This is a genomic window from Nocardioides humilatus, from assembly GCF_008373755.1.
Lineage (GTDB): Bacteria > Actinomycetota > Actinomycetes > Propionibacteriales > Nocardioidaceae > Nocardioides > Nocardioides humilatus.
Genome location: NZ_VUJV01000002.1, coordinates 1 through 56305, shown reverse-complemented (window position 1 = coordinate 56305; position 56305 = coordinate 1). Strand labels below are relative to the sequence as shown.

Sequence of the window (56305 nt, the reverse complement as noted above, 5' to 3'; positions counted from 1 at the left end):
GCGATGATCTCGACGAGCGGCATCTTGTCGACCGGCGAGAAGAAGTGCAGGCCGATGAAGTTCGGACGCTTGGCGGCGTCCTCGATGCCCTCGGCCAGACCGGTGATCGGCAGGGTCGAGGTGTTGGAGCAGAGCAGCGCGTCGGGGTTGACGTGCGGCAGGATCTCCGCGAAGACCTTGGCCTTCAGTGCCGGGTCCTCGAAGACGGCCTCGATGACGAGGTCGCAGCCCGCGAGGTCGGCCGGGTCGGCAGTCGGGGTGATCCGGTCGAGCAGCTCCTGGGACTTCTCCTCGGTCAGGCGGCCACGCGAGATCGCCTTCTCGTTGATGCCCTGGCTGTAAGCCTTGCCCTTGTCGGCGTTCTCCTGCGCGACGTCCTTGAGGACGACCTGCATGCCGGCCTTGGCACAGACGTAGGCGATGCCCGCGCCCATCATGCCGGCGCCGAGGACACCGACCTTGGTGCCCTTGAAGGGCTCGATGCCCTGCGGGCGGAGCGAGCCGGAGTTGATCGCCTGCAGGTCGAAGAAGAACGCCTGGATCATGTTCTTCGAGCCCTGGTTGACGACCAGGTTGGCCAGGTAGCGCGACTCGATCCGCGAAGCGGTGTCGAAGTCGACGTTGGCACCCTCGACGGCAGCCGAGAGGATCGCCTTCTGCGCCGGGTAGTCCGCGCCCTTGAGCTGGGTGCGGAGCAGGGCCGGGAACACCGGGAGGAAGCCGGCGAGAGCCGGGGACTTCGGGTTGCCGCCGGGCATCTTGTAGCCGGGGGCGTCCCACGGCTGGGCCGAGGCCTCGGGGTTGGCCTTGATCCACGCCTTGGCGGCCGGGACGAGCTCCTCGCGGGTGGCGACCAGCTCGTTGACGAGGCCCTTGGCCTGCGCCTTCTGCGGGTCGAACTGCGGGCCCTGGAGGAGGTAGTCCATCAGCGCGGACTGGATGCCGAACATCCGGACCGTGCGGGTGACGCCACCGCCACCGGGGAGCAGGCCGAGGCTCGCCTCCGGGAGACCGATCTTGACGCTGCGGTCGTCGACGGCGATCCGGTAGTTGCAGGCGAGGGTGATCTCGCAGCCACCACCGAGCGCGGCGCCGTTGATGGCGGCCACGACCGGCTTCGGGAAGAGCTCGAGGCGACGCAGCGCGGCCTTGATGCTCTCGCACTGGCCGAACACGTCGACCGCGTTCTCTCGGGTGGTCTGCGTCATCAGCTTGAGGTCGCCGCCGGCGAAGAAGGTCTTCTTCGCGCTCGCGATGACAACGCCGGTGACGTCGTCCTTCTCGGCGTAGAGCCGGTCCACCGCGGCCTCCATGGAGGCGCGGTAGAGCTCGTTCATGGTGTTGGCGCTCTGGTTGGGGTCGTCCAGCGTCAAGGTGACGATGCCGTCGGCGTCCCGCTCGTAGCGCACAGCGGTCTGAGTGTCAGTGCTCATGAGTGTTGATTCAGTCCTGTCTTGAGTACGGCGTCAGACGCGCTCGACGATGGTGGCGATGCCCATACCGCCGCCGACGCAGAGCGTGGCGAGGCCGCGGCGCAGGTCGCGCCGCTCGAGCTCGTCGATGAGCGTGCCGAGGATCATCGCGCCGGTCGCACCGAGCGGATGACCCATGGCGATGGCGCCACCGTTGACGTTGGTGATCTCGTCGCTGATGCCCATGTCGCGCATGAAGCGCATGGCGACCGCGGCGAAAGCCTCGTTGATCTCGAACAGGTCGATGTCGCCGACCTCGAGACCGGCAACGGCCAGTGCCTTGCGGGCGGCCGGGGCCGGGCCGGTGAGCATGATGACCGGGTCGGCACCCGACACGGCGGTCGCGATGATGCGCGCACGCGGGGTGAGACCGAGGTCCTTGCCCACCTGCTCGCTACCGATGAGGGTCAGGGCCGAGCCGTCCACGATGCCCGAGCTGTTGCCGGCGTGGTGGACGTGGTTGATCTTCTCGAGCCAGTGGTACTTCTCCAGCGCCACGTTGTCGAAGCCGCCGTCAGAACCCATCTGGGCGAAGCTCGGCTTGAGGCCGGCGAGGCCCTCGACGGAGGTGTCGGGACGCACGGTCTCGTCGCGGTCGAGGATCGTCACGCCGTTGAGGTCCTTCACGGGCACCAGGGCGCCGTCGAAGTAGCCGTTGGCCTGCGCCTTGGCGGCGCGGTGGTGCGACTCGGCGGCGAACGCGTCGACATCCTCGCGGCTCCAGCCCTCGAGGGTCGCGATCAGGTCGGCGCCGATGCCCTGGGGCACGAAGCTGGTCTGCAGCGCGGTGCGCGGGTCAGCGGCCCAGGCGCCACCGTCGGAGCCCATGGGCACGCGGCTCATCGACTCGACGCCACCGGCAACGATCAGGTTCTCGAAGCCACCGCGCACGCGGCCGGCGGCCTGGTTGACGGCCTCCAGACCCGAGGCGCAGAAACGGTTGAGCTGCACGCCCGCGACCGTCTCGGGGTAACCGGCGGCCAGCGCCGCGGTCTTGGCGATGTCGCCGCCCTGGTCGGCGACCGGGCTCACGACACCGAGGATGACGTCATCGACGCGGTTGGTGTCGAGACCGGGGTTGCGGACCTCGAGCTCCTTGAGCAGACCCACGGCCAGGTCGACCGGCTTCACCTCGTGAAGGGAACCGTTCGCCTTGCCCCTGCCGCGCGGAGTGCGGAGGTGGTCGTACACGAATGCTTCTGCCATGACCGTCCTTGCTGGATTCGGGGAACACGCGCAGAGTGCGCGCGAGAAGTGGCTGCACCGATTGTGACACTATTACTGTCATGGTCAAGGGTGAGGGTCATGCGATGGACATCACACGTAACCCGGCGGACTCCGCCGGCGAGGCGCTGCTGACGCTCGAGGAGCTGACCAAACGCACGGGACTGAGCGTGCGGACGGTGCGCTTCTACACGACCAAGGGCTTGCTGCCGCCGCCCGTGCGGCGCGGCCGGTCGGGCTACTACAGCCCCGAGCACCTCGCTCGGCTCGAGCTGGTCCAAGAGCTGCAGAGCCACGGGTTCACCCTCGCGGCGATCGAGCGCTACGTCGCGGGCATCCCCGGCGACGCGACGCCCGAGGACATCGCGCTCGCCCGGACCATGCTCGCGCCCTGGCAGTCCGACCTGCCGGTCGAGATGGACCACCGCCGCCTCGAGGCGAAGGCCGGCCGCGAGCTGAGCGACGAGGACGTCGCCACCCTGCAGGCACTGGGCGTGCTCCGCCGGCGCGGCTCGGCCTACCTCGTCGCCGGCAACCAGCTCGCCATCGGCATCCGGCTCCTCGAGCTCGGCTTCCCCCGCGAGGTCGCCGTCGCCGCGGCCGCGGTCTACCAGGAGCACGGCGAGCAGATGGCCAAGGAGCTCTACGAGGTCATCAGCGACAAGCTCGCGCCCCTCTACGACGACCAGCGCAGCGACCACTTCCGTGAGGTGATGGAGCGGCTCAAGCCGCTGTCGGTCGGTGGCCTGGTGACGGCGTACGAAGCCGCCGTGGCCAGGGCCGCGCGCAACCCGCGCTGACCGACCCCGCCACGACGACGGCTTTTGTGCGTCAGTTGGCGACGGTGAACCGCTGCCGCACGTGCTGCGGCTGCTCGATCTCGTCGACCAGCGCGACGGCGTAGTCGGGGATGGAGATCTGGTCGCCCGCCGGCGTCTCCAGCTCGACCTTGTAGGACCCGGTGCGCTCACCGGGGAGGATGACCGGCGCGGGCGAGAGGTAGGTCCAGTCCACGTCGTCCGCAGCGGCACGGAGCAACGCCAGGGTGTCGGCACCCTTGAGCGCCTCGGCCTTGTAGATGTCGGGGAACTGAGGAGTGTCGACGAGGCGGACGCCGTCGACCGTGAGGCTGCCCGCGCCGCCGACGACCACGAGCCGTCGGTCGCCGAGGGTGGCGACGAGGTTGGCGATGCTGTCGGCGAACCGGGTGCCGTCGTCGGCCGCCCGGCTCGGGCCGATGGCCGAGACGACCACGTCGTGCTTCTCGGCGACAGCGGTGGCGAGGTCGGCGTCGAGCGCGTCCCCGGTCAGGTGGTCGCGAGCGTCGGTGCCCCGACGGCTGATGCCGGTGACCTCGTGGCCGCGCGCGCGGGCCTCGGCGACGATGGCGCTGCCGATGGCACCGGTGGCTCCGTAGACGGCGATCTTCATGGTTCTCTCCTTCGATGATGGGTTCGTCATCGACGGTATCTATTGGATACTGAGTACTTCAACGTGCTATAGATACCTTGTGGAAACCATGGACTACCCGCCGGACGCCTTCGCTCGTGCGTGTGCGTCGCGCGTCGTGCTCGATCGCATCGGCGACCGGTGGACGGTCCTGATCGTCGTCGCCCTGGCCGACGGCCCGCTGCGCTTCTCCCAGCTGCGGGAGAAGATCGAGGGCATCACGCCGAAGGTGCTCACGCAGACCCTGCGCGCGCTCGAGCGCGACGGTGTCCTCACCCGCACGGTCTTCGCGCAGGTGCCGCCGCGGGTCGACTACGAGCTCACCGAGCTCGGCCGCGACCTGCTCGCACCGATCGACGCGATCCGGGTCTGGGCCGAGCAGCACGCCGCCCGGATCGTCACCAACCGCGAGCGCTACGACGAGGCCGCCGACCAGCTTCTCTAGCGGCGACCGGAGAACGACGCGGCGCTGTGCCCGCCGCCCGAACCGGAACCCGAGCCCGAGCCCTGCCGACGACCGGAGCCGCCGCTCTTGGCGCGGTTGCCACCGCCCGAACCGTTGCCGGAGCCGTTGCCCTTGGACCGGTTGCCGCCACCGGAGCCGCCGCCCGCCTTGGGCGCGCCGCCGCGGTTGCCGCCGCGAGCCGAGCCGGAGGCCGACCCGCCGCGCTGACCGGGCTTCCGCGACCGGCTGCCGGTGCCGCCGCCACCGCTGCCCTGAGGGCGCGAGGGGGCCGTGCCGGCGGCGGGGACGATGCCGCCCGGAAGGGAGCGCTCGCCGGGGGCGAGCTCCTTGAGGACGGGGTGCGCAACGGCGTCGACCTTGGTCGTCGTCGGCTTGATGCCGGCGGCGCGGGTCAGCGCGCGGACGTCGCCGATCTGGTCCTGGGTCATCAGCGTGACGACGGTGCCGGCGGCACCGGCACGCGCCGTACGGCCCGAGCGGTGCAGGTAGGCCTTGTGCTCGGCCGGCGGGTCGGCGTGGACGACCAGCGAGACGTCGTCGACGTGGATGCCGCGAGCAGCGATGTCGGTCGCGACGAGGGTGGTCGCCGTACCGCTGTGGAAGGCCTCGAGGTTGCGCGTGCGCGCGCCCTGGCTGAGGTTGCCGTGGAGGTCGACCGACGGCACGCCGCTCTTGTTGAGCTGACGCGCGAGCGCCTTGGCGCCGTGCTTGGTGCGGGTGAACACGATCGTCCGGCCCGGAGCACTGGTCAGGTCGACGAGCACCGGCACCCGGAGGTCGCGGTGCACGTGCAGCACGTGGTGGTCCATCTTGGCGACCGGCGACTGCGCCGAGTCGGCCTGGTGGATGACGGGCTTCACGAGGAAGCGCTTCACCAGCACGTCGATCGCGTTGTCGAGCGTCGCGGAGAAGAGCATCCGCTGGCCGTTGGTCGGGGTCTGGCCGAGCAGGCGGCGGACGGCCGGGAGGAAGCCCAGGTCGGCCATGTGATCGGCCTCGTCGAGCACGGTGATCTGCACGTCGGCAAGGCTGCAGTGGCTCTGGTTGATGAGGTCCTCGAGCCGGCCGGGGCAGGCGATGAGGATGTCGACGCCGTTCTTCAGCGCGCTGACCTGCGGGCCTTGGCCCACGCCGCCGAAGACGGTGTGGGTGCGCAGGCCGGCCGCGTCGGCGAGCGGACGGAGCGTCGCCTCGATCTGGCTGACGAGCTCGCGGGTCGGCGCGAGGATGAGCGCGCGCGGTCGGCGCGGGGCCGCACGGCCACCGGCGGCGAGGCGGGCGACGACCGGCACTGCGAACGCGTAGGTCTTGCCCGAGCCCGTGCGGCCGCGACCGAGGAGGTCCTTGCCGGCGAGGGAGTCGGGCAGGGTCGCTGCCTGGATCGGGGTGGGGGTGGTGATGTTGTTGCCGTTCAACACTGCGAGGAGGTTGGCGGGCACGCCGAGATCGGCGAAGGTCGTGGTCAAGAGAGTCTCTCCGAAGGCCGCGTCGAACCGGGGCGGACTCCTGCTGGCGTCTCGCCGTGCTGTCCCGCCGGCGGCGGGAAGGGAAGCGGGCCTCAGCTACGAGGAGCGCTGGACTGGGTGTCCGGTTGCGCGAGATCCGGGGCAAGACTGGCCGGACCGATGACCACAGCCTAGGGGCGCGGGGTCTCCGCGCAGCAATCCTCGCCTACGTGAACTGCAGCACTCCGTCGTCGATGGGCGCTCGGCGGACGACCTTCTGGTCGACGTACCAGTTCTGCTCGAGCCGCCACGGCGCCTTGGCGCCCTCGCCTGGGAGCAGGTGTGCCGAGCGCTGGACGTACCCCGAGCTGAGCGGCATGAACGGCCGCCGCTCGACCGAAGGGTCCGGCACCGGCGAGGCCACCCGTCGCCCGGCCTGGTCGAGGTGGGCGAGCAGCCGGCACACGTAGTCGATGACCAGGTCGGCCTTCAGGGTCCACGACGCGTTGGTGTAGCCGAGGGTGAAGAAGAAGTTGGGGACCTCGCTGAGCATCAGCGCCTTGTAGGCCAGATGTGACGCGTAGTCCACGCGCTCGCCGTCGACGACCATCTCGATGCCACCGAGCGGCACCTGCATCTGGAAGCCGGTCGCCGACACGATCAGGTCGGCGTCGAGCTCGGTGCCCGACGCCAGCCTGAGCCCGGTCGGCGTGAACGACTCGATGGTGTCGGTGACGATCGACGCCTCACCGTTGCGCAACGAGCGGAAGAGGTCGCCGTTGGGCACGAAGCACAGCCGCTGGTCCCACGGGTCGTACGGCGGCGCGAAGTGCCGATCGACGTCGAAGTCGGGCGGCAGTTGACGCACGGCCTGCTTGCGCAAGAAGGCCTTCGACCGGGCGGGCCAGCGCATGCTGAACTTGTAGAAGCCGATCGAGTTGGCGATGTTGGTCCATCGGGCGACCCGGTAGATCACCCGGCGCGGCATCCGCATCCGGGTGAGCAGTCGCGCGACCGGGTCGTGCCGCGGGCGGTTGATCACGTAGGACGGGGTCCGCTGCAGCATCGTCACGTGGGCGGCCGCACCCTCGCCCGCCGACATCGACGGCACCAGGGTCACCGCGGTGGCTCCGCTCCCGATCACGACGACCTGCTTGCCGCTGTAGTCGAGGCCCTCGGGCCAGTGCTGCGGGTGCACGATCTGGCCCTGGAAGTCGGCCATGCCGGGCCAGGTGGGCTGGAAGCCCTCGTCGTACTTGTAGTAGCCCGCGCACGACCACAGGAACTGGGCGGTCAGCGTGACCGTCTCGCCGGCGGCGGGGTCACCGACCGCCGCGACCACGGTCCAGTGCCCCGCCTCGCTGTCCCACGCAGCACTCTGCACGCGGTGCCGGTAGCGGATCAGCCGGTCGACGTCGTATTCACGGGCGACGGTGTTGATGTATTCGCGGATGAGCGTGCCGTCGGCGAGCGCGATGTCGCTGTCCCACGGCCGCCAGGTGTAGCCGAAAGTGAACATGTCGCTGTCGGAGCGCACTCCGGGGTAGCGGAAGAGGTCCCAGGTGCCGCCCTTGGCGTCGCGGCTCTCGAGCACGACGACCGACTTCCCGGGTAGCCGCTCCCTGACCTGTGCGGCGGCGCCGACGCCCGAGAGACCGGCTCCGACGATGAGGACGTCGACGTGCTCCATGGACCTACTGTTCCACCTGGACGGCGACTCCGCTCTCGATCAGGCCGTCGACATCGGCGATGCCCCAGGCCTCGAGGGCGACCCGGGTGTGGGCGCCGGCGACGGGCGAGGGCGGCAGGCCGAGGGTGGCCTGGGTGCGGGAGAAGCGCGGGGCCGGCTGCGGCTGCACGATGCCGTCCTTCTCGACGAGGATCTCGCGCGCCTTCATGTGCGGGTGGTCGACGGCCTCGGAGAACTTGAGGATCGGTGCCACACAGGCGTCGGTGCCGTCGAAAATCGCGCACCACTCGTCGCGGGTCTTCTCCAGGAATCGCGCAGCGAAGAGCGCGCGCATCTCGTCGAAGCGGTCGAACTCGAACTGACCCGGCACGGTGTCCTTCACGCCCAGCAGCTCGATGAAGGCAGCGAAGAACTGCGGCTCGAGCGCACCGACCGACATGTGCTCGCCGTCGGCGGTCTCGTAGATGGAGTAGAACGGCGTACCGCCGTCGAGCAGGTTGCTGACCCGCTCCTCCTTGTAGGTCTTGCCGGCGAGGAAGGCCGCCAGCATCGTGTTGAGGTGGGCGGTGCCGTCGACGATCGCCGCGTCGACGACCTGGCCCTCGCCGGAGACCTTGGCCTCGAGGAGCGCGGCCAGGATGCCGATGACGAGGTAGGTCGAACCGCCGCCGAAGTCACCGACCAGGTTGGCCGGGAACTGCGGCTTCTCCTTCACCTGGCCGAGCCCGTGCAGGGTGCCGGTGATGGCGATGTAGTTCATGTCGTGGCCGGCCGCCTGGCTCCACGGGCCGTCCTGGCCCCAGCCGGTCATCCGGCCGTAGACCAGACGCGGGTTGCGCGCGAGCGCCTGCTCCGGACCGATGCCGAGCCGCTCGGCGACCCCGGGGCGCATGCCCTCGATCAGTACGTCGGCACCCGCGACCAGGTCGAGGACCACCTCGGCCGCGGCCGGGTCCTTGAGGTTGAGCGCGACGCTCGGGCGACCCCGGTTGAGCAGGTCGTGTGCGCCGCCGGTGAGCAGCTGCCCGCCCGGCCGCTCCACGCGGATCACGTCAGCGCCGAGGTCGGCGAGGATCGTGCACGCGTGCGGCCCGGGGCCGATGCCGGCGATCTCGACGACCTTGATCCCCTTGAGGGGACCGGTGCCCTGACCCAGTTCGATGCTCTCGAGCGTCATGCGGGTGATTGTGACACAAGCACTGTCACAGTTGCACTGGCAGTCTCGCGAGCGACTACCCCGCGTGCACGATCCGCTGTAGCTCGAAGTGCATGGGGTCGGTGTAGTTCCAGTCGCCACCCCAGGCGAAACCCCAGCGCTTGAAGATGCCCACGACGGTGCGGTCGATCTGCCCGACGGTGCCGCGCTGGTTGCCGGGCACGTTGATGTCGAAGGCCAGTCCGAAGGAGTGGTTGGAGAGCGTGGTGCTGCCCGCGATGAAGCGCGGGTAGAAGCAGCCGGCGTATTCACCGGGGTGGATCTTGTCGGCCAGCCCGGAGGTCTGGATCTCCTCGAGGGCCTCGCGCAGCTGCGGCATCATGAATTTGTTGCAGGTCATCTGGCCGATGATCGGCATCGTCTCGGTGACGATGTGGGCGCTCACCCAGGACGGGTCGGGCTGCACCCGGCCGCCGCCGATGGGGCGGTAGTTGTAGACACCCACGGCGTCGGCGAACGTGCCGACGTACTGCACCGACTGCACGGCGTGCGGGTCGAGGCCGTACTGCGCGACGACGTCGAGGTCGGTCATCGAGATGTCGCCGACGATGCCCTTGAGCTTCTTCTTCAGCGCCTGCGGGGAGATGCCCCCGGTGTTGAGGACGAGGCCGTTGTTGTCGGGCAGGCCGAGCGCCTCGCCCCAGGCGGCGTTGACGAAGGTGTCGATCGTGCCGATCTGGGGGCCGTAGGCGCCGACGTGGATCGGGAAGGTCTGCTCACCCGAACCGACCTTGAGGTAGCCGTTCTTGTCGAGCGGCAGCCGGTCCTTCAACTCTTCCGCGACGCCGACCTCACCGTCTGCGATCCGGTCCCACTGCTCCTGGAAGTCGGCGCTGCGCTGCTCGACGAAGCTGCGGTAGCCCGCGATGTCGGCGGCGGCGACCCGGTAGCTCTTGTTCTCGGCGGAGAACTGACCGATCGACAGGGGTACGGCGGCGGTGACCGCCTTCTGGCCCGCGATCTTGATCGCGAGGATCCGATCGACCACGCCCTCGGGGATGGTCTCGGCGCTCACGAGCAGCATGTCGTCGCCGTACAGCGCTCCCTCGCGCGGGCCCGGGGCGTCGACCGTGTGCACGGCGTAGGTGACGTCGGAGTCGTCGGGAGTGCCGTGGTCGCTCGGGCCGGTCGCGCCGGTGCTCGTGGTGGAGGCGGCGTTGCTGGTCTCGTTCTTGGGGTCAGCACCGGGACCGGCGCAGGCAGCGCTGAGCAACGCCACGGCGCCGGCGATCGCCAGCAGCCGGGCGCGACCGTGCTGCGCTACCCCCATAGAACTTCCCTCCCCCTCCGAGGGTAGTTCGGAAACCCGGGTGAATCCCAAAAGTGCGTCAGCCCAGGACGCGCGCCGCCACCCAAGCGATGTCCTCGCCCGTGGTCGCGGGGTCTCCCGACGGCTGCATGACGTGGCTCAGCACCAGGCGCACCACCATGTCGATGCTGGCCTCGAGCCGGTCCTCGGGGAGGTCGATCTGGTAGCCCGCCAGTCGCTCGCCCACGACCATCTTCGCCGCGACGAGGAGCGACTCGGCGTGCGTCGTGAGGAGCGGCAGCAGCTCGGTGTCGGCGCCGTGCGTCGCGGAGACGACGGCGTGGAGGAGGGCGTTGTTCTGGGCGTACTTGAGCACCCGCCGCGCTGAGTCGCGGATCGCCTGCACCAGGTCGGTGGGGTTCTCGTCGAAGGAGCGCACCACCCCGGCGAGGAAACGGTCGAGCTCGCGCAGCACGATCGCCTCGGCGAGGTCGTTCTTGGTGCCGATCTCGTTGTAGACGGTCTGCCGGCTGACACCGACCTCGTCGGCGAGCCGGGCCATGGTGACCCGCGCCCATCCCTCGCTCGTGATCACGGCAGCGGCCGCGTCGCAAAGCCGGTCGCGGATGCCACCGACGGCGACCGGATGTGCCCCCGAGGGCTGCGCGCTCACACGAGCGAGGATAGACATCAGTCGGAAAGCGTCAGCGCGAGCACCGGGCAGGCCTGCACAGCGGCGTAGACGTGGGCGCGGTCGGACTCGGGCGGCGAGTCGTCGAGGATGACGACCTGGTCCTCGTCCTCATCGACCTCGAAGTAGTCGTTGGCCATGGCCTCGCACATGCCGAGGCCCTCGCACTTGTCGAGATCTGCATGGATCTTCACTACGCACCCACCTTCTCGGGGTCGAACGGGATGAAGTCGAGCTTCTCGCGGACACCACAGTCAGGGCAGCACCAGTCGTCGGGAATCTCGTTCCATGCGGTGCCGGCCGGCCAGCCCTCGTGCTCGTCACCAGCGGCGACTTCGTAGACATAGTGGCAACCCGGGCACTTCGCGGCCAGCACCTCGCCCTCGAACCTCTGGGCGAAGTTGTCCTCATGGACGACGTGCTCGGCCGGCGGCGGGAACTTCTTGAGGTACTTCTCGCGCTTGCGCGGCAACACGTTGGCGAGGGTCACGTCGCCGTCGAGGTGCTCGACGACGCGGTGGTCCATCACCTTGCGCCACAGCGGCGGGATGAGCGCCAGGTTGATCATGCCCGCGTAGCCGGTGGGCAGAGCCGGCGACTCCTTGAAGTCGCGCAGCGCCTGGTAGCGCCGGGTCGGGTTGGCGTGGTGGTCGCTGTGGCGCTGCAGGTGGTAGAGGAAGATGTTGGTGACGATGTTGTTGCTGTTCCAGCTGTGCATCGGCAGCACCCGCTCGTACCGCTGCTTCTCGCCGACCTTCTGGCGCAGCATGCCGTAGTGCTCGAGGTAGTTGACGACCTCCAGCAGCGAGAAGCCGAAGACGATCGTGATGAGCGCGTAGGGGATGACCTCGACGCCGTAGAGCGCGACGATCCCACCCCACAGGACGGCCGACATGGCCCAGGCGTTGAGCACGTCGTTGCCGACGTGGAACGGGTGCGTGCCCTTGCGCCGGTAGCGCTTCGCCTCGACCTCCCAGGCGCTCTTCACCGAGCCCAGGACGGTGCGCGGCCAGAAGGCGTAGAGGCTCTCGCCCAGCTTGGAGGAAGCCGGGTCCTCGGGGGTGGCGACCCGGACATGGTGGCCCCGGTTGTGCTCGATGTAGAAGTGGCCGTAGAACGTCGGCGCGAGGGTGATCTTCGACATCCAGCGCTCGACGCTCTCCTTCTTGTGGCCGAGCTCGTGGGCGGTGTTGATGCCGATGCCGACCACGCCGGCGAGCGACAGGGCCCAGAAGGCGCTGACCCACCACGACATGTCGAAGGTCGCGTTGTCGTAGAGCGCACCGAGGTGGGCGTCGGCCCAGCCGCCGGCGCCGACCCAGTCGAGGACCCGTCGGACCGGGTTGTTGCCGGAGAGCAGGTCGAAGCCGGCGAAGAGGACGGCGTACATCAGCGGCACGTAGGCGAAGACCAGCCGGCGGTAGTACTTGTCGTTCTCCAGCGACTCGATGATCTCGTCGGGCGGGTTGGAGCTGTCACGCCCGAAGATCAGGTCGAAGACCGGGATGATCACGTTGATCAGGAGCGGTCCGACGAGGGCGAAGCCCCACCAGCCGCCAGAGGCGATGAAGGCAAGCGCGAAGACGATGCCCAGCCCGGGGACCATCATCCCCAGCAGCCAGAGATAGCGCTTCTTGTCCTTCCAGATCTCGGTCGATCCGTCCGGGACGGTCTTGCCGATCAGTTCCGCGTTCATCAGGGTCTCCAAACTCTCCATCGAGCGGTTGACACGACGGTAGTGTTTGTAAAGGTCTTTGACAAGACCCTGACGTTTGTAAACTTGCTACTCGTCCGGGGCTGTCGCCCTGCGCCGGGAGATCAGCCACAGCGAGCCGGTGGTCCAGGCGAAGAAGGTGCCGACCACGAGCACGAGCATCCACGGCACGAACGGCTTGCCGGTGTAGACGACGACCACCATGGCGGCGATCGCCAGCCCCGGCACCCCGATCCGCCAGACCGGGTTGGCCTCCGACGGACCTGCCGGTGCCGTGTCGAGCGGGTGCCAGAAGGCAGCGCCGATGCCGGCGCCCCATACGGCCAGCGCTACGGCCAGGCCCTTGAGGATGTGCTCGAGACTGCCGAAGGCGAACGAGGCCGCGACCGCCGTCATCGGCAGGCCGAAGCCGATGAGCACCGCGGCGGTGACCATCGTCGCCTCGGCGGGCGCGGGATCGGGTTCGAGCACGCCCCGAATTATGGGGCCCCGCGTCAGATCGTGGGGACGCGCGCGAGAGTCGAGACCGGGAGGTGCTCCCAGCCGCGCAGCACGCGGGTGCCGCGACGCTCGGGCCGACCGACCACGCGGAGGTCCGGGTAGCGCTCGTAGAGGGCACGGAGGGCGACCATCGCCTCGAGCCGCGCGAGGCTCGCGCCCATGCAGAAGTGCACCCCAGCGGAGAAGCCGACGTGGTCGCCGGCGTTGGGGCGTCGTACGTCGAACTGGTCGGCGTCGTCGAACACCTCGGGGTCGCGGTTGGCGCCGCCGAGGTAGACGAGGATCGCCTCGCCGCGCTTGACCGGCTGGCCCGCCGCCTCGGTGTCGCTGTGGGCCATCCGCATCGTCAGCTGGACCGGTGCGTCGTAGCGCAGCACCTCCTCGACGGCGTTGGCCCAGCCGTCGGGGTTGTCGCGCAGCCAGGCCAGCTGGTCGGGGTGGGCGTCGAGGAGAGCGACGGCGTTGCCGATCAGGTTGACCGTCGTCTCGAAGCCGGCGCCCAGCACCAGCAGGCCGATCGCGTGCAGCTCGACCTCGGTGAGGTCAGCGGCCTCCGGGTCCTGGAGCACCTGGCTCAGCAGGTCGTCGCCGGGATCGCGGCGCAGCCGCTCGATGTGCATGCTGAACCACGCGTTCATCTCGCGCAGGGCCGCGGAGGCCTCCTTGTACTGGCTCCAGCTCAGCCCCGGGTCGAGCGTCGTCGCGGCATGGTTGCCCCAGCCGAGCACCTGCTCGCGCTCCGCGTCGGGCACGCCGAGGATGTCGGCGATGACCGCGACCGGCAGCAGGGCGGCATAGCGCGACACCAGGTCGAAGGTCGGCTCGCGCTCGAGCTCGTCGAGCAGCGCCGTCGCGACCTGCTCGACGCGATCGGCCATCCGGCCGACCTTGCGGGCGGTGAACGCCCGCGAGACCAGGCGGCGGTAGTGCGTGTGCTGCGGCGGGTCGACGACGAGCATCGACGGCGGGTCGACGGGGCTCAACGTGTCGGGGTCGCGCGTCAGGGTGTGCAGCCGCTGCAGCGGTCCGGGCAGCTCGCCCGCACCGGCACCGGTGCCGAAGTCGTCGCTGCGCAAGATCGCGTTGGCGACCGCGTGGTCGACGGTGCCGCCCACGAGCCCGTTGCGGACGATGCGGCCGTCGGCCCGGATCTGCTCGTACGACGGATAGGGGTCGTCGTAGTAGGCGGGGTCCGTCGCGAGCCGCGCCATCAGGTCGCCCTTGAGGGCGGCGCGGCGCAGGAAGCGGCGCTGGATCCCGTGGGCCAGGGTCCAGGCGACGAACGCCCGGGGGGTGGCCAGCAGGCCGGGGACGAACCGATCAGGCGACGACACGGTCCCTACCCTGCTCGCGCCCGGCGCTGTCGTCCAGACGTCGGATGAGCATCCGGGTCCGGAGGTCGAGCCGGCTGACCTGCTCGTCCCAGGCTGCTTCGGGAGCGTAGGTGTCGAGCTGGGCGTCGCGGGACAGCTGCCAGCGGTAGCGCAGCGCCTTCGTCAGGCCGTCGCGGTCGCCGAAGAGCTCGGCATAGTCCTCGCGCCAGGGCAGCTCGGCCGCCGGGTCGGAGAGGAAGAGGTCCTCGATCTCGCGCATCACGCGCCAGCGCAGCTTGGTCTCGCTCCAGGTCATGGTGCTCACCGTCCTTGGGGGGTTGTTTCGGTGACACCGACGCTAGGCAACCGCGACCCCCACGGACATCGGGCGCTGGCAGGCAATCCCGACGCCGGTCCTGCGACCCTGGTAGGAGTCGCGATGGCCCCTGCGGTCGGATGACGCAGGCCACAGCGGTGCCTACGCTGACTGTCATGACTGCCCGGTTCCTGCGTGCTGCGCGCCAGCGCATCGAGGACAGCTGCCTCGCACGCGGGATCCTCTACCCCTGGTGGGTCCCGGTCATCGGGCACCTGGCCCAGGTCGCCTGTCTGGTCCTCGCCCTCGGTCAGCGCGACGCGCTCTGGCCCCTGGACCCGCTGCTGCTCACCGTCCCTCTCGTCCTGGCTGCGCCCGTCGCCCAGGTCGGCTACCGGATGATGCTGCCCTGGTGGCTCGACGGGCTGGGTGCGCTCGTCGCGGTGGGGTGGCTCCTGTCGGTCGTGCCCACCTACGACACCTTCGGGCCGGTCGACGCCGCGCCGGCGGTCCTCGCGTTCGTCGTCGCCGAGGCCACCGCTCGCGACGGCCTGCGCCCGGGCATGATCGTTGCGGCCATCTCCTACGCGATGCTCGGTGTGGCTGCGATCGGACCCGGCATCATCGCCTTCCCCGTCTACGCGATCGAGCTCGAGGTCGGCTTCGTCGTCGGCGCGATGCTGCTGTGGCAGATGCGCGCGCTCCTGGCCGAGCGAGGCCTCCGGGAGTCGGCCTGGGAGCAGGCCACCACCGCCGAGCGCGAGCGGATCGCCCGCGAGATCCACGACCTCGTCGCCCACTCGCTCAGCGTCACGCTGCTCCACATCACCGGCGCACGCCACGCCCTCGGTGACGTCGCGAGCGGCGCCGTGTCAGCCGACGACGCCGTCAGCGAGGCCGACGCGGCTCTCGCCGACGCCGAGCAGGTCGGCCGGCGCGCGATGGCCGACATCCGCCGCACCGTGAGCGCCATGGCCGACGGCCCGAGCAGCCCGCAGTCCCTGCCCGGCGCGTCCGACATCGCCGCCCTGGTGCGCGAGGTCGACCAGGCCGGACTCCGCGTCGACTACGACGAGCGCGGCGACCTCACCCAGCTCGCCGACGCCACCGGGCTCGGCCTCTACCGGATCGCGCAGGAGTCGCTGGCCAACGTCGCCAAGCACGCGCCCGGGAGCACCGCCCAGGTGTCGCTGAGCGTCGGGCGCGGCAGCGCGCGCCTCCTCGTGCGCAACCCGCTCGGTGCTGCGCGCGGCAAGCGGGCCGACGGGCAGGGGTCCGGGCTCGCCGGCATGCACGCCCGCGCCGCCCAGCTCGGTGCCACCCTGCGGGCCGGCGAGGACGGCGAGGAGTGGCTGGTCGACGTACGTCTCGGGCAGCGCAGCCTCGAGCTCCCCTGCGGTCACACGATCCCGGGGCTCGGTCGCCTGCCGGGTGCCGCGGCGAGCGGGGCGGTCTCGTGAGCGAGAGCATCGTGACCGGCATCAGGGTGATGCTGGTCGACGACCAGGAGCTGGTGCGCTCCGGGTTGCGCCGGATCCTGCGCCGACGCGACGGCTTCGAGATCGTGGCCGAGTGTGCCGACGGGGCCGACGTGCCCGGCACCCTGGCCGGGCTCGCCAACGACGGCGATGCGGGGGTCGACGTCGTTTTGATGGACCTCCGGATGCGCCAGGTCGACGGCATCACCGCCACGCAGCGGCTCTCCGACGACCCGCTCTCGCCCCCCGTGCTCGTGCTGACGACCTTCGACGACGACGAGATGCTGTCGGGCGCGTTGCGGGCCGGCGCGGCCGGCTTCCTGCTCAAGGACTCCTCCGCCGACGACCTGATCCGCGGCGTCCGCGCGGTCGCAGCCGGCGACTCCTGGCTCGACCCCGCCGTCACCGGCCGGGTGCTGCACGCCTACCGCGGCGGCGTCCCGACCCCGGTCGACAGTGGCGTCGGCGAGGTTCTCACCCCTCGCGAGGTCGAGGTGCTGCGCGCGATGGCGATCGGCCGCAGCAACGGTGAGATCGCCGCCGACCTCGTCATCTCCGAGCTGACCGTCAAGAGCCACATCGGCCGGATCTTCACCAAGCTCCACCTGCGCGACCGGCCCGCCGCGATCGTCTACGCCTACGACCACGGGCTGGTCAGTCCGGCGACTCCCTGACGTCCGTTGTCCCTGAACTTTCGGCCCCGATTTCGACGGAAGTAGGGCCGAAAGTTCGGGTACGACGCTCGCTCGCGCCAGCCACGGCGGCGAGGACGAGCACGATGCCGAGGATGCCCAGCGCTCCGACCCGCTCGTCGAGGAAGATCGCGGCGACGACGGCAGCGGTGACGGGCTCCAGCAGGCTGGCGATCACGGCGGCCGAGCTCGACGTGGTGCGGAGGCCGGCGTAGAGGAGGCCGTAGGCGAGCGCCATCGTCATCACGCCGAGGTAGGCGAGCGCGCCCAGCGCCACCGGGTCGCTGGTGGTCAGCGGGCCGCCGACGATCAGCGCGGCCGGCACCAGCGCGAACGCCCCGGCCGTGGTCGCGACCGTCGTCAGCGCGAGCGGGTCGGTGCGCTGGGAGACCGGCCGACCGAGCGCGGTGGTCGCGGCGTAGGTGGCGCCCGACGCGACAGCCAGTGCGACGCCGAGCCACGGGTGCGGTCCGGTATCCGCTCCGCCCGCAGCCCCGGACACGAGCACGAGACCGGCCAGGGCGGCGGCGAGGACGAGCAGTCGCCGTACTCCGGGATGACGGCGGTGGTGCAGGGCCTCGGCCGCGGTCAGCAACACCGGCGCCAGCCCGAGGCTGACGACCGTCGCGACCGTCACGCCGACCTCCACGACGGCGCCGAAGTAGAGCGCCTGGTAGGCGCCGGTGCCGATCCCGACCAGGCAGGCCGGCCCGGGGGACGTGCGCAGGAGGGCGCGGAGCTCCGCTCCCCGACGGAGTACGACGACCGCACCGATCAGCACCCCAGCGGCGATCAGCATCCGATAGCCGCTCACGGTGACGAAGGAGAGCGAGGAGTGGTCGCGGATCACCTCGAGGGTGATGCCGCCTGTCCCCCACAAGATCCCGGCGATCGCGACCTGCACGATCCCGATCGGGAGAGGGCGACGGGAGGACACGATCGCCGAGCGTAGTGGGGAGTGACCGGCGTCACAGTTTTGCACTTTTAACCATGAGAGTGCAAGAATCGTTCCCGTGACCGGGAGCAAGTGGGAGCAGCGTCGGGTGGAGACCACCCAGCGTCTCGAGCGGTGTGCGCTCGAGCTCACGCGCGACAAGGGCTTCGACGGCTGGACCATCGACGACGTGGCCACCGCGGCCGAGGTGTCGCGCCGCACCGTCTTCAACTATTTCGACAGCAAGGCCGACCTGGTGCTCGGCCCGGTGCACGAGGACAACGACACCCTCGTCGCGGTGTTCGTCGCGGGTGGCCCGTCGGGCCACCTGTGGAACGACCTGGTGGAGACCGCCACGCTGACCGTCGAGGACAAGGGCGCCGACGACCTCGAGCTCGCCGTGCTCCGCCGCAAGGTGATCTGCAGCGACCCACGCGTCATCGCCATCGCCCACGAGCGGTTCGAGGTCGTCCTCGAGCGCTCGGTCGGGCTGATCCTCGAGCGCGAGGGCAGCGACTTCGGCGAGCGGCGGGCGCGGCTGCTCGTCCAGCTGCTCGTCACCATCTTCGACTCGGTCGTGGCCGGCGAGCCCGACGGCACCCGACCGATGTCCGACCTCATCAACGAAGCGGTCGCGGACGCCCGCGCCGCTCTCACCAGCTGACGCCGCAACCCGGCGCCCGAACCACTCGAAACAGGACCCAGGAGACCCCATGGCCCGTATGCTCTACCGCCTCGGCACGACCGCGTTCCGACGCTGGCCGCTCTTCATCGCCGGCTGGCTGCTCTTCGCCGTTGCGCTCGGCAGCATCGCCGCTGGCTTCGGCAAGCCGATGGTCGACTCCTTCAGCATCCCCGGCATCCCCTCGGAGAAGGCCGCCGACCTGCAGCAGGAGCTCTTCCCTGAAGCCGGCGACGCCTTCGACGACGCGACCGTCAACGTCGTCGTCGCCGCGCCGGAGGGGCACACCCTCGCCGAGAAGAAGTACGCCGACGACATCGCCGACCTCATCGCCGCGATCCCGTCGCTGCCGCAGATGAGCGACGACCCGGCGGCCAACCCGGGTCTGGTCGACCCCAACGTCGCTGCGGCCAATGCGCCCCCTGCGTTCACCCCGCTGTCGAAGGACGGCCGGATCGGCACGCTCTCCTTCTCGTGGGACGTCGAGACCGTCGCCGACCTCAAGCCGACCACCGTCGCGGACGCGGAGAAGCTCTTCGCGGACCACTCGGACACCAACGGTGACGGCTTCGTGGTGGAGGCCAACGGCCCCGGCATGCAGGCCATGTCCGGCCCGGGCGGCACCTCCGAGCTCATCGGCATCGGCGTCGCACTCATCGTGCTGCTGCTGACCTTCGGCTCGGCGATCGCCGCCGGCATGCCCATCATCACCGCGATGTTCGGCGTCGGCCTCGGCATGACGGGCATCACCGCGATGACCGCCTTCACCGACATCGGCACCAGCACGCCGATGCTGGCCACGATGATCGGCCTCGCCGTCGGCATCGATTACACGCTCTTCATCCTCGCCCGCTACCGCGCTGAGCTGCACCACACCGAGGACCGCAGGCACGCGGCCGGCATCGCCGTCGGCACGGCGGGTTCGGCCGTGGTCTTCGCCGGCCTCACGGTGCTCATCGCCCTCTCAGCGCTGGCGATCGTGCGCATCCCGTTCCTCACGGCCATGGGCCTGGCGGCTGCGGCGACCGTCCTGATCGCGGTGCTCGTCGCGCTCACCCTGCTGCCCGCCATCCTCGGCATGCTGAAGTCCTGGACCTTCCGCGGCCGGGTCCGCCGCGAGCGCGTCAAGCGCGACGAGCAGGGCCTGGTCATCAACAACGGCGTCCGTTGGGGCCGCTTCATCGGCCGCGCTCCACTGGCGGTCGTCGTGCTCATCGTGATCGGCCTCGGCGTGCTCGCCGTACCGATCAAGGACATGTATCTCGCCTTCCCCACCGACAGCACCGCGCCGACCGACACCACCCGTCGCCAGGCTTCTGACCTGATCTCCGAGGCGTTCGGCCCCGGCCGCGAGGGTCCGCTGATGATCGTGGTCGACGGTCGCGACATCGCCGACGACGACGCCCGGCAGGCCGCGTTCGACGACGTCGCCACGTGGGCGGCCGGCATGGACGACGTGAAGGACGCCTCGGTCGTCGTCACCAACGCACCGATCGGCAAGGACGGCGCCCCCGAGGGCGTCGGCACCGGCGCCATGATCCAGGTGACCCCCGAGTCCGGCCCCGATGACCCGAAGACGCTCGACCTGCTCGAAGCACTGCGCGACGGCCAGGCCGACATCGACGCCGCGACCGGCACGACGACGGGCGTCACCGGCCTCACCGCCATCACCACCGACGTCTCCGACCGGCTCAGCGGAGCGCTGCCGCTCTACCTCTTCGTCGTGGTCGGCCTGGCGTTCCTGCTGCTGATGATCGTCTTCCGCTCAATCCTGGTGCCGCTCATCGCGACGCTCGGCTTCCTGCTGTCGGTCCTCGCGACCCTCGGCGCGACGGTGGCGGTCTTCCAGGAGGGTGCGCTCGGCATCTTCGAGGGTCAGCCGATCGTCAGCTTCATGCCGGTCTTCCTGATCGGCATGGTGTTCGGCCTCGCGATGGACTACCAGGTCTTCCTGGTCACCCGGATGCGGGAGGCGCACGTCCACGGCCTGTCCACCCGCGACGCCGTCGTCGACGGCTTCCGCAACAGCGCCCGCGTCGTCGTGGCTGCCGCCACGATCATGATCGCCGTCTTCTCGGGCTTCATGCTCGAGGACGACGTGGTCGTGAAGTCGATGGGCTTCGCCCTCGCGGCGTCGATCATCTTCGACGCGTTCGTCGTCCGGATGGCCCTGATCCCGGCCCTGCTCTACCTGCTCGGTGAGAAGGCCTGGTGGCTGCCGACGTGGCTCGACCGGATCCTGCCCAACGTCGACGTGGAGGGCGCCTCGCTCGAGCGCGACTCGATCCCGAGCAACGCCGCCGACCTCGACAGCGACCGGGACGACGACCTCGACAAGGAGCTCACGCCGGCTGGCGCGTGACGCGCGTCAGCGGCTGAGCGCCGCCTCGATGTCAGGACGGATCTTGCCGGGCGCGGTGGTCGACCCGTAGCGGCTGACCACCAGCCCGTCGCGCCCGATCAGGAACTTGGTGAAGTTCCATCGGATCTTGTTGCCGAGCATCCCGCTCTGCTCCGACCGGAGCCAGGCGAACACCGGGTGGGAGTCGGGACCGTTGACGTCGACCTTGCCGAACATCGGGAACGTGACGCCGTAGTTCTTCTCGCAGAAGGCGGCGATGTCGGACTCGGTGCCGGGCTCCTGGCCGCCGAACTGGTCGCACGGGAAGCCGAGCACGGCGAAGCCCTGGTCGGCGTAGGCTTCGTGGACCCGCTGGAGGCTCGCGTACTGGGGCGTGAAGCCGCACTGCGAGGCGGTGTTGACCACCAGCACGACCGATCCGTCGTAGGACGCGAGGTCGACCTCGGCGCCGTCGATGCTGGTGGCCTTGAAGTCGTGGAAGGTCGGCATAGAACCAGTTTCACATCTGGGTGGTGATGCCGGGCCACGGGACTCCCCAGTGGTCGCCGTACGCGATCTCGGCGAGGCCCTTGCGCGCCCGCACCCGGTGCTCCCGCTCCTGGTCGCGCTCGGGCACCTCGGTCGGGTCGCCGCGGACGCCGATGGCGATGCCGGCGACCACCCGCCAGTACGGCGGCACCTCGAGCCCTTCGGCCACGGCCTCCTTGTCGAAGGCTTGGAACTGGTGGGCCCACAGGCCCATCGCGTGCGCCTGCAGGGTGAGGTGAGCGGTCGCCTGGCCCAGGCAGTAGAGGTTGATCGCGGGGTCGTTGGGCTTGTCGTCGGGTGACCGCCCGGGGTCCTCGTCGAACTGGGTCGCGGCCAGGAGCACGAGCGAGGCCCGCGGCACCCAACCGGAGTTGCCGCGGCTCAGGTGCGGCACCAGCACACCGTGGGCGGCACTCCCCCGCTCGCACACGAAGTAGCGCCACGGCTGCAGGTTGCCGCTGCTCGGCGCCCATTGGGCCGCGTGGAGCAGCGTGGCGATCTGGTCGGTCGGCAACCGGTGATCGGCGTCGAAGACGCTCGGGCTCCACCGTGACCGCAGCGGCTCGGCGAGCTCCTCCGCCCCGGGCATCGGTGCATGGAAGATCTCGTCGGACATGGGCCCAGTATCGGCGATTGCAACCATTCCGGGCCGGGCCGCGTCCTTCCGCCGCACCACTATGGAAGGAACCACCGTGAACCCCCGACGCTTCACCCTCCTCGCAGCGGGCCTCGCGACGACCGTCGCACCGCTGCTCACCCTCCCCACCGCCCACGCCGCTGCCCCCTCCGACCTCGGCTGGGTGACCGGAACCGTCGTCGACACCCACGGCGACCCCGTCGAGGGCGCTCTCGTCAACGTGCTGCCGCCTCGGGAGATCCCCGAGCTCGGCATGATCGACGACCGCAACCAGCGGTGGACCGTCACCGACGCCGACGGGAAGTTCCGGGTCCGCCAGGACGACCGCGGCTTCCTGGTCCAGGTCTGCGAGGCCGAGCCCGAGGCGGGCGCGATCTGCCGCTTCCCGACGGAGGCCGATTACCTGGTCCGCTACGCCGGCCCCGACGGGGCCTTCGACAGCTGGGTCCAGCACACCGACCTCTACGACGGCAGCACCACCGACCTCGCCCTGGGCCAGGTCGAGGTGCAGCCGCCTGCTCGGATCAAGGGCGTCCTCGAGGGCGCCGAGCACGAGCTGGTCCAGGTGATGCGCCTCAACGACACCGTCGCGCTCAACACCCAGACCGACGAGAGCGGCCGCTTCACGTTCGACGGCCTGGCCCCCGGCCGCTACTACGTGCGCGCCGGCGGCTTCGGGACCCTGCCATGGCAGTCCGACCCGATCACGATCGACGCGACCCACCCGGGCACCGTGACCGGCACCCTCGAGGGCGGCACCGTGCTGGTCGGCAAGGCGTTCGACGAGGCGACCGGCGAGCCGGCGCGTCGTACGGAGATCTTCTTGGCCAACGGCGACGGCGAGCCGATCGCGAGCCTGATCACCGGCCGCCGCGGCACCTTCCGCTTCACCGGCCTCATCGCCGGCGACTACCAGGTCGGCCAGCTGCGGCACGGCGGCGCGTTCGTGCCGCACCTCGAGGACGTCACCGTCGGTGACGTGGACCAGGTCCGCGCCGACGTTCCGCTCACCCGGGGCGCCACCGCGACCCTGCGGCTGCGCGGCACCGACGGCCGGGTCGACAGCGAGCTGCGCGACAGCGCGGGCGAGGTCATCTACCCGAACCTCCTGCGCGAGGACGGCGTCGCGACCTACCCCGGTCTGGCCAAGGGGCGCTACACGCTGGTCGCCAAGGACGGCTCCGGCTACGGCATCCGCTCCTTCCGGGTCCGCGAGGTGAAGGCCTACGACCTCGGTCGGCTCCGGCTCGACCAGCCGCTGCTGACGCTGCGCGGTCGCACCGCTCCGCGCGCCGTCGTCGAGGCGACCACGAGCGACCTCTGCCCGGCCGACTCCCCCTTCGAGCAGGGCGCGTTCCACGAGATCGAGCAGGCCGACGCCTCGGGCCACTACGTGATCCGCGGCCTCGTGCCGGGCGAGCACTGGATGGTCGCGGCGGACGGGTTCCCGGGCAACTACGCGCCGATCTGCCACGACGACGTGGTGATCACGCAGTCACAGCGGTACGACGTCCCGCTCGCCGCCGGCAACACCCTCACGGGTCGTCTGGTCTACGCCGGCACCGACCGGCCGGTCATCGCCAACCTGGGCTACGACGTGACCTACCCCGAGGGCCAGGTCACCAACCCGACCAGCGAGCACCCGACCGTCGGCCGCACCCGTGGCTCGACCGGCGAGTTCACCGTCACCCGGATCCCCGACGGCGCCGCCACCGGCAACCTCGGCCTGACCGGCTACGACGAGGCCTACGCCCCCTCGCTCTGGTTCTACTTCCCCTACCAGGTCGCGACGCCGTACTGGCTCGAGGCGGAGCCGATCGAGCTCGAGATCACCGGCGACATCGACCTCGGCGACATCGAACTGGTCCTCAAGGGCGCGGCGTAGCCATCGAGTAGGCCGAGCCCTCTCGCTCGTCGAGTAGGCCGAGCCCTCTCGCTCGTCGAGTAGGCCGAGCCCTCTCGCTCGTCGAGTAGGCCGAGCCGCTAGGCGAGGCCGTATCGAGACGCCGCAAGCCAACTGACCGCCCCAAGGCCGTAGGTCAGCTGAAGGCGTCTCGATACGGCGTTGCTCGTACCTCGCAACGACCTACTCGACGAGCGGTGCCGGCTACTCGACCAACCACCCGAACCACTGGTTCGTCGAGTAGGCCGAGCCGCCAGGCGAGGCCGTATCGAGACGCCGTGAGCCGACTGACCGCCCCAAGGCCCTGGGCCAGTTCGAGGCGTCTCGATACGGCGTCGCTCGTACCTCGCAACGACCTACTCGACGAGCGGGGCAGAGACTGGAGGTACTTCATCGGCGGTCTTCGTGAAGTCCTTCTTCGCCAATGCAGGAAGTGCCTCGAAGTCGCCGCGGATGAGTGCCTCGCGCTTGGCCCGGGACCAGCCCTGCAGCTGCTTCTCGAACGCGAAGGCCTCGGCGATGTCGCCGTACTCGTGGAACCACACCAGCGTCACTGGACGCCGGCCGGGGCGTCGGGTGTACGCCGAGCCGAGTCCCTCGTTGTGCTCCCACAGGCGCCGCTCGAGGTCGGTCGTGCTGCCGACGTAGTACGAGTCATCGGCGCACCTCAGCATGTAGACAAAGGCCATGCCTGAACGCTGGCCGGGGATCGACGATGTGTCGAACGGCTATCCACAGGCGTAGGACCGAAGGTCCGTCACCGCGTCTCGATACGGCGTTGCTCGTTCCTCGCAACGACCTACTCGACGAGCGGGGGCAGTTGCTCGACAGGCGGCAGTCCAGGTTCGTCGACCAAGCCGACCCTTTGGTTCGTCGAGTAGGCCGAGCCGCTAGGCGAGGCCGTATCGAGACGCCGTGAGCCAACTGACCGCCCCAAGGCCGTGGGTCGGCTTGCGGCGTCTCGATACGGCGTTGCTCGTTCCTCGCAACGACCTACTCGACGAGCGGGCGGTCACCGATCGGACAGCACGGCCTGCGCGGCGTTGTAGCCGGGGATGAAAGTGATCCCGGGACCGCCGTAGCAGCCGGCGCTGCCGAGGTAGAGGCCGGCGATGCCGTGGGGTTGGTCCAGGTAGCCGAGCGGGCCGGGGCGGTACTGGCCGAGGAGCTCGGGGTGGATCAGACCGTGGCAGTAGTCGCCGCCGGGAGCGCCGAACATCGTGCCCATGTGCTTGGGCGTGAAGGTCGTGTGCTTGAGGATCAGGCTCTCGAAGTTGGGGGCGAAGCGGGTGATCTTGTCGATCACGCGCTGGCCCATCTCGGCCTTGAGCCGGGCGTATTCGCTCGGGTCCTCCTCGACCGGGAACCACAGCGCGAAGGCCGACGCCGCCGCCTTGCCGGGCGGGCAGAGGTCGGGGTCGGAGGCCGAGGGGATCTGGAAGGCGACCGCGGGATCGGCAGGGACGATCCCGCGGCGGCTGTCCTCGAACTGCTGCTGCAGGACCTCCGGCGGCTGGAAGAAGCCGATGGCGCTCTGCATCTTGGGGTCGTTGAGGAACTCGTACGGCGCCACGAACTCCGGCACCCCGTCGAGGGCGAAGTGCATCTGCACGTAGCTGCCCCGGTGGTCGATGCGCGACAGCCGGGTGCTGAGCTCGGGCGTCACGGCGCCCGCGGTCACCAGTGAGTTGAGGGTCAGGTCCGGCGCGATCGCGGAGACGACGGCCGAGGCCTCGATCCGCTCGCCGTCTGCCAGGACGACACCCGTCACCTTGCCGTCGACCACGGTGATCTCGCTGACCGCAGCGTCGAGGCGCAGCTCGCCGCCCGCGGCGACCAGCTGCTGCTCGAGGTGCTGGGTCAGCACGCCGATGCCGCCCTTGAGCTTCTTGGTGAGCACGGTGTTCTCGTCGGGCACGGCCATCCCGAAGGCCAGGCCGGCCGCGCTCCCGGGCGAGGACGGCCCGCGGTAGGTCGAGTTCACCGCTAGGAAGGCGAGCATCCCGCGCAACGCGGCGTGCTTCTCCCGGTCCGGCAGGTAGCGGTCGAGCACGTCGGTCGCGGTGCCGAAGAGCATCTCGGTGATGCTGGCCCGCTCGGCCTCGGTGGTCGCGCAGGCATACATCTCGTCGACGGTCTTGGGGGCCGTGCCCTGCTCGAAGCGGCCGAGGGCACGCGTCGGGGCGGCACTCCAACCCATCATCTCGGCCATGCCGATCACAACCTCGATGCCGTGCACCTGCTCCATGTGGACCGCGGCCTCGACGAGGTCGGTGTAGTAGATGAGCGGAGTGGTCTTCTCGTCGACCAGCGACACCGACATCACCTCGAGGTCGACCTGGGGCAGCGCATCGAGCCCGAGCTCCTTGCTCACGACCGCGGAGGTCGGGAGCTGGACCGACCCGGCGATCTCGAACTTGTAGCCGTCGAAGAGCTCGACGGTCGAGGCCATGCCGCCGGCGTACCTCTTCATCTCGAGCACCAGGGTCCGCAGACCCGCCTGCTGGAGGAGGGTCGCTGCCGTCAGCCCGTTGTGGCCGGCACCGACCACGATCACGTCGTACGCCATGCGGGGAGGTTGACACCGCGACCCGCGTTTCGTCAATAGTGACGAAACTTCGATGGCTCTACGATGCGCGCATGGCGACCCCACCGCAGACCGCCCGCAGCGAGCGCACCCGCGCTGCACTGCGGAAGGCGGCGACGGTGCGGTTCCTCGCCCAGGGCGTGGAGGGCACGTCAGCCGAGGAGATCGCGGCGGATGCCGGGGTGACCCTGCGGACCTTCTACCGGCACTTCACCTCCAAGCACGACCTGCTGTTCGCCGACTACGACTCGGGGCTGCAGTGGTTCCGCAAGGCGTTGAGCGAACGGCCGGCGGGCGAAGGTGTCGTCGCGTCGGTGCAGGCCGCGATCTTCGCCTTCCCGTACGACGTCGACGCGGTCACCCAGATCGCCAACCTCCGCATCGATGCGCTCGACCCGAGTCGGATCGTGCACCACATGCGCCAGGTCCAGTCCGACTTCGCGCACGCGCTGCTCGACCACCTGCACCGGCTGCACCCCGAAGGGGACGAGCTCGGCCTGACGGTCGCCGCGCGCTCGCTCACGGCTGCGGTGTTCGCCGCGATGGAGGTGTGGCTGCGGGCGCCCGAGCGTTCGCTGCCCGAGCTGGCCCGGCTCAGCCGTGAGGCGCTCGACGTCCTCGAACCAACGTTTCGTCACTATTGACAGAACTTTGGATCAGGGCGGAGAGTCCCGGCATGGTCTCCCTCATCGTCCACGCCGTGCTCGGGGTCGCTGTCGTCGTCTGGATCATGCGGTCCAACCCCACGATCTTCCGGCGGACGGCCACGGGCCCGACCCTCTCCACCCTCGAAGTGGTCTACCTCGTCGTCGGTCTCGTGTCGGTGGGCCTGGGGTGGTACTTCAACATCACGTTCGTCATGGACTACGGGCCGGACCAGCTCTTCTTCAACCCGCTGTGGGGCGACGGCAGCTGGGCGCAGTACCTGGAGCTCATGTACGACAACCCCGCCGCCGGCTCGGCGGGGGCCGACTTCTCCGTCGCCAACGTCGTCCTGTTGCCGCTCATCACGATCATCGACGGTCGGCGGCGCGGCATCGCCCGCCCGTGGCTCTTCTTCGTCACGACGCTCTTCGCCAGCTTCACTTTCGGCTGGGCGTTCTACCTGCTGACGGTGGAGCGGCAGCGGCGGCTGTCAGGGACGGTCGGCGATGCGCACGACGCCGCCGACGGTGCCGACGTAGGCAGTGCCGTCGGGTCCTAGGCTCACCGCGGCGTAGTGATTGTTGTAGAGCAGTCCTGAGCCGACGTACCGGCTCCAGACCTGGCGACCGGTGCGGATCGAGAAGGCCGTGAGGTACCAGGCGTCGGGGGCGAGCGCTCCGAGCGGGAGCGGCAGCGCGTAGGCCAGCTCGTCGACCGCCGGGTGCGTGTAGGCGTAGACGAGGCCGGAGCCGAGCGAGGCCTTCGACACCGAGGACGGGACGCGCGCGGTGTCGTTGTGCCAGGCGATCCGGCACGTGCCCGCGTTGTAGTCGACGGCGACCTTCACCAGACCTGGGGTCGTCGTCGGCTGGCGCGGGGCCAGCTTCTTGAAGAGGTAGCCGTAGTTGTTCTCGGCGATCAGGCCGCCCGGTACGGAAATCAGGCTGTTCTCATCAGCACCGGCGTTGGCCGGGAAGACCGGCTGCTGGCACACCGGCGCCGCGCCGGGACCGGCCTTGCCGCGCTTGAAGACCACCACGTTCATCTGGGGGTCGGCGTTGTCGGTGATGGCGATCCACCCGCCCGAGGGCAGGGACGCGCGGCCGATCAGGGTGGGTGTGGTGCCGCTGCCCTGGGAGACCTGGCTCGGCTTCACCCGGGTGCCGCGGTCGTAGGTCTTGCGCCAGGTCACGACTGGGCGGTCGGCGCCGCCGTCGAACCGGTAGAGCGCGTGGTCGCTGACGACGAAGACCCCGCCCGACTCGTCGATGGCGAAGCTGTTGGCGATGACCTCGCCCGGGAGCGGGTGCGTGCGGATCTCGCCGCGCAGCCCGATGTAGCCGACGGTGCCCTCCTGGGTGACGAACCAGATCCGGTTGGACCAGTCAGGCAGCACGCTCTGGATCCGCTGGGTGCCGATCACCCCGCTCAGGTCGACCTCGCGATCGAGCGTGAAGGCCTCACCGTCCAGGCGCAGCCACAGCACGTGGTTCTCGGCGGTGGAGACGACCAGCCGACCGAGGTGGTCGAGGTAGAAGTAGCCGCCCGAGAAGTTGGAGGTGTCGGGGAGCAGGCCCTTGTCGCGCTTGGGAAGCGGGTAGGTCGCGATCTGCGCGAGCGTGTCGGGATCGAGCGCCTTCACCTGGGGGTTGCCGACACCGATGCAGACCGTGAGGGCGGTGCCGTCGGGCAGGAAGGACAGCGACGAGCAGTCGCGGATCAGCGAGCTCGTCGAGCTGACCACCAAGTCCGGACCGACCGGCCCGGACCGGTCGTAGGTGTCGGTCTGCCAGCCGTCGTTGTGGATGATCGAGTCGTCGTTGGCCGCCATGAACGGGTGCTGCGGCACCGGCGCTCGGCGCAGCGGCTGCTCGTGGGACGCCTCACCCTGGAAGGGCTGGAGGAGCAGGCCGCGCGGATCGTCCGGGATCGGCACGGCGGGCCGAGGCGCGGCCATCGCGGGCGCGGCGATGGCCACCGCCACCAGTGCGGTCAGCGTCGCTGCGACCTTCATGTCATCGGCAACGCCGCGACGCCGTGATCGGTTATGCGGACCTAAGCGGCGCCGCCGCCGATGTTGACCAGCCAACCGATGCCGAACCGGTCGGTCACCATGCCGAACTCGTCGCCCCAGATCTGCTTCTCCAACGGCATCGTGACGGTGCCGCCCGCGCAGAGCCGGCCCCAGTAGTCGCGGATCGCATCGCTGTCGTCGCCGTCGCCGGAGACGCTGATCGTGATCTGGGAGCCCTCGACGAACTCCATGCCCTCGGGGGTGTCCGACGCCATCAGCGCGAACCCCGCCGGTGTGGTCAGCATGCTGTGCATGACCAGGTCGGCGCCGGGGGCGTCCGAGGCGCCGTACTCACCGAACGTGTTGACGACCAGGTCGCCGCCGAAGACGTCCTGGTAGAACTCCATCGCCGCGCGACAGGTGTCCTTGAAGCTGAGGTAGGGGTTGAGCAGGGCTGCCATGGCGGCACCCTAGGACGTGAGCGGCCGATTGCGTAGTGCCTGATCTGCGTCGCGCCTGATTGCGTAGTGACGAGGCGTTGGGTGCGTAGTGCTCGCGGATGTACGCCGGGCCGGTTGCGGACAGATTGGTGTCACCGAAACCAATCCCCCAACCTAAGGACTCGGCCATGAAGCTCATGAAGAACCTCACCTACTCCAACCTGACCTCGACCACCGCTCTCGTCCTCGCCCTCACCGGCGTCGGCGGTGCCGCCTACGCGGCCGGTCTCGCCGAGAACAGCGTCGGCTCGCCCCAGATCAAGGACAGCGCGGTCAAGACCAGCGAGCTCGGCAAGGACGCCGTCAACGCCGCCAAGGTCGACAACGGCAGCCTCACGCTGGCCGACCTCAACGCCCCGGCGCGCAAGGCGCTCACCGCTGACGCCTTCTACGACGAGCTGGAGTTCCACAACATCAGCTCGGGCAGCCCGGACACCACGATCTTCGAGTTCACGGTGCCGGCCGGCGACTACTTCGTGTCGGCCTCGGCCAACGTCACCAACACGGGCGACTTCCTCAACGACTTCACCTGCAAGATCACGCAGCCGATCGGCGATCTGGCCCGCACCGTCGCGACCTCGGAGGTCCGTGTCGGCGCCTCGGGTGGCGACCTCGGCACGATCAGCCTCGACGGCGTCGCGGTCGACACCGAGGCGGCGATCACCCTGACGATGACGTGCGACGGCGAGGTGGCGCCGTACTCGGGCAAGGTCCTCGACCCGACCATCGTCGCCGTCGAGCTCGGCACCGCCGCTCAGCAGTGACGCGCGACTGACCCCGAACACCGGTCGTCCTTGCCAGCGTGGCCCCCAGGTCACGCTGGCAAGGACGACTCCGTTTTATCCCGTGTAGGCGATCGGGATGTGCGCTGCCTGGAGCGACGACGCGCTAAAGGGGCCTTCGGCGCCGAGGTAGAAGGTCGTCGAGGTGCAGTCGGTGGGCGTGACCAGCTTCATCCTCAGCTTCAACGTCACCGACTTGGACGGGTTCACGTAGCCCAGGTCGTAGCCGCTGATGATCTCGTCCTCGGTGAGCGTGTAGGAACCCCGCTTCACCTCGAACTCGAACTCGTCATAGGCGCAGCCGTCGTGACCTCCGTAGAAGGAGAGCTGGGCCGGCGAGAAGGAGTTGTTGACGATCTTGATCGAGAACTTCGCCGTCTGCCCCACCTTCAGCGCCTGGGACGACGCGGTCTGGTCGATATCACCGCCGACGTAGGGCTGGTTGCCGGTCTTGATGAAGGCGTCGTTCTCCTGGACGCCGTCCTGGTAGGTGCCCACGGCGACGGCGCCGATCTCGTCGACCACGGTGCCGAGGTTGTTCGCGTCCCGCAGCTGCATGACGGCGTAGTAGTCATCAACGGGGAACCCGTCGGGGATGCTCAACTTCAGCTTCATGGTGGCGATCTCTCCGGGGTCGAGATCGACGTAGGTCCAGTGCCCGGGGCCTTCCTGCTTGATGCCCCCGTAGGACCAGGTGACGTTGAGCCCGGGGGAGGTGTAGCCCATGTTGCCGGCGGCGTAGGACTGGGGTGTCGAGGTCGTGTTGATCAGACGGAAGGTCCAGGTCTTCGCCTTGCCCGGGATGACGCCTTGGAAGACACCATCGTCGGCGGTGTAGGCATTGCCGGCGCCCTTCCCGAGAATGATCCCGTCGATCGGGACCGCGTGTGCCGGTCCGGCGGTGGCGACCAGTCCGGCGCCGATCAGCACGCTGACGATGGCGGCTGCCAGGAGGCGGAGGGGATTTCTGAGCATGTCGTTCACTCCTGCATCGACTCAGGCTTCCGCCCGGTCGGGAGCAACTTGTGGTCAGTCTGACGTTGGCGAAACGGAGTCCGCTACCGCCAGATGGATAATTCCGCCCACCTACGGCGTGTAGGCGACGAGCACGTGAGCCGCCTGGAAGGACGTGGGGCTGTAGGTGCCTTCGGCCGCGAGGTAGTAGTGGGTCGAGTCGCAATCGGTCGGCGCGATGAGCTTCACGCGGAGGGTGAACCTGACCTTCCCGCCCGGCTTGATCATCCCCAGGTCGTAGCCGTTGATGACGTCGTCCTCGGGGATCAGGGTCGAACCCTTCTTGACCGTGGTGGCGAAGTCGCTGTAGCCACAGCCGTCCAGCCCTCCGTAGAACAACACGGGGGCAGGGTGGGGATTGTTGTTGACGACCTGGAAGTTGAACTTCGCCGTCTGACCGACCTTGAGGGCCTGCGACGACTGGACCTGGTCGACGTCGCCGCCGACGTAGGGCTGGCTGCCGGTCTTCAGGAACAGGTTGTTCTCGTGGGTGCCGGTCTGGTTGGTCGCCTGGGCGACGGCGTACTTCTCGTCGAGCAACGTGTCGTCGGCCGGGTCGTAGAGCGATGCCGCAACCCAGTAGTCCTCCGGCTCAGCGCCGGCTCCGATCTCGATCTTCACTTTGAGGGCGTGACTCCCACCGGCCGGGATCGCCTCGGTGATGTAGGGCAGCTCGACGAGCTCGGAGCCGTCGTAGACCGCGTACTCCATGGCGACATCCAGGGCCTGGACGTCGAACTTGAAGCTCTGGGCAGTGGGCCCCGTGTTGACGATCTTGTAGGTCCACGTCTTGGCATTGCCGCCCGGGACGACACCGAGGTTCACGTAGTAGTCCGCTGAGAACTGGCTGCCGGCTCCCTTGGAAAGGAGGAACCCACTGAGAGTGGCGTGCGCCGGCCCTGCCGCGCCGATGAGAGCGCCAGCGCCGATCAGGATGCTCACGAGCGCGGCGACGAGAGTGCGGACTGGACTTCTGAGCATGGACGCTCACCCCTGGATCGACTCAGGCTTCCGCCCGGCCGGGAGCAACGTGCCGTCAGTCTGGCGGGGACAGGAAACCGGTCGCTACCTCCCATCGGATGATTCGGCGAACTCCAAACCGGAGGTGGCAGACGGGCCGGGCGCGCATACTGCTGCGATAACCGGTGCCTCCCTGCGCAGGTTCGTCCTCGGGTTCACGACCGTGCTCCTGCTCGCCCTCGCCACGCTGGCCACGCCGCCGACCGCGCGTGCCGCCGTCGACCCCGACGTCGCCGCAGCGCGGGCCACCTATCTCGCGGCCGTGGCCGACGACGACGCCGCGCGGGAGGTGCTGGCGTCCGCGACGACCGCGCGCACCACCGCGAAGGACAACGTCGCTTCCGCTTTGAGCACCCTGCAGAACGCGGCCGCCGCCTACCAGGCCGACCCGACGCCCTCGACGTGGGAGGCCCGCAACACGGCCCGCTACATGCTCGCGGATGCCAAGTCGGCGTACTCCGAGGCGAGGACCGCTTACACGAGCGCCAAGGTGACGCGGGACGGCACGCTCGCCACCCGCCAGGCCGCACTGGCCGCCTACCAGGCTGCCCTGGCCGGCTGAGCGAAACCTGACAACGCAGAAGGCCCCGGGGTGACCCGGGGCCTTCTGTCTGTGGTGGTGCGCGAGGGGGGAGTTGAACCCCCACGTCCTTTCGGACACACGGACCTGAACCGTGCGCGTCTGCCTATTCCGCCACTCGCGCGTCGCTGATTGATCAGCCGGGCAAGGCTATCCCAGCGTCGCCTCCCGTCCCAAACCGGGAGACCGGCGCGCGGCACACGGCGGCTCGCAGTCACACCGATACGATCGAGCCAGCCCGGCATGTCGGGTCACGTGTCGTGCGAGCAGACAGGAAGGAGACTCCCGCGATGGGCGGACTGCAGCGATTCGAGCAGCGGCTCGAGCAGGCGATCTCCGGTGTCTTCGCCCGCACGTTCCGCAGCGCCGTACAGCCGGTCGAGATCGCGGCGGCGCTCCAGCGCGAGCTCGACAACAAGGCCCAGGTCCTGTCGCGCCAGCGTCGGATGGTGCCCAACGCGTTTGCGGTGGAGCTCGCGCCGTCCGACCTCGAGCGGCTCGGGCCCTACGACACCGCGCTCGCAGCCGAGCTCGCCGGTCAGCTCCAGGAGCACGCCGACCTGCAGGCCTACGTCTTCCCCGGACCGATCAAGATCGACTTCGAGCCGGCCCCCGACCTGACCACGGGACGCTTCCGCGTGCTCAGCAAGGCCGAGGCCACGGTCAGCGGCCACGCTCGCTACTCGACCCGCCACCGCACCCGCGCGGTGCTGGAGGTCAACGGCACCCGCCACCCGCTGCAGCCGCCGGGCCTGGTCGTGGGCCGCGGCACCGACGCCGACCTCCGCATCAACGATCCCGGCATCAGCCGCCGGCACGCGGAGTTCCTCGTCACCGCAGGCTCGGCAGCCGGCGCACCCGGCGAGGGTCCGCTGCAGATCGAGGTCCACGACATGGGCTCCACCAACGGCATCACCGTCGACGGCCACCGGGTCAGCCGGGCCGCGCTCGGCGACGGAAGTCGCGTCCAGGTCGGACACACCTCCCTGGTGGTCCGTCTCCTCGAGGAAGAGGTCGTCGATGTCTGAGCTCACGCTCTTCCTGGTGAGGATCGCCTACCTGGCGATCCTCTGGATCTTCGTGCTCTCCGCGATCTCGGTGATCCGCAGCGACATGTTCGGCGCCAGGCTGCCGTCGACCGGCGCCGCGCCCGCGCCGAAGCCCGCCAAGCAGAAGGCGCCGCCCAAGCGGCGAGGATCACCGACCCACGTCGCCGTGATCCAGGGCTCCAACACCGGCATCACCGCCAGCCTCGCCCACGCCCCCATCCTCATCGGGCGCGGCAACGACGCAGCCATCCGGCTCGACGACGACTACGTCTCCACCCGCCACGCGCGCATCGCGGCGTCGGGCGACCAGTGGTACGTCGAGGATCTCGGCTCGACCAACGGCACCTACCTGGGCAGCCAGCGGATCACCCAGCCGGTCACGATCGGGCTCGGCGCGCAGGTGCGCATCGGGAAGACCATCCTCGAGCTGAGGAAGTAGACCTTGACGTCTGACGACAGCACGCTCCCGGACCAGCCCGACGAATCGGGGCCTGTCCCCGACGACCTGACGCTGCGCCCCCTGCCCCAGGCGGACAGCCAGCCGCTGGTCCCCGACGGGCCGACCGTCGACGCACCCGAGCAGGAGGACGTGCCGGTCCCCGAGGAGGACGACACCCTCCTCAACACTCCCGATCCTGACCCGCTCCACCTCTCCTACTACGCCGTCTCCGACGTCGGCCGGGTCCGCAAGGACAACCAGGACTCCGGCTACGCCGGCCCGTGGCTGCTCGCGGTCTGCGACGGCGTCGGTGGCGCCGCGCGCGGCGACATCGCCTCCAGCACCGCGGTCGGCGAGCTCACCCAGCTCGACGCCGCGCCGACGGCGGGCGACCTCCTCACCCGGGTGAGCGACGGCCTCCACGAGGCCCACGAGTCGATCGCCAAGCAGGTCGACCTCGACCCGGCCCTCAGCGGCACCAGCACCACCGCGACGGTCGCCCTCTTCGACGGCCACCGCATCGCGCTCGGTCACATCGGCGACTCGCGGGCCTACCTCTACCGCGCCGGCGAGCTCTCCCAGATCACGACCGACCACACCTTCGTGCAGAGCCTCATCGACGAGGGCCGGATCACCGAGGAGGAGGCGCGGATCCACCCCCACCGCAACCTCATCCTCAAGGCTCTCGACGGTCTCCACGAGGTCGAGCCCGACCTCTTCGCGATCGCCCTGGCCCCCGGTGACCGGGTGTTCCTCTGCAGCGACGGCGCGTGCGGCGTGCTCGAGGACGCCCGGATGGCCTCCATCCTGGCGACCGGCTCGCCCGAGTTCGCCGCGATCGAGATGGTGCGCGCCAGCCTCGACGCGGGCAGCTCCGACAACGTCACCTGCGTCGTCGCCGACGTACTGACCGGTGAGGAGGCGGCGGCCGACACCACCCTCGCCGGCCTCGAGCCGATGACCGTCGGCGCCGCCGCCGAGCCGAAGCTGCGGATGCCGCGCGGCCTCTTCCGCGGCCACCGCTCCGGTGACACCGGCGAGCTCGAGCCCATCGACGCGGAGATCCCCGAGGGCATCGACTACGCGATCGTCGACGACCCGCCGGTCGACCCGGAGGCCTATCGCTACGCCCCGCAGGCGCCGCGTCGCTTCACCTGGCTGCGCCGGGTGATGGCGCTGGCCGTGATCGTGGGTCTGCTGTGGGTGGCGTTCGCGTCGGCGTACTGGTGGACCCAGCAGCAGTACTACGTCGGCGAGGAGGACGGCCAGGTCGTCGTCTACCGCGGCATCGACGGCATCCCCGGGCTCTCCAGCGTCTACCGCACGACCGACCTCGCGGTCGACGACCTGCCCGAGGCCGCCCGGAGCGACCTCGACGCCGGCATCGCCGCCGACGACTACGAAGACGCCGTCTCCATCGTGCAGAACCTCGCGGAGCAGATGATGCCGCCGGAACGGGCGGACCAGTAGTGGCCAACGCCAGCCTGCTGCAGTTCGTGCACCGCCGCCGTCGCGGCGCCGAGCTGTTCCTCCTCATCCTCGCGCTCGTCGTGGGGATCGGCGCCTACGCCTCGGTCGGCCTCGGCGTCGACGGCGAGGTGCCGACCAACATCGTCGGGTACGGCGGCTGGCTGGCCGCCCTCGTGGTCGCGGCCCACGTCGTGGTGCGCCTGGTCGCGCCCTACGCCGACCCGGTGCTGCTCCCGGTCGTCGCCGCGCTCAACGGCATCGGCCTCGCGGTCATCCACCGGCTCGACCTGGCCGAGGACACCGGCAACGCCGACCAGCAGCTGATCTGGATGACGCTCGGCGTGGCCCTCTTCGTGGCGACCCTCGTCTTCCTGCGCGACCACCGCCTGCTCGCCCGCTTCACCTACACCTCGGGACTCGCGGCGATCGGGCTGCTGATCCTCCCGATGCTGCCCGTCATCGGCAACGAGGTGAACGGCGCCCGCATCTGGATCCACGTCGGGCCGTTCAACTTCCAGCCGGGCGAGGTCGCCAAGGTGCTGCTGGTGATCACCTTCGCCGGTTACCTCGTCGTGCACCGCGACGCGCTGGCCCTGGCCGGTCGCCGGGTGCTCTTCGTCGACTTCCCACGCGGCCGCGACCTCGGCCCGATCCTGGTGATGTGGGGCATCAGCCTCAGCATCCTCGTGCTGCAGAAGGACCTGGGCTCGAGCCTGCTCTTCTTCGGCCTCTTCCTGATCATGCTCTACGTCTCGACGGAGCGACCAGGCTGGCTCGTCGTCGGCGGGCTGCTCTTCTTCAGCGGCGCGACGGTGGCCTTCCAGATCTTTGCCCACGTCCAGCAGCGGGTCGACATCTGGCTCGACCCGTTCGCCGACCGCAACGGCGACGGCTACCAGCTGGTGCAGGGGCTCTACGGCTTCGCCTGGGGCGGGCTGATCGGCCGCGGGCTGGGGGAGGGCATGCCGTCGCGGGTGCCCGAGGCGGAGTCCGACTTCATCATGGCCGCCATCGGCGAGGAACTCGGTCTGACCGCGGTCATCGCGATCCTGCTGCTCTACGGCCTCATCGTCGAGCGCGCCCTCCGCGCCGCGCTGATCTCCCGCGACGGCTTCGGCAAGCTGGTCGCCACCGGCCTCGGCGGCGTCTTCGCGATCCAGGTCTTCGTCGTCATCGGCGGTGTCACCCGGCTGATCCCGCTGACCGGTCTGACGACACCGTTCCTCTCCTACGGCGGCTCCTCGCTGGTCGCCAACTGGGTGATCATCGCGCTGCTCCTCCGGATCTCCGACCAGGCACGGCGCCCCCTGCCCGAGGTCGTCGAGGCGTCCGAGGACCCCGACCTCTTCCAGACCCAGATCGTGAAGGCCGTCGACCGATGAACCGCCCGATCCGCGCCGTCTCGATCTTCTGCATGATGCTCTTCTTGGCATTGATGGTGAACGTCACCTACCTGCAGTTCTGGCACGCGAAGGACCTCAACGAGGATCCCCACAACGCCCGGGTCGCCGAGGCGGCGTTCAGCCGGCAGCGCGGCGCGATCCTGACCGGTGAGGGCCGCGACCAGATCACGCTGGCGCGCAGCAAGGACTTCGACGACCAGTACAAGTACCTCCGCGTCTACCCGAAGCCCTACATGTACGCCAACGTCACCGGCTTCCTCACCCTCGGCAGCCAGACCGGCATCGAGCACTCGCAGAACACGGTGCTCTCCGGCGAGGACCCGCGGCTGTTCGTGACCCGCCTCATCGACCTCGCCCAGAACCAGAGCAACAAGGGCGGCAACGTGCTGCTAACGCTCGACCCCGCCGCGCAGGAGGCGGCCTACGACGCGCTGCTGTCCACCGTCGGTCCCGACGGCGAGGGCTCGGTCGTCGCGATCGAGCCCAAGACCGGTCGCATCCTCGCGATGGTGTCGCTGCCGTCGTACGACCCCAACGAGCTGGCGACCCACGACTTCGGTGCGTCGGAGCAGACCTACGCCCGGCTCGACGACGACGACAAGGAGCCCCTGGTCAACCGCGCCATCCAGACCCGGCTCTTCCCGGGCTCGACCTTCAAGATCGTGACCGCCGCTGCCGCGATCGAGAACGGCCTCTACAACGCCGACGACGAGGTGCCCTCGGGCGCGTTCTGGCAGACGCCGGGCACGTCCGGTTCGAGCAACGTCATCGACAACGAGGGACGCACCGGCTGCAGCCCCGAGGAGATCCCGTTCCGCACCGCCATGGCGCAGTCGTGCAACACCGCTTTCGCCAAGATGGCCGTCGAGCTCGGTCCGGAGAAGATGCGCGAGCAGGCCGAGAAGTTCGGCTTCAACAGCGACTACCTCAGCGACCTCGCACCGCAGGCGCAGTCGGTCTACCCGAAGAGCGCCACGGACGCCGAGGGTGACGACGTCGAGCTCAACGACGCGCAGACCGCGCAGACCGGCTTCGGTCAGTACGAGGTGCAGGCGACGCCGCTGCAAATGGCGATGGTCGCCGCCGCCCTCGCCAACCGCGGCACCCTGATGCGGCCCTACCTCGTCGAGGAGGTGCAGTCGGCCGAATACGAGACGCTCGAGACCACCGATCCCGAGGAGCTCCGCCCGGCCGTCTCGCCCTCGACCGCCGACCAGGTCACCGAGCTGATGGTCGAGACCGTCGACAACGGCACCGCCTACCCGGCCGCGATCCCGGGCGTGAGCGTCGCGGGCAAGACCGGCACCGCGCAGCGCGGCGTCCCGGGCCTGCCGCCCTACGGCTGGTTCGTGTCGTTCGCGCCGGCCGAGGACGCCGAGGTCGCCGTCGCGGTGATGATCCAAGAGGCGCCCGGCAAGGAGATCGCAGGCGGCCAGCTCGGCGGTCCGATCGCGAAGGCAGTGATGGAGGCGATCCTGAATGACTGACACTTCCGGGCCCGGGCAGTACGCCGACGAGGCCCACCGCTACCGCCTCGACTCGCGCATCGCCACCGGTGGCATGGGCGTGGTGTGGCGGGCCACTGACACGCGCCTCAACCGACCGGTCGCCGTCAAGGTCCTCAAGCACGAGCTCGCCGATGACCAGCAGTTCCGCACACGCTTCGACACCGAGGCCCGCAACGCCGCTGCCCTGCAGCACCCGGGCATCGCTGGTGTCTTCGACTACAACTCCCACCCCGGCGGGCCGGACAGCACGCTGTCGCCCTACCTGGTCATGGAGCTCGTCGAGGGTCAGCCGCTCTCGGCGCTGCTCGCCCAGGCCCGCGACAACGGCCGCGCCCTCGACCCCGCCGTCGTGCGCGACCTGATCACGCAGACCGCCGACGCCCTGGCCGTCGCCCACCGCGCAGGAATCGTCCACCGCGACGTGAAGCCGGCCAACCTGATCGTCACGCCGCAGCGCCAGGTGAAGGTGACCGACTTCGGCATCGCCCGCGCGGCTGACGACGCACAGATCACCCGCACCGGTGCGGTGATGGGCACGCCGCAGTACCTCTCGCCCGAGCAGGCCCGCGGCAACCCCTCGACGCCGGCGTCCGACGTCTACTCGCTCGGGGTCGTCGCGTTCGAGTGCCTGGTGGGCCACCGGCCGTTCGAGGCCGAGACGCCGGTGGCGACCGCGCTCGCCCACCTGCAGCAACCCGTGCCCGAGCTGCCCGCCGACCTGCCCGCCGACCTGCGGACGATCGTCACCCGCGCGCTGGCCAAGGACCCTGCAGAGCGCTACGCCGACGGTGCCGAGATCGCCGCCGCGCTCCGTGGTGCCGACGTCGCCCCGCGCCGGGCGGCCGCGCCGCCGCCGACCCCGATGCCCGACGCCACCGCGGTGCTCCCGCGCACCGGTGCCCTCCCGGTGCCGGCTCCGGTCCCGGCTCCGACTCCGCGTCTGGACCGCCCGTCGGCGTATGACGCCGGGGTGGCGTCGCGACGCCGCTCGCCCTGGCCCGCAGTGCTGCTGGTCCTGCTCCTGGTGGCGGTTGTCGTCGCGATCATCGCGATCATGCTCACCAGCGGCAACGACGACCCGGACGACACCGGCACCACGGACGTGCCGACCGACACCTCGTCATCCACCGACGAGAGCTCGCCCACCGAGCCGACGACGCCGACGACCTCTGTCGACGAGTCCGTCACGATCGACGCAGCCGACTACGTGGGCCGTGACATCGATGACGTCGAGCGCGAGCTCCAGCTGCTCGGCCTCGAGGTGCGCAAGTTCGAGGACACCAACCCCGGCGGGCAGCCCGAGGAGATCGTGTCCAGCGTCAACCCGACCGGCGAGCTGCAGGTCGGCGACACGGTGGACGTCCACTTCTGGGGTGCCGAGCCGGCGACGCAGACGACGGAGACCGAGACGACGACGCCCTCGGATACCGCGAGCACAGACACTGGTAGCAGCGATTCGACGGAAGGTGGCAGCGGATGAGCAACGCCGGACCCACGGACCCACCCGCGGGTGGGACGGGATCCGCGACGGTCGGGGGCCGCTACCAGCTCGGTGAGCTGCTCGGTCGCGGCGGCATGGCGGAGGTGCGCAAGGGCATCGACACCCGGCTGGGCCGCGTGGTCGCGGTCAAGCGGCTGCGCACCGACCTGGCCAGCGACTCGACCTTCCAGGCCCGGTTCCGCCGCGAGGCGCAGTCGTCCGCCTCGCTCAACCACCCGGCCATCGTCGCCGTCTACGACACCGGCGAGGAGATGAAGGACGACGGCGGCACCCAGGTCGCCCAGCCCTACATCGTCATGGAGTTCGTCGCGGGACGGACGCTGCGCGACATCCTCCGCGAGGGTCGCAAGATCCTCCCCGAGCGCGCGCTCGAGATCACCAGCGGCGTGCTGTCGGCGCTCGACTACAGCCACCGCGCGGGGATCATCCACCGCGACATCAAGCCCGGCAACGTGATGCTGACGCCAGCCGGCGACGTCAAGGTGATGGACTTCGGCATCGCCCGCGCGATCAGCGACGCCGCCTCGTCGATGACCCAGACCGCCGCGGTGGTCGGCACGGCGCAGTACCTCTCCCCCGAGCAGGCGCGCGGCGAGTCCGTCGACTCCCGCTCCGACGTCTACTCCGCCGGCTGCCTCCTCTACGAGCTGCTGACCGGTCGCCCGCCGTTCGTCGGCGACAGCCCGGTCGCGGTGGCCTACCAGCACGTGCGCGAGCCGGCGATGCCGCCGTCCCACCACGACGCCGACCTCACCTCGCAGATCGACGCGATCGTGATGAAGTCCCTCGCGAAGCGGGTCGAGGACCGCTACCAGTCGGCCGCGGAGATGCGCGCCGACATCGAGCGCTACCTCGCCGGCCGGCCGGTCTCCGCCGTCGCCCCACCCCCGCTTCCCCACGACGACCCGCCGACCTCGGCCACCGCCGTCGTACCGTCGCACGGTCACGCCGACACGATGATCCGCCGCCCGCTGCCTCCGATGGAGGACGAGCGCGGTGGCCGCCGGATCTGGCTCTGGCTGGTGCTCGGCCTGCTCGTGCTCGCCCTCCTCGCCGCCGCCTACGTCGTGTGGCCCAAGCTCTTCCCCGACGAGCCAACCCAGGTCCGGGTGCCGTCGGTCGTCGGGCTCCAGCGCGACGACGCGCGCGACAAGATCGCCGACGCGGGCCTCGAGATCGACGACAAGCAGCGCGAGTGCAGCGATCAGTACGACGTCGGTCAGGTCGTCTCCCAGGATCCCAAGGGCGACGCCGAATACGTCGACCCCGGCGCCACCGTGACCCTCGTGCTCAGCAGCGGCGGTTGCGACTTCGCGATGCCGCGCGTGATCGGCAGCCTGCAGAAGGTCGCGATCTCCGACCTGGTCGACGCCGGCATCAAGAAGAGCAACATCTCGATCGCGCCGGAGGACTGCGACACCGACGACCCGAAGGGCACCGTGGTCGAGCAGACCCCGGCTCCGGAGGCCTCCGTCGGCCGCGACGACACCGTCACCCTCTGCATCTCCGACGGTCCCGAGGTCGTCCCCACCGTCATCGGGCTGCGTCAGGGCGAGGCCGAGCGGGCGATCATCCAGGCCGGCTTCGACGTCGACGTCCGCGAGGACACCGCGTCCGAGGCGCCCAAGGGCGAGGTCACCGACGTCATCCCCGGTGAGGGCAGCGAGCTCGACCAGGGCGAGACCGTCACGATCTTCGTCTCGGTCTACGAAGAGCCCCCGCCCTCCTCCGAGCCGACCGATCCCGACACCGACGGCGACGGGCTGTCCGACGCCGACGAGGCGACCCTCGGCACCGACCCCGCCAACCCCGACTCCGACGGCGACACGTTCTCCGACGGCGACGAGGTGGCCGCCGGCTCCGACCCCCTCAACCCGCTGAGCTTCCCGCCCCCCGGCGAGCGGAACGGCCACCGCCACTAGCGCGGGTCAGTTCCTGTCGAGGGGCTTGGCGTAGCGGAAGTCGAGGAGGCCGTCGTACGCCGGCGCGTCGACGCTCGTCTCCACGACCAGGTCCCAGCCGATGTCGACGTAGGGGTTGGCGGCATCGGCGCGGTAGCCGGTGACGAGGGGGTCGGCGTCGATGGCGGCGGTCAGCGCGACCGGGTCGCCGACGGCCTGGATGACGTAGGGCTGGGGGTAGGGCACGCCCTGGAGCTGGACGGCGTTGCCCTCGCACTTGATGCCCGTGGTGGTGATGACCCGCTGGCCCGCGATCGTGACCGCGGTCGCGCCGCCGACCCAGAGCGCGTTGACGACAGCTTGGATGTCTTGCTGGTGCACGACGAGACGGTCGACCTTGATGTCGTGGGCGACGGCCTCGTCGAGGGTGTCGTCGGGTGAGTCGGACAACGTGATCGAGACACCGGGCCCGGTGCGGGGCTCGAGGCCGGCGGGGTCCTTGAGCTCTGCGATCTTGCCGCGGGCTCGGGACACCGGGAGCGACCGCACGTCGTTGGTGAGCCGGTCGACCTGGTCCTCGAGGTCCTGGAGGTGCTCGCGGACGTCGTCGTAGTCGTTGGCCTCGGCCTCGACCAGCCCGGCGAGGTCGGTGTAGCGACCCGGTCGGAGGTCGGTGCCCCGGCTGTCAGCGGCCGACACGACGAACAACGCTCCGCTGAGGAGGGCCACCGTCGGAGTGCCGATCCGCCACGCGAGGGAGCGCTTCGGGCGCTTGACGTGCGTGTGTGGCGGGGATGCGTCCGCGCTCGCTGACGGGGCCTCCTTCGGCCCAGCCGCGTGCGCACCCGTCATGACCCTTAGGGTAGGCGCCGACCACACACGTCGTACCTTGGAGCCGAGTCTGATGGACACGGTCTGATATGAGGAGCCCAGCCAAGTGAAGATGCCGAGCCTGAAGCGGTCGGAGAAGTCGCCGTTCGACCCGTCGAGCGGGCCGCTGTTCAGCGTGCGGTTCCTGATCTCCCTGGTCCTCGCCCTCGGGGGCATCGCCTGGATCGCCTACTACTACATCGGCGTCCGCCCGATCGCGGGCTTCGGTGACGACGGCAAGCCGGCGCTCGACCCGAAGACCTTCGAGCCGGGTCAGATCACCGGCTGGAACTTCATGGGCGACCTCCAGGAGTGGAACTACCTGATCGGCTTCGGCGCGATCATGGTCGGCCTGATCATCGCCGCACACCCGTCGACCCCGCTCGGTCGCGGCCGCGGCGTCGTGGTCGGCATGCTCGGCTGCTTCCTGATCGGCCTGCTGTGGATCTGCACCTACTACGTGGTCGGCACGGGCGACAACGCGCAGGACATCGCGATCTTCAACGACCTGGCTCAGAAGAACCTGTTCGTCGGCATCGCGTTCATGGCGGTGGGGTTCACCTTCGCCACCAAGTGGGAGTAGCGCCCACCCCTCATCAGCACACGAGCCGGCTCTCTTCTCGAGAGCCGGCTCCGTGCTTTTTGGTCGGATCAGTGGCCGCCGAATTGTTCACAGGTTTCTCAACAGGTGGGGATAACTACAACGTTGTAGTTATCCCCACCTGTGCGAAACCCTGGGGATGAATTCGTCAGGCCAGGGCGGCGGTGCGGGCGATCGTCGCGACGAGGAGCGCGACGGTGACCAGACCGATGCCCGCGGCCTGGAGCTGGCTACGCCGGTCCTTCGGCGCGTAGACCAGGAGTGCGGTCACGATCAGGCCGCCGACGAAGCCGCCGAGGTGGCCCTGCCAGGAGATGCCGGGCACGAAGATCGTGGCGGCGATGTTGACCAGGAGCAGGCCGGCGACGTTCTGGATGTTGCCATTGACCTTGAACGACACGACCGCCAGACCGCCGATGAGGCCGAAGATCGCGCCCGACGCACCGAGCGTCGAGGAGGTCTCGGACGACAACCAGTAGACGCTCACCGATCCGGCCAGGCCGGAGACGAGGTAGAGCGCGAGGTAACGCACACGGCCGAGTGCCATCTCCAGCTGCGGCCCCAGGACGTAGAGCAGCACCATGTTGAAGCCGATGTGGAGGATCTCCACGTGGGAGAACATGCTCGTGACGAGCTGCCAGTAGGCGCCGTCGGCGACACCCGGGAACCACTGTCCGTCGGGCAGTCGGCTGCACAGCTGCTCGACCCCGTGGCCGGGATAGAAGCTCCCGGGGTCGTTCTCCGAACCGCAGACACCGGTCGGCAGCAACGCCAGCCGGTCGACGAGGGTGCTCTTGGTCCAGCCGGTCGCCACGATCGCGATCCACACCAGCGCATTGAGGCCGATGAGGACGTAGGTGGTCACCCGTGGGTCGCCCGAGCGCTTTCCGCCGTACGCCGTCCGCCCCTGGCGGGTGGTCTTGGCACCCTCCTTGAGGCAGTCGGGGCACTGGAAGCCGACGGCCGCATCCCGCATGCAGTCCGGGCAGATCGGCTTGTCGCACCGCTGGCACCGGATGTAGGTCTCACGGCCGGGGTGCCGATAGCAGGTCGGCTCCCCGGCCGGTGATTCAGACACTCAGGCCTCGGTGATCTCGACCGACTCGATGACGATCGGCTCCACCGGACGGTCCATCTGACCGGTGGGGGCCGCGCCGATCGCGTCGACGACGTCACGGCCGGCCTGGTCGGCCACCTCGCCGAAGATGGTGTGCTTGAAGTTGAGCCACGTGGTGGGGCCCAGGGTGATGAAGAACTGGGAGCCGTTGGTGCCGGGGCCGGCGTTGGCCATCGCGAGCAAGTAGGGCTTGTCGAAGACCAGCTCGGGGTGCGGCTCGTCCTTGAAGTTGTAGCCGGGGCCGCCGGTGCCGCTGCCGAGCGGGCAGCCGCCCTGGATCATGAAGCCGGAGATCACCCGGTGGAAGCCGAGGCCGTCGTAGAACGGGCCGGTGCGACCGTTGGGGGTGGTGTAGGCCTTCTCGCCGGTCGCCAGGCCGGTGAAGTTCGCGACCGTCTCCGGCGCGTGGTTGGGGAACAGGTTGATCTTGATGTCGCCCTTGTTGGTCTTCAGGGTGGCCTGGAGGTCCGCCATGACTGCCTTTCGCACTGCGTCCGGTGCGGACGTCGGTGCCCGCACGCTCGCCGACGATCCTACGGGGGCACCGGCGACGGGTGGTCGGGGCCGTGTGCACGTGGTGGGATGGGGTAACACAGAGGCAGATTCGATCTGCGCACTGATCTCGGACGTGAAAGGGCATGGCGATGGGACTTCGTAAGAAGAAGACGCTCCTCGAGCAGGGTCAGGACTACGTCGAGGCGGCGATCGACCAGGCCAAGGAGTTCGTGCAGGGCACCGCTCTGCCCGCGCTCAACGACGCACGCGACAAGGCAGCCCCGGTCGTCGCCGCGGGTGCGACCACGATCGCGGAGAAGGCGGGCGAGGCCAAGGCCTTCGCTGACGCCAAGACCGCGCAAGCCAGCGGCAAGAAGCAGCAGAAGGGCTCGAAGCTGAAGAAACTGTTCCTCCTCGGCGCCCTCGGCGGCGCGGCCGCGGTGGTCGCCAAGAAGCTCCAGGGTGGCGAGAGCGGCGGCGGATGGCAGTCGGCCTACGAGCCCGCACCGCCGCCGGCCGCTCCGGTCGCCGAAGCGGTCCCGGACCTGACGGAGGCCGACCCTCTGGCCGACCCGTTGGCCGACCCCCGGGCCTGACTCAGGCCCGCATCACGCCTGGGCGAGCTCCGGGTGCTCCGCGCGCAGCTGCGTGGCCACCCGGTGCTCGACCCAGAAGATCAGGCCTGGGATCAGCCCGGCCACCATCATCAGCAGGAAGCGCGGCAGGGCCCAGCCCGCACGCTGGGTCAGCACGAACGCCACGACCACGTAGATCATGTAGATCCAGCCGTGGCCGACCCAGACCGGCCACATGTCCTCGCCGAGCGTCTGCAGCGTGCCGCCCTCGGGCAGCAGGTACTTCAGCACCGAGCCGATGCAGCCGACGAGCAGCAACGTGCCGACGACCAGCGCCAGCACCCGGTAGGTCTTGAACAGCCCGCTCACGACGCCGAACCTACCGGGCGGTCCTCGTCAGCCTCGATCTCGGGCTGCGGGCCCGTGACGTCGCGCACGTGGCGCCACCACAAGAAGAGCGCGAAAAGCGCGAAGAGCCACCACTCCAGGGCATAGGCGAAGTTGCGCCACCCAGTGAGCGTGCTCACGGGGGGCAGCTGGTCGAGCGTGGCGGGGTCCAGGTCCGCCGTACCGTCGTTGCGACCGCCCTCGTCGCCGGTCGCCTCGGGATCGACGATCACGAAGCCGCCGTAGAGGTCGACGTCGACCTTCTGCACGAGGTCGGCGATACGGACCTCAGGCAGTACGTCGTCGGTCTGGTCGTCGTCGGGAGCGCCGGTGCCCTCGCCGGGCTGGAGCCAGCCGACAAGTGCGGCAGTCCCGGTCGGCGGCGGCGGTGCGTCGGACGGGTCGTCGCCTGGGATCCAGCCCCGGACCACCGGGATGGCCGCGTCGTCGGGCCCGCCCACGGTCAGCGGCGTGATGACCCAGCTGCCGTCGGTGCCGTCACCCTCACGCCCGGTCACCAGCACGGTCCCCTCGGGCAACCAAGTGCCTTCGATGCTCACCGGCCGGCCGATCTCGTCGGACGGGAAGGGCTCGTCGGGGCCGAGGACGTCGGTCAGCGGCCGCGGATCCGCGTGGGTGATGTCGTGGCGCTCGGCCTCGCGGTGCGCCTGCCAGGCGTCCCACTGCCAGAGCCCCAGCGCGACGGCGGCCGCGGCGCACACCAGCGCGACCAGGTGCACCCCCCAGAGCCGGGGGCTCCACCACGCGATCACGCCACTCAGGGTACGGACAGCCACGCTGGAGGGCGCCATCGGCTCCATTCAAATTGGTCTTACCACTTGACCAACTAGCCAACGTCGATCTACCGTCCTCGCCATGGCCCTCAAACCAGTGACCCGCAAGTCCGTCTCCGACCAGGTCTTCGACCAGGTGCTCGGCGAGGTCGTCGACGGTGGGCTCGCGGCGGGCGAGCAGCTCCCGAGCGAGCGCCAGTTGGCCGAGGTCCTCGGTGTCTCCCGCCCGGCGGTCCGCGAGGCACTGCAGCGGATGGCGCAGACCCGCCTCGTCGAGGTGCGCCACGGCGGCGGGGCGACGGTCCGCGACTTCCGCAAGTACGGCGGCCTGGACCTCCTGCCTCGTCTGCTGGTGCGCGACGGTGGGGTCGACCCGGCGGTCGCGCGCAGCGTCGTCGAGGCCCGCACGTCGGTCGGCCCGATCATCGCGGCGCTCGCCGCCCAGCGAGGTGGCCCGGCGCTGACCGGTGCTCTCGAGGACGTCATCGCGCGGCTCGCCGGCACGACCGACTCGCAGACGTGGCAGGAGCTGGCGCTGGAGTACTGGGACGTCGTCGTCGACGGTGCCGACTCGATCGTCTACCGCCTGATGTTCAACGGCCTCCGCGCCGCCTACGAGCCCGCGATCCCCGCGCTGGCCCTGGCCCTGGCGCCCGAGGTCGGCCAGGTCGAGCCCTACCGGCTCCTGGCCGCCGCCATCAGCGCCGGCGACCCCGCAACCGCCCGCGCGGCGGCCGAGCGGGTGCTCGCGCCCACCAACAGCTCGCTGATGACCGCGTTCACCGCGCTCAGCAACCCCGAAGGAGAGCAGGCATGAGCAGCGACGTCGAGGCGTTCGCGCTGGAGCAGGTCAACCGCGATGAAGCGCGAATCACCGGCAACCGGCGCTCCAGCCAGTCGATGCGCGAGGTGTTCGTGGAGTTCTGGCGGCACCCGTCGCCGTACATCTTGAGCGTCTACCTGAGCGCCGCGATCGTCGGGCGCGTGCTGGCCGGACCGGGCGAGTGGTGGGAGCTGCTGCTTCCCCTGGCGCTCCTCGCGCTGCTCCCCTTCGTGGAGTGGTCGGTCCACGTCTTCATCCTGCACTGGAAGCCGCGTCGTATCGCCGGCATCAAGATCGACCCACTGCTCTCCCGCAAGCACCGCGCCCACCACCGCGACCCGCGGGCGATCCCGCTGGTGTTCATCCCGTGGCAGGTCGAGCTGACGTTGGGGCCGGGTGCGTTCCTGATCGCCTGGGCGGTGACGCCGACCTGGTCGGTCGCCTTCACCCTGCTCGTCGCCGACCTGGTGCTGCTCTCGGCCTACGAGTGGACCCACTACCTGCTGCACAGCGACTACCGGCCGAAGTCGAAGTGGTACCGGCTCGTGTGGCGCAACCACCGCCTGCACCACTACAAGAGCGAGCACTACTGGTTCACGGTCACCTCCGCGGCGACCGCCGACCGGCTCTTCGGCACCTACCCCGACCCGGCCACGGTCGCGACGTCGCCCACGGCGCGCAACCTGCACGGTCTGCCGGAGTAGCACTCGACCTGACAGGATGAGCGGCGTGCGGGTACACCACCTCAACTGCGCGACCATGCGGCCGCCGATCACTCCGTCCATGGTCGCCCACGTGCTGCTCGTCGAGCGCGCCGACGGCCTCTTCCTCGTCGACACCGGCTTCGGCACCGGCGACATCGCGAACCCGAAGCGGCTGGGCAAGCCCTTCCAGCTGATGGTGCGGCCCGCACTCGACCCCGGCGAGACGGCGGTCGCGCAGGTCAAGGCACTCGGCTTCTCCGCCGACGACGTCACCGACATCGCGCTCACGCACCTCGACCTCGACCACGCGGGCGGCATCGCCGACTTCCCGAAGGCGCGGATCCACGTCCACCAGCCCGAGCTCGACGCCGCGATGCACCCGACGATGCGGGAGAAGGCCCGCTACGTCGGCGCCCAGTGGGCGCACGGTCCGTCCTGGGTCGCGCACAGCGAGGCAGGCGACAACTGGTTCGGCTTCTCGTCGGTGACCGCGCTCGGCGACGACGTGGTGCTGATCCCGCTGATCGGCCACACCCGCGGCCACGCGGGCGTCGCCGTCCGTGACGCCGAGGGCCACTGGCTGCTGCACGCCGGTGACTCCTTCTTCGACGCCCAGCAGGTGCAGACGCCCGCCGGCTGCAACCGCGGCCTCGCCGCGTTCCAGACGCTGATGGCCGTGTCCAACAAGCAGCGGCGCGCCAACACCGAGCTGCTCCGCGAGCTCGTCGCGTCACACTCCGCCGAGGTCACCGTGTTCTGCGCGCACGACAAGTCGCAGTACGACGCCCTGGCTCACACCGCTGGTTGAGGTGCGAGCGGAGCGAGCCTCGAAACCGAGGTCTCTGCTCAGTCGCCGCAGACCGCGAACGGCAGGTGGCGGTCCTCGATGAGCTCGACGGCCGCCCGCGCCCCCTGGATGTCGTAGCCGATCCGACCCGTTGAGGGGTCGGCGACGCCGCGCGCGTAGCCCGCGCCGAACTCGGGCTTGATCGCCGGCATCACGTCGGCGATACGCAGTCGGTCGAAGGCGTCGCTGCGCGCCTCCCCCAGCCGCACGGTCGCCAGGTCGGCGCCGAGCGCGACCGAGAAGCCGGTCAGCGGGTCGAGGGCGTCGAAGGCCAGCCGCGGCCCGGCGGCGAGCTGGGCCTCCATGCCCGCACCGAAGACGGTGTCGAAGTCGAGGCAGGCGCGGTCGACGTACGTCGCGTTGGCCGACTGCCCGACGAGCTGGACCACTTCGGGCAGCGCTCCCCAGCTCTCCTCGCCGTCGGGCGAGGTCGTCGAGGTGAGGAGGTAGCTGTCGGTGTCGAGCTCAGCGCCGGCGAGCGGACCGACGCCGTCGTCGATCGCCTTCTGGACCTGGGCCAGCGGGACGTCGTCGTGCAAGGCGATCACCCACCCGTCAGCCCCGTCGCCGTAGGACGCCTCCCAGGCGACGTCGTCCTCACCGAAGTCGTAGGCAGCGAGCTGGTCGGCGAACGGCCGGAGCATGCCGTCCGAAAGCGTCGCGGCTGTGGTGACCGCGCGCCAGAACGCCGCACGGTCCGCCTCCGGCGAGCTGCGGTCGAGCGCACCGAAGCCCAAGGTCAGCCGCAGCTCGTCGAAGTCGGTGACCTCCAGCGTGGTGGCGGCCTGGGGCACGAGAGCGAGGACCGCGGCCGACGGCTCGAGCCCGGCGTCGTAGTCGGTGGCGAGGGTCTGGGTGGGCGGATCCTGCGGGAAGACCGGCTTCGCGGGGTCGCTGCAACCTGTCGCCAGGAGGGCCACCAACGGCACCAGCCAGCGCACCCCAGAAGTCACGGGCTGAGTCTGCCACGACCTACCCCATTCTCTGCCTCGGCGGTCCCCCGGGGCCCCCGAGCGGTCTAGGTCGTGTGACCTGGATCTCACCCGCGAAATTCGCGCTCCGGGAATTTCCGCTTATGGTCTTTGGAATCCCGATAGGAGGGGTCCGTTTTGATTCGCAACATCACCACGTTCTTCGTCGCCCTTGTCGCGGCCGTGACGGTGGCTGTGAGCCCCGCGGCCGCCGACCACCCGCCGCTGATGCTCGGCCCGGGCGACGCCGGAGTTTCCGACATGGGCGGTAGCGCCATCATCCGCTACTCCAAGTTCGGCCCGGTCTACATCTCCGGCAAGCACAGCCAGCACCTGACCGTGAAGTGGGTGGAGTCGCAGCACGCGATCCGCTTCCGCGACACTCGCACCGGTCGCTTCAAGAGCCTGCCCGACCGCTGCACGCGCGAGAAGGTCAAGGTCGGCCTCTCGGCGGTCTGCAAGGTCCCGCCGCGCTTCAACAAGCAGAAGATGTACATCCAGGTCTGGCCCCGCCTCGGCAACGACTTCACCGACGGCCGCACGCTTCCCGCGCGCTTCCGCCTCTGGGTCCTGACCGACGCCGGCAACGACGTCACCTACGGTGGCGACGGCGCTGACTTCGTCAACGGCGCCAAGGGCAACGACCGCATCTACGGCGGTGCCGGCCACGACTGGCTCCGCGGCGGCCCCGGTGCCGACCGCATCGTCGGTGGCGGCGGCGGCGACCGCGTCTCGCACGGCTGAGCCACGCGCTCCACGTTTCACCACGAAGCCCGGGTCCCCTGGACCCGGGCTTCGTGCATTTCTCGTACTACCGCCGACTACTCCGGCTCGAACGGCGTGCTGAACGTGTCGGTGAGGAACTGCGACAGCAGTCGGTCGAGGGTCTGCAGGTCGTCCTCGGACCAGTCGGAGAGGGCCGCGCGGAGGTGGCGCGAACGCACCGCCATCAGGGCGGAGGCCGCGTCGCGTCCCTCGGCAGTCGGCGCCACCAGGGTCACCCGCCCGTCGTCCGGCGCGGGCGTGCGGGTCGCGAGGCCGTCGTCGACCAGCGCGCTCACCTGACGGGTGGCCATGCCAACGTCCATGTGGGCCCGTCGGGCGAGCTCACCGGTCGGCACCGGACCGGACTCGACCAACGTCCGGAGCAGCACGTAGGCGGGCTGCTTCAGGTCGACCCCACCGACCGCGGCCTGGCGCGCGAAGGTGGCGCGCGCGCCGCTCGTGCGCATCAGCAGGGCCAGGGTGCGCTGGACCGACTCGATGCTCGTGTCCCGGTCCTGGTCCTCCACGCGCCAGATCCTAGGAGGTCGGGATGCGCCGGCACCGAGCGACGACCTCGGCGTAGGCGCCGTCATCGGGCGGGTCCGGGAGGGTCAGGACGAGACCGGAGCACGCGCCGGCATACCACTCGTGGAGCACATCGGGGATCTGGTCGTAGGTGCCCTGCGGCACCAGGGTCGCGATGACCTCGTCGGTCATCAGGTCCGCGAGACCGTCCCAGGCTGAGGCCTTGGCCATGGCGCCCAGCGCGTCGCTGATCGCCGCGAGGCCGAAGAGCTCGAGCTGGGGGCGGTAGGCCGGCGTGCTGTAGAGGAACCCCAGCTCGGCGCGGCGGGCCTCGCGCGCCGCCCGCAGACCATCGTCGTCGGCCGCGACGATCGGCTGCGGCCCGGCGACCATTGTCGGGCCGCCGTCGTCGCGCCCGCCGCGGTCGATGCCTTCGGCGATCGCCGGTCGGATCAGGGCGTCGATCACCCGCGGGTGCGAGTTGGTCGGGTGGCAGACGAAGCCGTCGGCCACCTCCCCCGCGAGTGCGCACATGCCGTGGTTGACGCCGCCCATCCAGATCGCTGGCGGCGGCACGTCGTTGGGGCCGGGGTTGAAGTAGGGCTGGAGCCGGTCGAACGTGTAGTTGTCGCTGGCGTAGGCGAGCTCGTCGCCGGTCTGGAAGCTGTGGAAGATCGCGCGCACCGCACCGATGTAGTCGGACAGCCGCGTGACCGGTTCGGTCCACGGGGTGCCGTAGCGGCCGACGATGTTGCCGCGCACCTGCGACGCCATGCCGAGCTGGAAGCGCCCCCCGGAGAGGCGCGCGAGGTCCCAGGCGGCGTACGCCGTCAGCATCGGGCTGCGCGGAAACGCGACCACCATGCTCGTGCGGACCACCAGGCGCGAGGTGTGCGTGAGGGCGAGCACCGCGGCCATGAACGGGTCGTGGATCGTCTCGGGCACGTGCAATACGTCGAAGCCGAGCCGTTCGACGCGCGCGGCGAACGCCCCGACGTCGGCGAGTGCCGACTGTCCGGGCCAGGTGGCGATGACGTCCACGGTGCTCCGTCCTCCTAGTGCTGGCGGTAGCGCCGCTGCACGTGCTCACGACGGATGGCGACCTGCGCGGCGCGCTCCTCCGACGTGACCCAGCGGGTGCTGTCCGGCAGATGCTTGCGCACCTCCTCGAGGCGGACCTTCGTCGCCTTGTGCACGGGCATCTGCTCTGGCGACTGGTGATAGGTCCAGCGGAAGGTGACGAACCCTTCCCGTTGGCCGGTCGTGTCGAGCCAGTTGGGGACTCCGGGGTCGTTGTGCGCGACGACGAAACGCGTCACACCGTCAGCGTCGCGCTCCTCCTGGAAGCCGTTGAGGCTGACGACGTGGTGGGCGTAGTCGAGCGACTCGCCCCACAGGTTGGACAGGTGCATGCCCTGGTAGTCGGGGGTAACGGGCGTGGTCATCTCGATGATCAGCGCCTCATCGGGGTCGAGCACGAAGAGGCCACCGGAGTAGACGTTGGTGCTCTGGCCGCCACCGGTCGACAGCTGGGCGTTGGTCGGCGCGTTGAGGTCGTTGCGCGGTTGGTACGCCGGCGCGTCCGGGTTGCCCTCGCCGTAGGCACCGAGGACGAAGTCGTAGAACTGGGTCCAGAACTTCATCTGGTTCTCGGCGATCACCCCGGCCCGCCGCAGCCGCGCGCTCGCCGCCGCAGGATCGAGCGGGTCGGGTGCGGCTGTCGCGGGGTCGAGCGCGGTGATCGTCAGCTCGGGCGCGACCTCGTGCTCCCAGTCGTGGAAGAGCACGCGCACGATCACGTAGGTGCTGATCACCTCGGTGCCGTCCTCGCGCAGCTCGCGCGAGCAGAGGAAGTTGCCCAGGTGGCCGTCGGGTCGCTCGGGCGCCACCAGGATCTCGAAACGGTCGTCGTCGACCTCGAGGTCGGCGGTGTCCAGCACTCCGGTGATCGTGCGGCCGCCCGGCATCAGCTCCATGATCGAGCCGCTGTCGCCGGCGTAGGAGTCGTGCGCCTCGACGATGAGGTACTGCGGCGCCTGCCCCGCGAAGCGACCGGTGATCCGATAGCTCCGGCTGCCGTCTACCGGCGCGGACAGGTAGAGCGCGTCGGCGTTGTCGATGGTCGCCTTGTCCATCGGCTGGATCGCGCGCCGGAAGGTCGGCCGGTCCGGGTCCTCCGCAAACGCGCGCTCAAACGCGCTGAAGGCGAAGCCGACCAGGTAGCGGTAGCCCTCGGCCAGTCCGCGTACGGTCGCCGGCGGCGCGTGCAGCTCCGGGGTGTCGACGGCGTCGCGCGCCGCCTGCAGGTGCGCGATCAGGTCGTCCCACGCAGCGCGGAGGTCGGCCTTGCTCTGGTCGACGGGGCTCTGGTCGACGGGGCTCTGATCACTCATCAGGCGTCGGCTCCTTCGGTGTCCCAGCGGTAGTGGTCGAACAGGTCGGCGAGGCGGTCGTGGATCTCTCCGCTCTCGAGGCCGAACTCCTCGAGGCTGTAGCGGTGACTCGTCTCGTGGGCGCCGCGCTTGCCCGCGGCGTCGAAGGTCGCGACCGCCTCGGGGGTCAGATCGAGGTCGAGGTCGTCGTAGACCTTGCGCATCGCGGCCCCCGGATCCGCGACGAGGTCGCGATAGTCCAGCACCGTCGCGCGGACCTCCGGGTGGGCCGCCAGCACCTCGAACGGGTGGCGGTAGGTCTCGTAGGACTGCTCGGCGAGCACCCGGAGGGAGCCCTGGATCAGCTCCTCGTCGTGACCCTGCTGGCGCCAGGCCGTCTGCATCATCTTCAACAGACTCGGGATCGTCTGCTGCGGGTTGCGGATCGGGATGATGATCCGCGCGTCGGGGAACGTCTGGATGAGCGTCTCCATCCGACCGGCGAAGTTGGCGTTCTTGCTGAGGTGGAGCGGCTTGTCGTTGAGCGCGAGCTGCCGGCGCACGCACTCCCGGTAGAACTCCATCGCCCGCCGCCGCTTCTCCTGCGGCCAGCGGTCGATCGCGTGGAAGTCGAGGGTGCCGACGTAGGGGAAGAGCACCATCCAGAAGCCCGAGGCGAGCGACGAGGTCAGCAGGAACTCGTCCTCCTCCGCCGCGAACAGGCCCGTCTGGTGCATGTCGTTGGTCTCCGCGAGCGCCTGCTCCTCCATCTCCTTGACCTTGCGCTGGAAGCGTCCGCCGAGCCGGGTGTCGGCCGCGAGGAGCAGTCGGAGCGCGCGCTTCTCGATGAGCGAGGGGAAGAACATCTCCCACATCAGCAGGTAGCTGAACTGCGGGTCCGCGGTCATCAGGCGGTGTTGGTACGTCGTCCCGCTCCGCGCGTGGCCGATCGAGAAGACCGGCCGCCTCACCTCCGTACGTCGCAGCTTCGCGCTGACCACCGGGTCGAGTGCGAAGCAGGCGGCATGGACGCCTGCGACGAGCGGGACGCCGTACTTGAAAGCGCGGTAGGTACGGCGCCCGCGCTGGGAGTCACGGTTGCGCGCCAGCAGCCCCACCATCGTCTGGTAGTTGTCCCAGTCGAAGTAGAACCTGCCTCTAGCCATGCTGCGCAGCATGCCCGGCAATCATTGACATTGTCAATGAAAGGTGTTGATAGCGATCGTCTGGGCCACGCTGCCGACCAGCAGGCTGATGAGGAACGCCCAGCCGCCGGTCAACCGGTTGCTCGGAGCCACCGGCCGCGCCAGGCCGGTCGGGCCACCGATCAGCAGGTAGAGCGGGGCGACGATCATCCAGCCCGCGCCGATCAACCAGAACCACGCCCAGCGCGTGGCGCGCCACGGCTGAGCGCCGCTGACCAATACGACGAGTGTCAGGACCCAGTTGAGGAGACCCCAGCCGGAGAGCCATTCGGGGATCTCCCAGCCCCACGAGCCGGTGAAGTGCCCGGAGCGGTGCCAGTCCTCGCTGCGGTCGATGTCGATCTCGCCGCCGCCGCGAGTGAGGAAGTCCTCGACCTCTCCACGGAAGCGCGGCCGCTGGTCGCTCCGGACCTCGACCCAGCCCCCGCTGCTCGTCGGACGGTGGTGCGCCTTCGGCCCCCGGACCTGGATCGCCTCGGCGACGTAGCGGATGCCGTGTTCGCGCCAGCGCAGTTGGATCGGTGCCGACCCCCGCCAGTGGTCCTCGAGCCCGCCGGCGACCGTCACCTCGGTGACCTCACCGCCGGCGATCGCAGCCATCAGGTCGTCGACCGACGACTCCCGCTCACCGAACGCCACCACCGCGAACGCGCTCGACACCCACGAGACGATCAGCACCCACGCCGCGATGCGCGGCGCGAGCCTGGGCCCCCGCTCTCGCGCTGGGTCACCCTCCGCCGGAACCTGCCCGAGATCCTCGTCCGTCGACGTCACGTCGCGATTCTGCCGGTTCGGCGGCGGCTTGGACGGCGAGCGCCGTCCGCGACGCGCTCGCGCAATTCAAAATGGTGGAGCCTAGGGTGTCTGGGTTCACGACAT

Annotated in this window: 57 protein-coding genes and 1 tRNA gene (1 of these 58 cut by a window edge); 24 read left to right on the top strand and 34 right to left on the bottom strand. The window is 69.8% G+C overall.

Annotated elements, in window-relative coordinates; all coding sequences use genetic code 11:
• Positions 1-1433: the 5' portion of a 3-hydroxyacyl-CoA dehydrogenase NAD-binding domain-containing protein gene (locus F0U44_RS07225; RefSeq protein WP_149727633.1), read on the bottom strand. It extends 760 nt beyond the left edge of the window; the window shows 1433 of its 2193 coding nt (coding positions 1-1433); its start codon is at positions 1431-1433; its stop codon lies off the left edge, out of view.
• Positions 1434-1466: 33 nt separating this feature from the next.
• On the bottom strand, positions 1467-2678 hold the full coding sequence (locus F0U44_RS07220) for an acetyl-CoA C-acetyltransferase (RefSeq protein WP_149727632.1): 1212 nt from the start codon (positions 2676-2678) through the stop codon (positions 1467-1469).
• Positions 2679-2782: 104 nt separating this feature from the next.
• Between F0U44_RS07220 and F0U44_RS07215 the strand changes: the two genes are divergently transcribed.
• Positions 2783-3496 (top strand): MerR family transcriptional regulator, encoded by a 714-nt coding sequence (locus F0U44_RS07215; RefSeq protein WP_149727631.1) that lies wholly within the window; start codon positions 2783-2785, stop codon positions 3494-3496.
• A gap of 31 nt (positions 3497-3527) precedes the next feature.
• Here the strand turns inward: F0U44_RS07215 and F0U44_RS07210 are convergent, their stop codons facing one another.
• On the bottom strand, positions 3528-4127 hold the full coding sequence (locus tag F0U44_RS07210; protein WP_149727630.1) for an NAD(P)-dependent oxidoreductase: 600 nt from the start codon (positions 4125-4127) through the stop codon (positions 3528-3530).
• Positions 4128-4215: 88 nt separating this feature from the next.
• On the opposite strand from F0U44_RS07210, the gene F0U44_RS07205 reads away from it, so the two are divergent.
• Positions 4216-4590, top strand: a complete 375-nt coding sequence (locus F0U44_RS07205; RefSeq protein ID WP_149727629.1) for a winged helix-turn-helix transcriptional regulator — start codon at positions 4216-4218, stop codon at positions 4588-4590.
• On the opposite strand, the gene F0U44_RS07200 is transcribed toward F0U44_RS07205, so the two are convergent.
• The 10 genes from F0U44_RS07200 to F0U44_RS07155 form a co-directional block, all read right to left on the bottom strand.
• A complete protein-coding gene (locus F0U44_RS07200; RefSeq protein ID WP_149727628.1) occupies positions 4587-6077 on the bottom strand; it encodes a DEAD/DEAH box helicase in 1491 nt (496 codons plus the stop codon). The genes F0U44_RS07205 and F0U44_RS07200 overlap by 4 nt on opposite strands.
• Positions 6078-6282: 205 nt before the next feature.
• Entirely contained in the window at positions 6283-7746 is a 1464-nt protein-coding gene (locus F0U44_RS07195) for a flavin-containing monooxygenase (RefSeq protein ID WP_149727627.1), read from the bottom strand.
• A gap of 4 nt (positions 7747-7750) precedes the next feature.
• Entirely contained in the window at positions 7751-8923 is a 1173-nt protein-coding gene (locus F0U44_RS07190) for a CaiB/BaiF CoA transferase family protein (RefSeq protein ID WP_149727626.1), read from the bottom strand.
• 55 nt (positions 8924-8978) lie between these two features.
• A complete protein-coding gene (locus F0U44_RS07185; protein WP_149727625.1) occupies positions 8979-10232 on the bottom strand; it encodes a M15 family metallopeptidase in 1254 nt (417 codons plus the stop codon).
• Between the two features lie 58 nt (positions 10233-10290).
• Positions 10291-10884 carry a TetR/AcrR family transcriptional regulator gene (locus F0U44_RS07180; RefSeq protein ID WP_246160353.1) on the bottom strand — a complete coding sequence of 198 codons (594 nt, stop codon included), beginning with the start codon at positions 10882-10884 and terminating at the stop codon, positions 10291-10293.
• 17 nt (positions 10885-10901) lie between these two features.
• Positions 10902-11096 (bottom strand): ferredoxin, encoded by a 195-nt coding sequence (locus F0U44_RS07175; protein ID WP_149727623.1) that lies wholly within the window; start codon positions 11094-11096, stop codon positions 10902-10904.
• Complete coding sequence (locus F0U44_RS23720; protein WP_149727622.1) at positions 11096-12598, bottom strand: fatty acid desaturase; 1503 nt, start codon at positions 12596-12598, stop codon at positions 11096-11098. The genes F0U44_RS07175 and F0U44_RS23720 overlap by 1 nt, the downstream gene beginning before the upstream one ends.
• Before the next feature lie 87 nt (positions 12599-12685).
• Positions 12686-13087 (bottom strand): hypothetical protein, encoded by a 402-nt coding sequence (locus F0U44_RS07165; protein WP_149727621.1) that lies wholly within the window; start codon positions 13085-13087, stop codon positions 12686-12688.
• 23 nt (positions 13088-13110) lie between these two features.
• Complete coding sequence (locus tag F0U44_RS07160; RefSeq protein ID WP_223163608.1) at positions 13111-14451, bottom strand: cytochrome P450; 1341 nt, start codon at positions 14449-14451, stop codon at positions 13111-13113.
• Entirely contained in the window at positions 14438-14746 is a 309-nt protein-coding gene (locus tag F0U44_RS07155) for a hypothetical protein (RefSeq protein ID WP_149727620.1), read from the bottom strand. The genes F0U44_RS07160 and F0U44_RS07155 overlap by 14 nt, the downstream gene beginning before the upstream one ends.
• 176 nt (positions 14747-14922) lie before the next feature.
• Between F0U44_RS07155 and F0U44_RS07150 the strand changes: the two genes are divergently transcribed.
• On the top strand, positions 14923-16206 hold the full coding sequence (locus F0U44_RS07150) for a sensor histidine kinase (RefSeq protein WP_149727619.1): 1284 nt from the start codon (positions 14923-14925) through the stop codon (positions 16204-16206).
• The gene (locus tag F0U44_RS07145; RefSeq protein ID WP_246160352.1) at positions 16203-16898 is read left to right on the top strand and encodes a response regulator transcription factor; all 696 of its coding nucleotides are present in this window, start codon (positions 16203-16205) and stop codon (positions 16896-16898) included. The genes F0U44_RS07150 and F0U44_RS07145 overlap by 4 nt, the downstream gene beginning before the upstream one ends.
• On the opposite strand, the gene F0U44_RS07140 is transcribed toward F0U44_RS07145, so the two are convergent.
• The gene (locus F0U44_RS07140) at positions 16879-17853 is read right to left on the bottom strand and encodes a DMT family transporter (RefSeq protein WP_246160351.1); all 975 of its coding nucleotides are present in this window, start codon (positions 17851-17853) and stop codon (positions 16879-16881) included. The two genes, F0U44_RS07145 and F0U44_RS07140, sit on opposite strands and share 20 nt — an antisense overlap.
• Before the next feature lie 76 nt (positions 17854-17929).
• Here F0U44_RS07140 and F0U44_RS07135 point away from each other — a divergent pair, with 76 nt between their 5' ends.
• Positions 17930-18514 carry a TetR/AcrR family transcriptional regulator gene (locus F0U44_RS07135; protein ID WP_149727617.1) on the top strand — a complete coding sequence of 195 codons (585 nt, stop codon included), beginning with the start codon at positions 17930-17932 and terminating at the stop codon, positions 18512-18514.
• A gap of 49 nt (positions 18515-18563) precedes the next feature.
• Positions 18564-20894 carry an MMPL family transporter gene (locus F0U44_RS07130; protein ID WP_149727616.1) on the top strand — a complete coding sequence of 777 codons (2331 nt, stop codon included), beginning with the start codon at positions 18564-18566 and terminating at the stop codon, positions 20892-20894.
• A gap of 6 nt (positions 20895-20900) precedes the next feature.
• On the opposite strand, the gene F0U44_RS07125 is transcribed toward F0U44_RS07130, so the two are convergent.
• Entirely contained in the window at positions 20901-21383 is a 483-nt protein-coding gene (locus F0U44_RS07125; protein ID WP_149727615.1) for a glutathione peroxidase, read from the bottom strand.
• Positions 21384-21393: 10 nt separating this feature from the next.
• A complete protein-coding gene (locus F0U44_RS07120; RefSeq protein ID WP_149727614.1) occupies positions 21394-22038 on the bottom strand; it encodes a nitroreductase family protein in 645 nt (214 codons plus the stop codon).
• A gap of 76 nt (positions 22039-22114) precedes the next feature.
• Here F0U44_RS07120 and F0U44_RS07115 point away from each other — a divergent pair, with 76 nt between their 5' ends.
• Complete coding sequence (locus F0U44_RS07115; RefSeq protein ID WP_149727613.1) at positions 22115-23944, top strand: carboxypeptidase regulatory-like domain-containing protein; 1830 nt, start codon at positions 22115-22117, stop codon at positions 23942-23944.
• A 374-nt stretch (positions 23945-24318) separates the two neighbouring features.
• Here F0U44_RS07115 and F0U44_RS07110 read toward each other — a convergent pair whose 3' ends face one another.
• Positions 24319-24651: a GIY-YIG nuclease family protein gene (locus F0U44_RS07110; protein WP_149727612.1), complete on the bottom strand. Its 333-nt coding sequence runs from the start codon at positions 24649-24651 to the stop codon at positions 24319-24321.
• Positions 24652-24974: 323 nt separating this feature from the next.
• A complete protein-coding gene (locus tag F0U44_RS07105) occupies positions 24975-26531 on the bottom strand; it encodes a phytoene desaturase family protein (protein WP_149727611.1) in 1557 nt (518 codons plus the stop codon).
• A 71-nt stretch (positions 26532-26602) separates the two neighbouring features.
• Here F0U44_RS07105 and F0U44_RS07100 point away from each other — a divergent pair, with 71 nt between their 5' ends.
• Positions 26603-27193: a TetR/AcrR family transcriptional regulator gene (locus F0U44_RS07100; protein WP_149727610.1), complete on the top strand. Its 591-nt coding sequence runs from the start codon at positions 26603-26605 to the stop codon at positions 27191-27193.
• A gap of 32 nt (positions 27194-27225) precedes the next feature.
• Positions 27226-27753, top strand: a complete 528-nt coding sequence (locus F0U44_RS07095; protein ID WP_149727609.1) for a DUF2834 domain-containing protein — start codon at positions 27226-27228, stop codon at positions 27751-27753.
• Here the strand turns inward: F0U44_RS07095 and F0U44_RS07090 are convergent.
• Together F0U44_RS07090 and F0U44_RS07085 are read right to left on the bottom strand one after the other, a co-directional pair.
• Positions 27685-29208: a hypothetical protein gene (locus tag F0U44_RS07090; protein ID WP_223163606.1), complete on the bottom strand. Its 1524-nt coding sequence runs from the start codon at positions 29206-29208 to the stop codon at positions 27685-27687. The genes F0U44_RS07095 and F0U44_RS07090 overlap by 69 nt on opposite strands.
• A 41-nt stretch (positions 29209-29249) precedes the next feature.
• Positions 29250-29669: a VOC family protein gene (locus F0U44_RS07085; protein WP_149727608.1), complete on the bottom strand. Its 420-nt coding sequence runs from the start codon at positions 29667-29669 to the stop codon at positions 29250-29252.
• Positions 29670-29836: 167 nt separating this feature from the next.
• Here F0U44_RS07085 and F0U44_RS07080 point away from each other — a divergent pair, with 167 nt between their 5' ends.
• On the top strand, positions 29837-30472 hold the full coding sequence (locus F0U44_RS07080) for a hypothetical protein (RefSeq protein ID WP_149727607.1): 636 nt from the start codon (positions 29837-29839) through the stop codon (positions 30470-30472).
• A gap of 75 nt (positions 30473-30547) precedes the next feature.
• Here the strand turns inward: F0U44_RS07080 and F0U44_RS07075 are convergent, their stop codons facing one another.
• Both F0U44_RS07075 and F0U44_RS07070 read right to left on the bottom strand, forming a co-directional pair.
• Entirely contained in the window at positions 30548-31465 is a 918-nt protein-coding gene (locus tag F0U44_RS07075) for a hypothetical protein (RefSeq protein ID WP_149727606.1), read from the bottom strand.
• A 111-nt stretch (positions 31466-31576) separates the two neighbouring features.
• Positions 31577-32446, bottom strand: a complete 870-nt coding sequence (locus F0U44_RS07070) for a hypothetical protein (protein ID WP_149727605.1) — start codon at positions 32444-32446, stop codon at positions 31577-31579.
• A gap of 163 nt (positions 32447-32609) precedes the next feature.
• On the opposite strand from F0U44_RS07070, the gene F0U44_RS07065 reads away from it, so the two are divergent.
• Positions 32610-33086, top strand: coding sequence for a hypothetical protein (locus F0U44_RS07065; protein WP_149727604.1), 477 nt, complete (start codon positions 32610-32612; stop codon positions 33084-33086).
• A gap of 55 nt (positions 33087-33141) precedes the next feature.
• Here the strand turns inward: F0U44_RS07065 and F0U44_RS07060 are convergent.
• Positions 33142-33228: transfer RNA gene (locus tag F0U44_RS07060), tRNA-Leu, on the bottom strand.
• Between the two features lie 166 nt (positions 33229-33394).
• On the opposite strand from F0U44_RS07060, the gene F0U44_RS07055 reads away from it, so the two are divergent.
• From F0U44_RS07055 to pknB, 7 genes are read left to right on the top strand one after another with little or no spacing between them, the layout of a single operon-like run.
• Positions 33395-34132: an FHA domain-containing protein gene (locus tag F0U44_RS07055; protein WP_149727603.1), complete on the top strand. Its 738-nt coding sequence runs from the start codon at positions 33395-33397 to the stop codon at positions 34130-34132.
• Positions 34125-34592, top strand: a complete 468-nt coding sequence (locus tag F0U44_RS07050; protein ID WP_149727602.1) for an FHA domain-containing protein FhaB/FipA — start codon at positions 34125-34127, stop codon at positions 34590-34592. Before F0U44_RS07055 ends, F0U44_RS07050 begins: the two co-directional genes overlap by 8 nt.
• A gap of 3 nt (positions 34593-34595) precedes the next feature.
• Complete coding sequence (locus F0U44_RS07045) at positions 34596-36062, top strand: PP2C family protein-serine/threonine phosphatase (RefSeq protein WP_246160350.1); 1467 nt, start codon at positions 34596-34598, stop codon at positions 36060-36062.
• Complete coding sequence (locus F0U44_RS07040) at positions 36062-37444, top strand: FtsW/RodA/SpoVE family cell cycle protein (protein ID WP_149727601.1); 1383 nt, start codon at positions 36062-36064, stop codon at positions 37442-37444. Before F0U44_RS07045 ends, F0U44_RS07040 begins: the two co-directional genes overlap by 1 nt.
• Entirely contained in the window at positions 37441-38952 is a 1512-nt protein-coding gene (locus F0U44_RS07035; protein ID WP_149727600.1) for a peptidoglycan D,D-transpeptidase FtsI family protein, read from the top strand. Before F0U44_RS07040 ends, F0U44_RS07035 begins: the two co-directional genes overlap by 4 nt.
• Positions 38945-40453, top strand: coding sequence for a serine/threonine-protein kinase (locus F0U44_RS07030; RefSeq protein ID WP_149727599.1), 1509 nt, complete (start codon positions 38945-38947; stop codon positions 40451-40453). The genes F0U44_RS07035 and F0U44_RS07030 overlap by 8 nt, the downstream gene beginning before the upstream one ends.
• Positions 40450-42396: a Stk1 family PASTA domain-containing Ser/Thr kinase gene (pknB, locus tag F0U44_RS07025; RefSeq protein ID WP_149727598.1), complete on the top strand. Its 1947-nt coding sequence runs from the start codon at positions 40450-40452 to the stop codon at positions 42394-42396. The genes F0U44_RS07030 and pknB overlap by 4 nt, the downstream gene beginning before the upstream one ends.
• Positions 42397-42402: 6 nt before the next feature.
• Here the strand turns inward: pknB and F0U44_RS07020 are convergent, their stop codons facing one another.
• Positions 42403-43227 carry a DUF881 domain-containing protein gene (locus tag F0U44_RS07020; protein ID WP_149727597.1) on the bottom strand — a complete coding sequence of 275 codons (825 nt, stop codon included), beginning with the start codon at positions 43225-43227 and terminating at the stop codon, positions 42403-42405.
• 91 nt (positions 43228-43318) lie between these two features.
• On the opposite strand from F0U44_RS07020, the gene F0U44_RS07015 reads away from it, so the two are divergent.
• Entirely contained in the window at positions 43319-43828 is a 510-nt protein-coding gene (locus tag F0U44_RS07015; protein WP_149727759.1) for a cell division protein CrgA, read from the top strand.
• Between the two features lie 166 nt (positions 43829-43994).
• Here F0U44_RS07015 and F0U44_RS07010 read toward each other — a convergent pair whose 3' ends face one another.
• Both F0U44_RS07010 and F0U44_RS07005 read right to left on the bottom strand, forming a co-directional pair.
• Positions 43995-44924, bottom strand: coding sequence for a rhomboid family intramembrane serine protease (locus F0U44_RS07010; RefSeq protein WP_246160349.1), 930 nt, complete (start codon positions 44922-44924; stop codon positions 43995-43997).
• Positions 44925-45437, bottom strand: a complete 513-nt coding sequence (locus F0U44_RS07005) for a peptidylprolyl isomerase (RefSeq protein WP_149727596.1) — start codon at positions 45435-45437, stop codon at positions 44925-44927. It abuts the gene before it with no gap.
• Positions 45438-45607: 170 nt separating this feature from the next.
• Between F0U44_RS07005 and F0U44_RS07000 the strand changes: the two genes are divergently transcribed.
• Positions 45608-46054 (top strand): hypothetical protein, encoded by a 447-nt coding sequence (locus F0U44_RS07000; RefSeq protein WP_149727595.1) that lies wholly within the window; start codon positions 45608-45610, stop codon positions 46052-46054.
• A 12-nt stretch (positions 46055-46066) separates the two neighbouring features.
• On the opposite strand, the gene F0U44_RS06995 is transcribed toward F0U44_RS07000, so the two are convergent.
• A complete protein-coding gene (locus F0U44_RS06995) occupies positions 46067-46402 on the bottom strand; it encodes a DUF3817 domain-containing protein (protein ID WP_149727594.1) in 336 nt (111 codons plus the stop codon).
• Positions 46399-47193 (bottom strand): SURF1 family protein, encoded by a 795-nt coding sequence (locus F0U44_RS06990; RefSeq protein WP_188113375.1) that lies wholly within the window; start codon positions 47191-47193, stop codon positions 46399-46401. The genes F0U44_RS06995 and F0U44_RS06990 overlap by 4 nt, the downstream gene beginning before the upstream one ends.
• A gap of 103 nt (positions 47194-47296) precedes the next feature.
• On the opposite strand from F0U44_RS06990, the gene F0U44_RS06985 reads away from it, so the two are divergent.
• From F0U44_RS06985 to F0U44_RS06975, 3 genes are read left to right on the top strand one after another with little or no spacing between them, the layout of a single operon-like run.
• Complete coding sequence (locus tag F0U44_RS06985) at positions 47297-48031, top strand: FadR/GntR family transcriptional regulator (RefSeq protein ID WP_149727592.1); 735 nt, start codon at positions 47297-47299, stop codon at positions 48029-48031.
• Positions 48028-48741 (top strand): sterol desaturase family protein, encoded by a 714-nt coding sequence (locus F0U44_RS06980; protein ID WP_149727591.1) that lies wholly within the window; start codon positions 48028-48030, stop codon positions 48739-48741. Before F0U44_RS06985 ends, F0U44_RS06980 begins: the two co-directional genes overlap by 4 nt.
• Before the next feature lie 25 nt (positions 48742-48766).
• Positions 48767-49549, top strand: a complete 783-nt coding sequence (locus tag F0U44_RS06975; RefSeq protein ID WP_149727590.1) for an MBL fold metallo-hydrolase — start codon at positions 48767-48769, stop codon at positions 49547-49549.
• 38 nt (positions 49550-49587) lie between these two features.
• On the opposite strand, the gene F0U44_RS06970 is transcribed toward F0U44_RS06975, so the two are convergent.
• Positions 49588-50541 (bottom strand): hypothetical protein, encoded by a 954-nt coding sequence (locus F0U44_RS06970; protein ID WP_149727589.1) that lies wholly within the window; start codon positions 50539-50541, stop codon positions 49588-49590.
• A gap of 156 nt (positions 50542-50697) precedes the next feature.
• Here F0U44_RS06970 and F0U44_RS23270 point away from each other — a divergent pair, with 156 nt between their 5' ends.
• Positions 50698-51303, top strand: coding sequence for a calcium-binding protein (locus tag F0U44_RS23270; protein ID WP_223163605.1), 606 nt, complete (start codon positions 50698-50700; stop codon positions 51301-51303).
• A 77-nt stretch (positions 51304-51380) separates the two neighbouring features.
• Here the strand turns inward: F0U44_RS23270 and F0U44_RS06960 are convergent, their stop codons facing one another.
• The 5 genes from F0U44_RS06960 to F0U44_RS06940 are packed head-to-tail and all read right to left on the bottom strand — an operon-like array spanning position 51381 to position 56200.
• Positions 51381-51851, bottom strand: a complete 471-nt coding sequence (locus F0U44_RS06960) for a MarR family winged helix-turn-helix transcriptional regulator (RefSeq protein WP_223163604.1) — start codon at positions 51849-51851, stop codon at positions 51381-51383.
• A 10-nt stretch (positions 51852-51861) separates the two neighbouring features.
• Positions 51862-52890, bottom strand: a complete 1029-nt coding sequence (locus tag F0U44_RS06955) for a TIGR03617 family F420-dependent LLM class oxidoreductase (RefSeq protein ID WP_149727587.1) — start codon at positions 52888-52890, stop codon at positions 51862-51864.
• Between the two features lie 14 nt (positions 52891-52904).
• Positions 52905-54242 (bottom strand): hypothetical protein, encoded by a 1338-nt coding sequence (locus F0U44_RS06950; RefSeq protein WP_149727586.1) that lies wholly within the window; start codon positions 54240-54242, stop codon positions 52905-52907.
• Positions 54242-55387, bottom strand: coding sequence for a sulfotransferase family protein (locus tag F0U44_RS06945; protein ID WP_149727585.1), 1146 nt, complete (start codon positions 55385-55387; stop codon positions 54242-54244). Before F0U44_RS06945 ends, F0U44_RS06950 begins: the two co-directional genes overlap by 1 nt.
• A 33-nt stretch (positions 55388-55420) precedes the next feature.
• A complete protein-coding gene (locus tag F0U44_RS06940) occupies positions 55421-56200 on the bottom strand; it encodes a hypothetical protein (RefSeq protein WP_149727584.1) in 780 nt (259 codons plus the stop codon).
• Positions 56201-56305: the final 105 nt, after the last annotated feature.

Excerpts from the sequence above, each read along its gene's own strand:
- F0U44_RS06980 (WP_149727591.1), top strand. The coding sequence starts at position 48,028 with ATGAGCAGCGACGTCGAGGCGTTCGCGCTGGAGCAGGTCAACCGCGAT.
- F0U44_RS07155 (WP_149727620.1), bottom strand. The coding sequence starts at position 14,746 with ATGACCTGGAGCGAGACCAAGCTGCGCTGGCGCGTGATGCGCGAGATC.
- F0U44_RS07105 (WP_149727611.1), bottom strand. The coding sequence starts at position 26,531 with ATGGCGTACGACGTGATCGTGGTCGGTGCCGGCCACAACGGGCTGACG.
- F0U44_RS07095 (WP_149727609.1), top strand. The coding sequence starts at position 27,226 with ATGGTCTCCCTCATCGTCCACGCCGTGCTCGGGGTCGCTGTCGTCGTC.
- F0U44_RS07055 (WP_149727603.1), top strand. The coding sequence starts at position 33,395 with ATGGGCGGACTGCAGCGATTCGAGCAGCGGCTCGAGCAGGCGATCTCC.
- pknB (WP_149727598.1), top strand. The coding sequence starts at position 40,450 with ATGAGCAACGCCGGACCCACGGACCCACCCGCGGGTGGGACGGGATCC.
- F0U44_RS07125 (WP_149727615.1), bottom strand. The coding sequence starts at position 21,383 with ATGCCGACCTTCCACGACTTCAAGGCCACCAGCATCGACGGCGCCGAG.
- F0U44_RS07185 (WP_149727625.1), bottom strand. The coding sequence starts at position 10,232 with ATGGGGGTAGCGCAGCACGGTCGCGCCCGGCTGCTGGCGATCGCCGGC.
- F0U44_RS07050 (WP_149727602.1), top strand. The coding sequence starts at position 34,125 with ATGTCTGAGCTCACGCTCTTCCTGGTGAGGATCGCCTACCTGGCGATC.
- F0U44_RS07205 (WP_149727629.1), top strand. The coding sequence starts at position 4,216 with ATGGACTACCCGCCGGACGCCTTCGCTCGTGCGTGTGCGTCGCGCGTC.
- F0U44_RS07015 (WP_149727759.1), top strand. The coding sequence starts at position 43,319 with ATGCCGAGCCTGAAGCGGTCGGAGAAGTCGCCGTTCGACCCGTCGAGC.
- F0U44_RS07090 (WP_223163606.1), bottom strand. The coding sequence starts at position 29,208 with ATGAAGGTCGCAGCGACGCTGACCGCACTGGTGGCGGTGGCCATCGCC.
- F0U44_RS07000 (WP_149727595.1), top strand. The coding sequence starts at position 45,608 with ATGGGACTTCGTAAGAAGAAGACGCTCCTCGAGCAGGGTCAGGACTAC.
- F0U44_RS06950 (WP_149727586.1), bottom strand. The coding sequence starts at position 54,242 with ATGAGTGATCAGAGCCCCGTCGACCAGAGCCCCGTCGACCAGAGCAAG.
- F0U44_RS07030 (WP_149727599.1), top strand. The coding sequence starts at position 38,945 with ATGACTGACACTTCCGGGCCCGGGCAGTACGCCGACGAGGCCCACCGC.
- F0U44_RS07005 (WP_149727596.1), bottom strand. The coding sequence starts at position 45,437 with ATGGCGGACCTCCAGGCCACCCTGAAGACCAACAAGGGCGACATCAAG.
- F0U44_RS07100 (WP_149727610.1), top strand. The coding sequence starts at position 26,603 with ATGGCGACCCCACCGCAGACCGCCCGCAGCGAGCGCACCCGCGCTGCA.
- F0U44_RS07085 (WP_149727608.1), bottom strand. The coding sequence starts at position 29,669 with ATGGCAGCCCTGCTCAACCCCTACCTCAGCTTCAAGGACACCTGTCGC.
- F0U44_RS07110 (WP_149727612.1), bottom strand. The coding sequence starts at position 24,651 with ATGGCCTTTGTCTACATGCTGAGGTGCGCCGATGACTCGTACTACGTC.
- F0U44_RS07190 (WP_149727626.1), bottom strand. The coding sequence starts at position 8,923 with ATGACGCTCGAGAGCATCGAACTGGGTCAGGGCACCGGTCCCCTCAAG.
- F0U44_RS07120 (WP_149727614.1), bottom strand. The coding sequence starts at position 22,038 with ATGTCCGACGAGATCTTCCATGCACCGATGCCCGGGGCGGAGGAGCTC.
- F0U44_RS07130 (WP_149727616.1), top strand. The coding sequence starts at position 18,564 with ATGGCCCGTATGCTCTACCGCCTCGGCACGACCGCGTTCCGACGCTGG.
- F0U44_RS06985 (WP_149727592.1), top strand. The coding sequence starts at position 47,297 with ATGGCCCTCAAACCAGTGACCCGCAAGTCCGTCTCCGACCAGGTCTTC.
- F0U44_RS07075 (WP_149727606.1), bottom strand. The coding sequence starts at position 31,465 with ATGCTCAGAAATCCCCTCCGCCTCCTGGCAGCCGCCATCGTCAGCGTG.
- F0U44_RS07195 (WP_149727627.1), bottom strand. The coding sequence starts at position 7,746 with ATGGAGCACGTCGACGTCCTCATCGTCGGAGCCGGTCTCTCGGGCGTC.
- F0U44_RS23720 (WP_149727622.1), bottom strand. The coding sequence starts at position 12,598 with ATGAACGCGGAACTGATCGGCAAGACCGTCCCGGACGGATCGACCGAG.
- F0U44_RS07020 (WP_149727597.1), bottom strand. The coding sequence starts at position 43,227 with ATGACGGGTGCGCACGCGGCTGGGCCGAAGGAGGCCCCGTCAGCGAGC.
- F0U44_RS07080 (WP_149727607.1), top strand. The coding sequence starts at position 29,837 with ATGAAGCTCATGAAGAACCTCACCTACTCCAACCTGACCTCGACCACC.
- F0U44_RS07150 (WP_149727619.1), top strand. The coding sequence starts at position 14,923 with ATGACTGCCCGGTTCCTGCGTGCTGCGCGCCAGCGCATCGAGGACAGC.
- F0U44_RS07220 (WP_149727632.1), bottom strand. The coding sequence starts at position 2,678 with ATGGCAGAAGCATTCGTGTACGACCACCTCCGCACTCCGCGCGGCAGG.
- F0U44_RS07215 (WP_149727631.1), top strand. The coding sequence starts at position 2,783 with ATGGACATCACACGTAACCCGGCGGACTCCGCCGGCGAGGCGCTGCTG.
- F0U44_RS07035 (WP_149727600.1), top strand. The coding sequence starts at position 37,441 with ATGAACCGCCCGATCCGCGCCGTCTCGATCTTCTGCATGATGCTCTTC.
- F0U44_RS07210 (WP_149727630.1), bottom strand. The coding sequence starts at position 4,127 with ATGAAGATCGCCGTCTACGGAGCCACCGGTGCCATCGGCAGCGCCATC.
- F0U44_RS06945 (WP_149727585.1), bottom strand. The coding sequence starts at position 55,387 with ATGGCTAGAGGCAGGTTCTACTTCGACTGGGACAACTACCAGACGATG.